This is a genomic window from Aquabacterium humicola (genome assembly GCF_030167915.1).
Taxonomy (GTDB): Bacteria; Pseudomonadota; Gammaproteobacteria; order Burkholderiales; family Burkholderiaceae_C; genus Pseudaquabacterium; species Pseudaquabacterium humicola.
In genome coordinates, this window is the sequence record NZ_JARGNB010000003.1 from 1 (window position 1) to 57671 (window position 57671).

Below are 57671 nucleotides of genomic sequence, written 5' to 3' on the forward strand. Positions count from 1 at the left end.
GTGGACTTCGCACCTCAACCCTATCCGGAATCACGATGGCCACCCCTCACGGGGCGGCCGCCACAGCTGCGCGGCTGGCGCCGCTACGCTGTGGTTGGACTTACACCACTTCCTGGGACATCAACGAGAGGATGCCCGATGGGGCCTGCCAGGCACGCCGGAGCAGTCCCTCGATGACCTGCCAATGGTCCGGCTCGTGCCTCCCGGTACGCTGCAGAATGCTTCGCAGTGGTTCATCGAGTTGCTGTCCGCGCCACCCGAATACCACCAGAACGATCAAGCCAAGAAGCTGCAGCGACTGCGTACCACCATCGGCGACTTTGCGATCTGCAGCTTCGACTATCTCGCGCTCGTCGAGTGGGAGCCCCTGCCGACACGTTTCGGGTTGCGCATCGCTCGCCCGGAGATGATGGCGCTTGCCAACCTGCTGCACCATCCAGTCGTCGCGGACGCATTGATCGCCGGCACCGACTACAAGCGATCGAACAAGGACCTGGGCCGCGTGCTGGCGTTGGCGTACCTCACGATCGCCAGGGACCGCCGCGACGGCACGGACGAACTGGCTCTATGGCCCACCCGGATGTGGAGCGCGGCGATGGCCAAGTTCGGAAGCGAGGCCGGCCCGCTTGCCAGGCGTGCCGGGAGCGGTGTCGAGGCGCTGCTTGCCCAGGAGGCCGATCTCGCCCAGGCGCTGGGGATCGCCAACCGCGGGCTCTTGGCGACGATGGACCTGGGCATGGAGGCGTTTCGGGCCACCGGGCGGAGGCTTCTGTCAGAAGTGCTCGAACCCCTCGCCGAGGTTGCGAGAAGCTGAGCACACTTGACGTCAGGCCGCTCGACTGCTCTCCAGCGGGAAGGGGTGGATCAGGCCTTGGCCTGGGGTCGGTGCGGCGTCTTTCCGGGCGAGGTCTTCCTGGCTGGACCGCGGCGCCGCTTGGCTGCAGGCGCCGTTTCCAGTCCCTTCTGCTGCAGGGATGCGTTCAGGGCTACTGCCATGGCTGCGTCTCCGCTCAGCAGGTCGCGCCAGAGCAACTCGACTTCCGGCTTCCTCTTTCCCTTCCCGATGAGCCGAAGCCTATCCGGATCGACGACCACGGTGAAGTCCGCGCCATCGACGGTGATCTGTCGCTTGAGTTCATTGTCGAGCACGGTGACCACCGCCAACTTCCTCCTCAAGATCGGGCGACGATGGTATGCCGTGGAAGGCAGGCGGCCTGGGATGTGTTGGGGGCTAGACGCGGGCGCCAGCCCATGCCTCGGCGCGGAGCGCACGGCCCCGCCCGCCCGCCGTGACTCGGCCCGTGGCGTCCGGCGATTCTATTGAGGACCGCGACAACAGCGAGGTGCCGGTCGTCGCGGCGACTTTGGTGTCTGCCCAGTTCGCGATGCAGGGGAGGCGACGTCGATCGACGTGACCGCTCCGCCGCCTCACGACTCGCAGCCGCGCAAGGCGCAGGCGACAATTGCCGTGGGAGGACGCGATGGAATACCTTGGGCTCTTGTGCCTCGGCGCCTTCGTGGGGGCAATCGCCACGGTTGGGTTGCGCAGGCTCGATCCGCTGGCCGACTGGCGGCGGGCGCTCGTTGTCTTGTTGCCTGCGTTGCTCGCCGGCATGGCGATGGTGTTCGTCGACCGCTTCCGATACTCGCCCGCGTTCGGCGCCTTTCCCTTGGGCCTGCTTGTCTCGCTGCTCTGGACGACGATCGACAGCGCGCTCGAGCGAACCAAGGCCAGCGAGGCAGCTGCCCGCGTGACGGGTTGGGTCCACGTTGCCACGGCGGTCTTCCTTGCCGTTGTCTCAACGGTCTTGGCTGGCCTGCCAGCAAGCCAGCAGGTCATTGCCGAGGCGGCGATGCCGCGCGACGCACGGCTAAAGGAATTGCAGGAAGCTCGCGGCCGCGCGAACTTGGGTTCCTTGCGCACGCTATGGGGCGCTGGCCCGCCGGCGGCTGGATCCTCGGCACCAGCGTTGCCTGCGAGCGCCGTTGCGTCCGCCCCGGCTGCGACGGCTGCTTCAGCAGCCTTGGCTGCCAGCGGGGCGACCCGGCCCTAGAGACTGGCTCACGCGTTGAGCCAGCGGCATGCCACAGTCGGGCTGCTACAGGACCGGTTTCCACCCGGAGCCGGCGGTCAATCGGAGCGAGGAGACTCGGTGAACAAGGTCGAGGCGGCAGTGATCCACAAGCTGGCCAAGGAGCGGCATGGCAAGGCGACCGTGGTGACCAGGGACTCGCCACTCGGGCTTACTGCATCGGTGGTCAAGCTAGTCACCGACGTGCACGACTTGTACGCCGACAAGCCGGGGAAGGGTTTCGGGCGGTTCGAGGCGGACGAAGTGAGCTTCCCCGCGGCCGCCATCTTGCGCAATTATCTCCAGCATGGCACGACGTCGTTCGTCGACGCGTCCAAGGTGCTGATGAGCGTGCTTGCGAACCGGGCGTCGCCCGTGGCTCTCGCAACTGGGGGATTCGTCCTCATGGCGCACATGTCCGGCGATAACGGGATGAGCTGGTTCGTCGTCGCGATCATCACCAATGTTCAAAGCACCGCGGTCAACGAAGCCAACATGGACGTGGTCGACACGGTGCACGTCGACATGCAGAACCTGCGCGTGGCGGGCCGCGTCAACATCGGCGACTGGCTCGGTGGCGATCCTGACGCGCGATACCTGGGCTTTCTCAAGCAGAAGGGTGGGGTGTCCGACTACTTCAGGTCATTCCTAGGATGCAGTGAGCTCGTGGACTCTGCTGCCGAGACGAAGAAGCTCCTCGACGAGTTGAAGAGCTTCGCAATCGGGTCAGCGATGACCGAGCCGGCAAGGGAGGAATTCCTGCAGCGGGCGCACGATTTCTGTGTGGCGCGCCAGAGGAGCGACGAGCCCTTGTCACTCGAGAGCCTCTGCAACGCAGTCCAGCCGGACGAGCCGAAGGCACTTCAGCAAGTCCTGGCCAAGGCGAAGGTGCAGATCAACGACGGCTTCGTGCCGGACGGCCGCGTCCTGAAGTCCTTCCTTCGCATCAAGGCGAGGACCGCGTTCTGGTCCGTCGACATCGAGCGGCACCTTGGTCGAAGGGAAGGTCAAGTACGACCCGGCCAAGAAGTCGCTTACCTTCTTCGACTTGCCTGATGGCCTGGTGGCCGAGTTGCAGCGCGAGCTGGGTTGACGACATGGCGACCTTCGAGCAACTCGCTCGCGTCGTGCTTCAGCTCACGCGCCGTCGCGCGAGCGGAAAAGGACTGGCCGGGGAATTGCTCATCGACTCCGAGACCACCCTTGCCGACCTTCTGGACTGCGCGGCAGCGGTGGATGACACGGACCTGTCGATCGAGACGATGGCAGCCGCGCAGCCCGCGATTGGACAAGCGGTCGAGGTGACGATCGGGACACCTCGCCCTTCGTTCGGTCTGGTGCTCACGGACCTGGATGCGTTGCTGAGGTTCCAGTCCGCTCACGTGCGCGAGCCGCCGCGCTACGTGTTGTGGGAGGCCGGCATCAGCCGCACTGACCCTGCATCAGAAGGCAGCGACGTCGACCGGTATCGCAAGGTCCTGGCCTTGGTCCAGGTGCTGAAGGGTACCGCCGCGTTCCTCGACGAGCACGAGGAGGTTCTGGTGTTCATCAAGGGTGGCAAGTTCGAGGTGCCCGTGTCGTACACCGCCCCGGACCTCCGTGCCCTGGACCTGGCGGCGCTCCACGATGTAGTCGGGGTCATCCCGGAAGGAACGCACAAGGCGCAGTGCCAGGCGATCCTGTCGGAAGCCGTCCACGAGGTGCTCGCCCAGCAAGCGCCGGCCGTGCGATTCGGCCGTCTTCTCGCTGGCCTGCCAGAGGTCCGCGAACGCTTCGACCGCGGCTACCGGCTCTTTGCCGCGGGCTTCTCGTACGAGAAGCTCCGGGACCAGGTCGAGGCGGCGCGGATCGAGTACACGGGCAAGATGCACAAGGTCTTCTCGGATATCCAGAACCAGTTGCTCGGCATCCCGGTGGCCACGGTGATCGTGGCCACGCAGATGAAGCCACACGACAAGGTCGGCAGCGAGTTCTGGATCAGCGTCGCGATCCTCCTCGGCTCGTTCGTGTTCGCGATGCTCGTCCACCTCCTCCTGCGCAACCAGCGCCATACGCTCGAGGTCGTCGGGATCGAGATCCGGCGGCAACACAAGGAACTGGAGAAGCAGCCGCATGGCGTGGTGGCCAACCTGCTTCCCACGTTCGAGTTGCTTGAGCAGCGCTATCGAACGCAGCAGCGGATCCTCCAGGCGGTCGACTGGGTCGTGCTGGCGGGCGTGGCGCTGTCGGTGTTCTTCTTCTACCAGTTGAGCGGCCCGGCACGCCTCTGGGTCGACGCAATGCTGCTCGCCGCCACGTCCCCGTAGGTGCCCCGCGGCGCCTGGCCGACAGCGTGGACCCGCGGTTCGAGCTCGACCAGATCCGGCGGTACATCGCGTACCTCTAGAGACCCCAGGGCAGCTGCGAAACACCGTGCGAGACGCACGCCTTTCCTGTTCTGCGGCGCATCTTTCTCGCCAGGGGCTGAAGGTGCTGGGGTGCTGTGAGGCCAAGTCATCCAGGCGCGGCGGTTCCGCTTCCTGCCCAGAGACCGCGCTGGTGATGGAGTCAGGCGCAGGGGGGCGTCGACGGTCATGTTGCCGAGCCGCCTGATGCGCGGTGCGCGCCGGCTATGGAAAGCCGCCAGATGCCGACCCTAGAGTAGTGCGACGCCACGCATGGCGCCGCCCTTTGCGCGTAAGGCGCCTTGGGCGTGTGATGTGCAGGGAAAGCCTGATGGCCCAGATCGCTTTCTGCGTCTACGCGAGCAGACGTGAGGCGCTGGAGCCCCGCCTGCCGGCCTAGACTGACACGATTCCTGTTCCCGAGCGCTCCCATGACCACGCCAGCCGTCGAGTTCGTTTCCCACGGCACGAAGCTCCTTCTCATCTACCGGCCCCGGGACGGCGTTTTCTGGATCCACAAGGCACTCGGGCAGAACGAGTCAATCGACATCAAGAAGACGTTCTTTGTGACCTCCGCTGACCTTGCGCGCCGGTGGCCGAAGGGAGATCCGGACGGCTGGAATGACGACGCGCTCATGGAGGTGGCCTTCGTGGTCGCGACCGCGAGGGGCAACTACTTCGTCTTCAAGCCGGAGGTCGTCCAGGTCGAAGTTCCTGTTCTGGTGGCACGCGATGCCAAGCCGACGTGGAAGTGGTTCACCGCCGAGGAGAAGGTGTCTGTCGTCAAGTTGCTCGCTGATCTCCGGCCCACCCGGATCGTGATCGGCGGCGACGCCGCGGATGCGATTCCCGTCGCCGAGTACGAAGCGATGGTCGCTCAGTTCCCGTCGCCATACGAGCTGAAGCGCTACGTGCAGTCCCGGCTCTCGGTCGTGTTCCGTGAGCTGAGCGATGCGACGGTCGATGCCGAGGCAATGCTGCGCAGGTATGTGGCGAAGAAGGTCACGGCCGAGCCGCAGAACCTGATCGAGTCGTTCCGCGATATGGAGGTGTCGAAGTTCGAGTTCCTGCACGAGAAACTGGCGGCGATGCTCAAGGAGGAGCGGGGATATCCAGAGCTGCACTGGCAGGCGCAGATCCTTGACATCGTGCGCCTCCTGAATCCGAAGTACGTCGCCGTACTTCCGTCCGTCACCATCCGGGACTCGATCACCGGCGGGCGTCGCCAACTCGACTTCCTGCTGGTGGATGTCGACGGCAACGTCGACGTCATCGAGATCAAGCAGCCGTTCGATGCGAAGATCGTGTCCACGACCCGCTATCGGGACAACCACGTGCCGCATCGTGAGCTCGCGGGCACGGTCACGCAGATCGAGAAGTATCTTTTCCACCTCAAGCGCTGGGGTACCGTGGGAGAGGACAAGCTAACGGAACGCTACCGGCAGAAACTTCCGTCCGGCTTACGGATCCGGATCGTCAGTCCGTCCGGCTTGATCATCATGGGCCGTGACCACGATCTGACACCTGACCAGAAGGCGGACTTCGAAGTGTTCAGGCGTCAGAACAAGAACATCGTCGATGTCATCACCTACGACGATTTGCTGCGGCGGCTGAAGCGGGTGATCGAACAGCTCAAGGCTCGAAGGTAACGATCGAGGGAACGCGGGCATCTGCCGGCGTTGTCAGCCAGGGCGTGCCCCTCTCCGCGGGGCCGGGCTGTTGCGCTTCGGGTTGAGCCACGGGCTGGCGCCCGCGTCTCGCCCCTGACGGGCTGCCATCCCTCACGCGGTCGCTCGCGTGATGTCAGCGATTCCGAGGTGGGGACCCCAAGTGCCTGCGCCTGCTGTATGCCGGCACGGTTTCGTCGCGCGAGGCACTGGACTCGCTGCCGACCCCTCGTCGCACCGTCCGGTCCCCCGGTAGGAAAAGCGCCGAACTCGAAGGGCGGCGCGCACGGGTTGACGAGCGACCACCGAGTGGGAGCCTGATCTCCAGGCGAAGTAAGCGGACTGGCGGACTGGCTACCGAGCCGGCAGATGAGTGCCGCTCTGGGGGCCGTCCACCGGCGGAGCTTCGCCTTCGAATGGAGACGATCATGGAGATCCGGTTCACTGACGCACATGGCTTCGACCGTGGGTCCGACGGTGCAGACATGGCAGCAGTCCTGTTTACGCGGACGGAGGTGGAAGCGGGCCTGGTGGGCAGCGCGGTGGAGCGGCTGATGCTCTTCAGCGACGATGCCAGGCAGGTGCGTCGATTCGCGGGACGAGTAATCCTTGTGTTCAGCGGGTACGACCAGGACCCGCGCCCGCTCGCGCGGATTCCCGAATGCGTTCGCTTCTTCCGCCGGCTCGACGAGCACTGGTCCTACTGGCTCCACTTCCTCGTGCCGGATCCGGAGGTGATCCGGCTCGCGCTGCTGCTCAGGCTGGACGTGGACGTCCGGATGCAGCGAGGGCTGCAGGTCGGCTACGGCTTGCGCCGGCCTTCGCAGCTGGCCGAGGTGCTGCATCGTTGGTTCGGCGCCATGAACGCGTTGCACGATATGCACGGCATCGGCGACGCTTTCAACGAATCGCGGTCGCGAGCGGTCATGGCGGCGCTCGAAGGATGGATGTGAGCGAACGGCTCACTCTCCCGGGGGCGTTCATGTCCTGCCCGGTACCGCACCGATACTCGGGCCTTCAGCACATCGTGTTCGGACGAACGCGCGTCGCCCAGACGCGCAATTGCAGGGAGAAAACCATGGCAAGAGACGACGCCGAGGACAACGGGGGTTCCGTCGCGCTGTACTGGGATTTCGAGAACCTCCACGCGGGACTCGCCGAGGAGAAGTTCGGGGAGGGCTTCTACGGCAAGCCGGACTCGCGCTTCAAGGTGCAGGAGCCGCTGGTCGACATCCAGGCCATCGTCGAACTGGGCGCATCGTTCGGACCCATCGCGATCAACCGTGCCTACTGCAACTGGCAGTACTACGGCCGCTATCGCGACGCGCTGCTGCAGAGCGCGGTGGAGCTGATCCAGCTCTTCCCGCCCGGTTCGTCGGCGAAGAACGGCGCCGACATCAAGCTCTGCCTCGATGCGACCGAGGACATCGGACGCTTCGCCCACATCGGCACGGTGCTGATCATCGGCGGCGACAGCGACTTCATGCCGGTGGCGCAGAAGATCAAGGCAGCCGGGCGCAAGCTGATCGGGGTCGGAACGCGGCGGGCGACGAACCGGCACTGGGCCAAGAGCTGCCACGAGTTTCGCTACTACGAGAACCTGGTCGAGGGGCAACCCCTGGAAGCCGTGCCTGTCGCCGAAGCCGGCGCTGACAGCACGGCTGCGCCTGCGGTGGTCGATCGTGCGGGCGACATGCTGCGTCGTGCGGTGCGGCTGCTGGCGGAGACCAAGGGCGACGCGTGGGTGCACAAGGGGGCGATCTGGCCGATGATCAAGCGCCTCGACCCGACCTTCGACACGAAGGACCACGGGCATGCGAGCTTCTCGGACATGGTCAAGGCGCTGGACGCTGTCGTCGAGGTCAGGAAGGGCGTGAAGGACCACGAGGTGCGGCTGCGCTAGCACCAACGATCAGCCCGTCTTCGCCGAGGTGCCATCGCCCGGTTCGAAGCCTGCAGGGTGCTGGCCGGTTCGCCGGGGCCCAGGGCCACCCAGGTACGCCGCTGCGGCCCTCAGCCTGGCATGCCCGGCCGTCCTGGAGACGACCAGCCGTGCGGCGCGATCCTGTGCCGGATCGGCGCTGCCGCCCCCGCACACCGGAGCCGGCTCGCCGGCGATTTCCTCGTAGATGGCCTGCAGCCTGCCGTGCCGCAGGCCATGCATCGTCACACCGCGTCCGCCACCCGTGAAACCGAACTTGCGCATGGCGTAGTCGAGCCGGCGCAGGTTGCTCTTCAGGCTGTGCGCTGGGTCTCCCATGTGGGCATCGCGGCTGCCGGCCAGGGCCCGGGCTTTGGCCACGGCGTCGCGCTGCTCCTGCGTCTGAACGGGCAGCCAGCGGACGCGACCGCCCTTGCCCTTGATCCGAACATACACGTCGGCACGCCCGGATCCCTCGCTCAACCCGGTGAAGGCGAACGGCACGACATCCTGGAAGGGGCGGAATGTGACGGACTCCTTGCGCCGAAGCGCGAGCGCGTCCATGAGGCGCATGGACGCGGCGATCCGCGCATCGAAGGATTCGACTTGCGCGAGTGCGGCGTCCACGTCGACGCCATGCGCCGCCCAGCTCTTGTCGCGTTGCGCGTTCTCGTGGCGCTGGAACTCCGACGGGACGAGGCCGTAGTGCTCCGGCTTGCGAATGAAGCCCGGCTTTCCCATCCATGAGGCGAGGCCGCGCAGGAAGCTCAGGTAGGTCTGGATGGTGGCCGGCGCCAGTTGCTCCCGCTGCCAGACTTGCACCATTGCCTGCACATGCTTCTGTCCGAGGTTGCGCGGATCCGGAAGGCTCGGGAAGCCGGCCTTGCGACCGAGGTCACGGAAGAACCGGCGCAGGAAATTCGCGCGCTCCTGCCGCGTCTTGTGCGAGACCGTCTTCTCGAGGGCGGTGTGGCGAGCGTTGAAGAGCTCGAGCAGGACCTCCAGCACCCGCATCGGATCGACCCGTCCGGGGCGAAGGCCCCCAAGGATGTCCTGCGGCGAACGGCCGGCCCAGGACTGGCGTCGCCGAGGTTGCTGGGCGTGGATGCGTCCGAGGCCTGCCGCCTCCTTTGGAGGCTTGCGACACGGCGGACGTTGGGAAGCCTTCGGCATGGCCGAGTCCTTTCAGGAGGAAGGGCGCACAGCCCGATCTGCGCGCCCGCGGACCTTGAATAGCGCGGCGCCCGACGACGCCTCCATCGCGGGGCGGTGGTCTTCATGCGGTGCGACCTGCGCCCGACCACCGTGGCGCAAGTGAGGCCGGTCGCTGGCCATGCATGGAGATGAAGCATGGCCTGTTGCGAGCGGCCGCCACTGACTCGTGCAACCCATCGATTCGCCGGTCTGTCGTAAAAATGGAACCTGGTGATCCGAGCCCACGCGTGCACTTCTGCAGCGGTGGACCTTCTTGACCCTGCTGCCTTGGAGGCAGCGAGAGGTCGGGCGTCGAGGTCATGCCTCGCGCCCTGCTGGTGGATCAGACCCGAAGTGCAGCGCCAGCTGCTCGCATGGGTCCGTCCCTGACCGGAAGTCCAGGACGGTGACGAGCGGATGAGCGAGGACGCACGGGGAGCCTCAGTGAGGCAAGCACGCCGTGGGCTGCGCTGATGCGCGTGCTCAAGGGCTGGCGGGAACGGCGCTCGGCATCGGGTGCCGCGCGTTCGGTTCGGTCGATCTCGGCGCGCTTCTGGAGCGCCCGGCGGATATCGCCGGCGATGGCCGAGGTGATCACTGCATCGAAGGACCTCGATGGCTGCCCTCTCTGGGAGGGCACCTGCGCCGGTTCGGGCCCGGCGCATGGAGGGCAGGTGACGTCTGCTGCGCCGCTGTAGCTCCTGGAGGAGCGGGACAGGGGGCCCTCGGGGAGCCTTCAGTGGACAGGAATGGATCAGGGATGACAAGGAGGCGCGTCGCAAGGTCGGCGCTTCGGGGTGCTGTTGAGCGCGGCACTTGACAGCGTGCGACGCTGTGGTGAGGGCCATCTATTGCATCAATGATGCGGAGAGCGAGCATTCGCGCGGGGTTGACGTGCTTGCAACCTGCCTCTGGTTGCGGAAGCGGTTCCACGCCGAGCATGCGCGGCCGTCGCTGGACCGCGCGCTGACCTCGCACCGCCATGGACACCGCCTGGTGTTCATCGTCACCCTGGTGTGAGTCCAGACCGCCGGGGCGGCCGTACGAAACGTCACTGATCTCATGGACGCAGCCGAGCACCTGGCGGCTGACAGTCCGGCGTGGCTGGTGTCGAAATGGCGCCTGAACCGCGCTGCGTTGCGAGTGGCCCCGATCACCAGTCTCGAAGATGCTGTCTCCGACCTGACCCTAGGAGCGTGCAGTGGAGATGATCGTCCGTGCGGTCGATGTCGGCTCCGGCAACACCAAGTTCGTGAACGGCGTAGCAGGCAGCGAGATTCGATGTGCGAGCTTTGCCTCGGTCGCCTACCCGTCAACCGGCGAGTCGTCGACCGCGACGACGGACCGGCGGCGGACGGTCTGCATTCCGGTCGGTCCCCTGTTCTACGAGGTCGGGCCGGACGTCGTTCTTGCTGCCGATACCTTCCGCGCGAAGCAACTGCACGACGACTACACCGACTCGCCGGAGTACATGGCCCTGCTGCGGGGCGCGCTATCGATGATGAAGGTCCCGCGCATCGACCTTCTGGTCGTCGGCCTTCCCGTGGCGCTGCTCAGCCTGAAGAAGACGTCCCTCGAAAGGTCCATGATGGGAAGTCATCAGCTCGGCGGTTCCAGGTCCCTGGTCGTGCACAAGGCGCTGGCCGTCGCACAGCCGCAGGGTGCCTTGGTCCACTATGCGGCGGAACACAAGCGGATGGAGACCATCGGCGCGGAGCAAAGCCTGGTCATCGATCCGGGATCGCGGACCTTCGACTGGCTGGTCTGCCGAGGAATGCGCTTGGTTCAGAAGCAGTCCCACTCGATCAACAGGGGCATGTCCGACGTGTTGCGGCTAATCGCGGTGGAGATCTCGAGGGACATTGGTGCGCCGTATCGCGACTATGACGCGATCGACGTGGCGCTGCGAACCGGCAGGGCACCAGTCATCTTTCAGAAGCCCTATGACATGAAGCGGCACCTGCCTCTGGCGGAGAGCGTGGCGCATCAGGCGGTGTCGACGATGCGGCAGTGGATCGAGACGCCGGAGAGCCTCCAGAACATCATCCTGGTGGGCGGAGGAGCGTTCCTGTTCAGGAAGGCGGTGAAGGCGGCGTTCCCGAAGCACCGGATCCATGAGGTGAAGGAGCCGCTGTTCGCGAATGTGCGTGGCTTTCAGCTGGCAGGCCAGAACTACGCGATGTCGATGGGCACGCAGGGTGCCGCGTCCGAAGGTGACCCGGCGTGAATGACTCCTCGTCCGGCGTGCCGAAGGCCATCCGGCTTGTCTTCGAACTGGCACGAGCAGACAACCCACGACTGTTCGACGAACTGAGCCAGTTTCCACAGGGGGCGAAGCGAGTCAATCGCCTTCGGGTGCTTGCGTACGATGGACTGCTCGTTCAGCACGGAGTCTTCGCGCTTGAGGGCACGCTCGCCGATAGGAAGGGCCCCCCTGCCAGGGAGATGATGCGGCGAGGCCGCCTTACCAATCAGCTCTTCGAGCCCGGCCTGAGTGAATAGCATCGCTGACGGTGGACTGAACGACCGAGGCGAGCGGCACCCATTCGAGGCGACATTGAGAAGATAAAGCCCGCGGGGGGAAGGCGCGCCGAAGTGACGGCTCCTATTCGATGCACGCATCGCCTGCGAGGGCATCGGGTGATTGCCCTGTCGTTCAGAGGGTTCCCGGCACATGCCGCTGGTAGAAGCCGGTTGTCAGCACAGGCATTCCCATGGCCGCCATCGCAGCCTCGTTCATCGCATGCATGGTCATGGTGGCCCTTGTCAGGGCGGCCAGATAGCCCGGACCATCGGCGACGCGGTAGCCCGGCACCAGATCGTCGAGGCGAGGCCTTCCGAAGTTGCAGCACAGGAAGTACACCGCCGTCGGCTCGAGTCCGTGAATCAGCAGACCAGCGTCGTCGAGTGACCAGGCACCTGACGCAAGCGTGGCGGTTCCGGTGGTTCCTCCGTCAACCGCCAGCATGCCGGGTCCGGCATGCATGACGATCACCAGTTCATCTACCGACTGAAGCAAGCCCACGGTCAAGGCGATGGCCATGCGGGTTCCCTGCGTCAGACGGTATCGAGGTCGCGTCGGATGCGTTCGCTCAAACTCCATCTGCAAAGCGACGTTCGGCGCCTGTGCCGTGTCGCTGAACGCGTTCAGCACGCCATTCGGGCCGATGTTGGCGATGCCGTGCGCCTTGCGGCGGTCGGTCGCCATGCTGTAGAGCACGAGTCGCATTTTGGAACCTCCCCGGCAGGCCTCGGCAGAGCTCTCCGACGGGCCAGCGATGCGAACCGATCGTAGTGCGCCGACCGCCTCCCGTAGCCGAAATCGAAGCGGGCTTATTCCGCCTTGGATTTGGCAACGAACTTGCCAAGGACCAGGCTCGCCTTCGGGTTGGCAAAGGCCGCCGCCGCGCCGAAAGCGCGATGTACTTCCCCTGACATACCAGCGGCAATGGGAACCTCATCGCGCTCAGCAACCGTGCCTGCCGCAGCCCCTTCGCCCGGGCGCCGGTCGGCCACAAGTGCATCCGCTCGGCCGACCGGCCCGAGCGGCAGCGAGCCCGGCACCGAACTCATCGAGAATCGCGACCAGCTGCTCCAGCGTTGCTCCTGGCCAGGTCGCACACTGCAGCGCGATCTGGCTGCCTCCGCCGCACCATGCGTCGGCTGCGGCATGCGGGTTTCTTGATGCAAGGCGAAATGACACGAACGCGATTCCCACGGGCAAAGGTCATCTTCCTGCCGGTTGGGGCCGAGCCCTTCCTGCCGCGCGCGCCGGCCCAGGGCACTGTTCTTGGCGTCGTGCAGCGCGGCATGCTCACCGGCGCCCTGGTGAAGCTCGACGACGGCACTTACGTCCAGGTCAACGGCGATTTCGTCGAGCCGCTCAACGCGTCGAGCGTCGAACACGCGATCCGCGTCGCCAATCGCCTGAACCGCGTGCACGCGCCCGCGTCGCACCCGACGATCGTCGTGAAGCGACGACGTGTGATCGATCCCTCGCTCAGACGATGAGGCGCGCAGCACGGCGGCTGATGGCCGATGTGCCTAAAGTCCAATGACATGCAGCGGCGCTGCGCGGTACAAACTCGACGCTGGTAGTTGGTGCGGGCGTCAGGACAGATTCCAACGACCCACCCCGCGTGCTTCACCGCCAGCCGGCTCCTAGCCGGCTGGCGGTCTTCTTTGCACCAGCGCCCGCTCCGCGCCGTTGCTACCGGTTGGCTGAAGTGCCCCGGATCTCACCCTCCTGCCGAAGCGAACGCTCAGCGAAGCTGGGCGCATAGTCCTTCAGTGTCGCTTCCACTTTCACCATTGCCTCGTTCAGCGGCGGAGGCGCGCCCGTGCATCATGAGGGTCAGTACACGGTGTGCCGTTCGGGATGGTGCAGAACGCGTGCTTCCAGTCCGTCGAGGACGCGTACCTGTGGATGATCAGCCCTTCGCTTCCGCGGAGGCGGCGATCCTGGGAGCTTGACGTCGCGTGTGCCGCCGCTCGCGGGTCTGGACGCACCTTTGAGACGTGAGCCGACGTGACTGTGCATCACGCGACCGAGTTCTTTCGCATCACTTGTCCGGGACAAAGTCTCGTCATGGCATCGCGCCCGTCTCCTTGATAGGCGCGGCAGACCAAGCGGTGCCAGGGCCGTCGCACCGTCGCTGTTACGACTTCCTCAAAGACAATGGACGTGCGCCTGATGGCTCAGCGCGCGCCATGCGGTCGCTTGACGTCGCGGTCTTGCTTCTAGGTTCCAACATACGCTGCCAGGTGCCTTCCCGTCAGCGTCGACTTCGCCTTCACCAGCGCCGCCGGCGTGCCCTCGAACACCACCCGGCCGCCATCGTGGCCGGCACCGGGGCCGAGGTCGATCAGCCAGTCGGCGTGCGCCATCACCGCCTGGTGGTGCTCGACCACGATCACCGACTTGCCGGCGTCGACCAGGCGGTCGAGCAGCGCGAGCAGCTGCGCCACGTCGGCCAGGTGCAGGCCGCTGGTCGGCTCGTCGAGCACGTAGAGATCGCCCTTCTCCGTCATCGCCGCGGCCAGCTTCAGCCGCTGGCGCTCGCCGCCGGACAGCGTGGTCAGCGGCTGGCCGAGGCCGAGGTAACCCAGCCCCACGTCGGCCAGGCGCGTGAGCACCGCATGCGCGGCCGCCGTCTTCGCGGGGCCGCTGCCGAAGAAGTCGCTGGCTTCGTTCACCGACATCGCCAGCACCTGGGCGATGTCGCGCCCACCGAGCTTGTACGCGAGCACCGCGGGCTGGAAGCGCTTGCCCTCGCAGGCCTCGCAGGGCGTCTCGACGCTGGCCATCGGCCCCAGGTCGGTGAAGATCACGCCGGCGCCGTTGCACACCGGGCATGCGCCTTCGGAATTGGCGCTGAAGAGCGCCGCCTTCACGCCGTTGGCCTTCGCGAAGGCATTGCGGATCGGATCGAGCAGCCCGGTGTAGGTTGCCGGGTTGCTGCGCCGCGAGCCGCGGATCGCGGTCTGGTCGATGACCACCGCGCCGGCCGAGGCCGGCATCGAGCCATGGATCAGCGAGCTCTTGCCCGAGCCGGCGACGCCGGTCACGACCACCAGCACGCCGAGCGGGATGTCGACGTTCACCTGCTTCAGGTTGTGCGTCGACGCGCCGCGGATCTTGAGCGTGCCGCGGGCCTGTCGCACCGTCTTCTTCAGCGCGGCGCGGTCGCCGAAGTGGCGGCCCGTCAGCGTGCCGCTCAGGCGCAGCCCGTGCACCGGGCCCTCGTAGCAGACGCTGCCGCCGCCCGCGCCCGCGCCAGGCCCGAGGTCGACGACGTGGTCGGCGATGGCGATGGCCTCCGGCTTGTGCTCGACCACCAGCACCGTGTTGCCCTTGTCGCGCAGCCGCAGCAGCAGTTCGTTCATGCGCTGGATGTCGTGCGGATGCAGCCCGATCGTCGGCTCGTCGAAGACGTAGGTCACATCGGTCAGCGAGGAGCCGAGGTGGCGGATCATCTTCGTGCGCTGCGACTCCCCGCCGGACAGCGTGCCGGTCGGCCGGTCCAGCGACAGGTAGCCCAGCCCGATCTCGACGAAGGAGTCCAGCGTGTGCTGGAGCGCCTTCAGCAGCGGCGCGACGGCAGGCGCCTTCAGCGTGCGCACCCAGTCGGCGAGGTCGGTGATCTGCATCGCGCAGGCGTCGGCGATGTTGAGCCGGCCGATCTTCGACGAGCGCGCGGCTTCCGACAGCCGCGTGCCCTGGCATTCGGGGCAGGTGCTGAACGCCACCGCGCGCTCGACGAAGGCGCGGATGTGCGGCTGCAATGACTCCACGTCCTTCGAGAGATAGGACTTCTGGATCGACGGGATCAGGCCGGCATAGGTCAGGTTGATGCCGTCGACCTTGATCTTGGTCGGCTCCTTGTGCAGCAGGTCGTGCAGCTCGCGCTTGGTGTACCTGGCGATCGGCTTGTCGGGGTCGAAGAAGCCGCAGCCGCGGAAGATGCGGCCGTACCAGCCGTCCATGCTGTAGCCGGGAATGGTGATCGCGCCCTCGTTGATCGACTTCGCGGCGTCGTAGAGCTGCGTCAGGTCGATGTCGCTGACCGCGCCCATGCCTTCGCAGCGCGGGCACATGCCGCCGGTGCGCGAGAAGGTCTGCTTCACCGCCTTCTGGCTGCTGCCCTTCTCGACGGTGATCACGCCGGTGGCCTGCACCGAGGGCACGTTGAACGCAAACGCGCTCGGCGGCCCGATGTGCGGCGTGCCCAGGCGGCTGAACAGGATGCGCAGCATCGCGTTGGCATCGGTCGCGGTGCCGACGGTGGAGCGCACGTTCGCGCCCATGCGTTCCTGGTCGACGATGATCGCCGTCGTCAGCCCGTCCAGCACGTCGACCTCGGGCCGCGCGAGGGCCGGCATGAAGCCCTGCACGAAGGCGCTGTAGGTCTCGTTGATCAGCCGCTGCGATTCGGCCGCGATGGTGCCGAAGACCAGCGAGCTCTTGCCCGAGCCCGACACGCCGGTGAACACCGTCAGCCGGCGCTTGGGCAGCTCGAGGCTGATGTCCTTCAGGTTGTTCACGCGCGCGCCCTGCACGCGGATGCGGTCGTGGCGGTCGGCCTCGGGCAGCGGCGCCGCCTCCGGTTTCGTGGCAGTCGTCGCCCTGGTCGCTTTCATGCCGTTTGCGGTCGAAGCCTTGCTCATCGTCTTCCCTGTGCTTGTCGGACCCGGGGCGAGTGTGCAACGGAGTGGCGGCCGCATCCGCCGGCGCGGTGGTTCAGTGCAGTGCCTGCACGACTATGTCGTGGAAGCCCCGCTGCAGCTCGAGCTCGACCGGCGAGAACACCAGCTGCGCAAACAGCGCGAAGACCACCTGCTCGCGCGGATCGATGCGGAAGTAGGTGTTGTAGCCGCCGCTCCAGCCGTAGGTGCCGGGCGTGCCGGGCCAGGCGGCGGGATCGTCCTTGCGGATCGCGACGCCCAACCCGAAGGCGTGGCCGGGCAGGAAGGGCAGCGGGATGCTGTGAACCTGCGGTGTGGTCATCAGCTCGACCGATTGGCGGCTCAGGATGCGCACGCTGTCGAGCTCGCCGCCGTTGAGCAGCATCTGGCAGAAGCGCAGGTAGTCGGTCGGCGTGCCGTAGAGGTTGCCGGCCGCCGAGAGGAAACGCGGCGGCATCGGATCGAGCGGCACGCGCACCAGGCCCCGGCCCGGCCTCAGCGCATACGGCGATACGACGCGGCCACGCTTGGCTTCCGGCACCGTGAAGAAGGTGTCGGTCATGCCCAGTGGCCGGAAGATCTGTTCGTGCAGCGCGACGTCCAGCGTCTGGCCGGTGATCACCTCGATGATGCGGCCGAGCACGATGGTCGCCGGGCCGTAGCGGAAGTCCGTGCCCGGCTGCGCATCGAGCGGCAGCGCGGCGAGGTGGGTCACGTACTGGTCGAGCGTGTCAGCCTGGTGCGGCGGCAGCGCCTTGGCGGCCTCGCGCTGCAGGCGGGCCGCCGCCGTGTCGCGCGGCGGCAGGCCGACGAAGCCGGCACGGTGCGTCAACAGGTCGCCGATCGTGATCGGCCGCAGCGCCGCCACGAGCTCGTACTGGCCGGGCGAGCCCGGGCGGTCCACCGCGACCCTCAGGTCCGAGAACGCGGGCAGGAACCTGGCCACCGGGTCGGACAGGCGCAGCAGCCCGCGCTCCATCAGCTGCAGCGCGGCAACGGTCGCGATCGGCTTGCTCATCGATTGCAGGTGGAACAGGTCGTCGACGCGTATCGCGCGCCGGCTCTCCAGGTCTGCGAAGCCGTGCGCCGACAGCAGCACGATGCGGCCGCGGCGCGCGACCAGCGCCACCGTGCCCGCGACCTTGCCCTCCTGCTGCATGCGCTCGAGGAACGTGGCGATACGGGTCCGCTGCGCGGTCGACAGGCCCCCCATCGCGGGCCGCTCCATCGGCAAGGGCTGCACGGGTGGCGCGGTCGTGCAGGCCGCGCACAGGGCGAACAGACCGACGGCGCAGGGCACCAGCCTCATGGCATCGCAGCGGCTTCGCTCAGTGGCCGACGATCGCGCTTCGCATCTGACGCAGAACCTTCAAGGCTTCAGCGCGTTCGGCCGCGGGCACCTTGAACTTGTCGAGCGACCGGGCGATGTCATCGATCAGCGCATCGAACTCGTCGTCGCGGATCCGCATGCCGTCGTGCGCCTCGGCCATGTTGCGGCCGCGATAGACGCACGGCCCGCCCGAGCGTTCGCAGAGCAGTTCCTCCAGCCGTTCCTTCAGGCCGGGGGCGTCGGCATGGCGGAAGCGCTGGCTGATGCGCGGGTCGGTGGCGATGTTGCGGACCGCGTCGTCGACGATGGCCGCGATGGTGGCGCGGCCGCCGACGCGCTGGTACAGGCTGGTGTCGGACGGGGGCCGCACCGGCGCCGGCGAGCATGCGCCCAGAACGCAGGTCAACAAGGCGATCCCGAACATCGGGCCCGGGAGACGGAGTCGGCTCATGTCGGCGCGATGATACGGGCGGCCCTCGGCGGGCGCATTCCCACGCGAAAGCTGCCTACACTGGCCGGCGACGACGCATGAAAGTTTTCGTCTCGCACTCGCACGACCAAGCCGACGATGCCGACGAACTGGCGCTGGCGTTGCGCGCGGCCGGGCATCACGCGGTGCTCGACCGCGACGTGGTGGCGCCCGGCGGCGAGTTTCACGCCCGCCTGCGCCTCGAGCTGCAGTCGAGCGACCTGGCGCTCTTCATGGTGACGCCGGACGCGATGCGCAAGCCCTTCGTGCGCAGCGAGATCGAGTTCGCGCGCGACCGCTGGCCCAGCCCGGTCGATCGGGTGCTGCCGGTGATGTGGCATGACACGCCTCTGGCGGACATTCCGAATTACCTGAAGACGGTGAGCGTGCGCAAGCCGGTGGGCCACAAGGTGGCGGAGGTGGTCGCGTGGGTGGATGCGATCGCGGCGCGGCAGGCCGCGGCCGTCCCGTCGGCACCGCCTGCGCCGCCACCCGCGCCGCCGCCGTCGCGCGGGTGGCGCGCCGCGGCGGTGGCGGGCAGCGTCGCCGCAGTCGGCCTGGTCGCCTGGGCCGCGTGGACCCGCGTTGCCGAACCGGCACCCTGCCTGATGCGTCTGAGCGTGCTCACCGCGCCGGAGGCACCGAGCTCGGTCGACTTTCCGACGCTGGCCAGCCGCCGTTCCTTCCTGTTCTCCGGCGGCGTGGCGCTGCCCGACTTCGTGGGATTGACCCGTGCGCCCGACCCCTGGACGCTGCAACTCGTGCTGCCCGACGGCCGTCTCGGCGCGACGTTTCAGTTCGCCGGCTGTCCGACCACGCCAATGGACAAGGACGATGGCCACGGAACCCGCATCCGACTCGAACCGCGCCGGTGAGCCCGGCCGCCGGTGCGGGAGCCGCTCTGGTGTCGGCTCCGTTGTCCGCCCTGGTGTCCGCCTGCTCGCGCTGGCGGCCATCGCCGCCCTGCTGTGCGGCACGTGGCCGCTGCCGGTCGCGGCGCAGACCACGCTGCGCGGGCAGGTCACCGACCGCACCACCGGCCAGGGCGTGATCGGCGCGCAGATCGAGCTTCGGCGTGGTGCCACGGTGCTGCAGACCGCCGCCAGCGGCGATCAGGGCCGCTGGCAGATGTCGGTGGATGTCGGCGGCGGCGCACAGGCGCAGAACTTCAAGCTGGTGGTCACGAACCGGCTGTACGCCGAAGCCACGCCCGATGTCGTCGTGGCCTCGGGTGCCGCGCTGCAGCCGGTGATCGACGTGGCGCTGGTGCGGCTATCGGTGGCCGACTGCCTGCCGCGCCTGGCCCGGCCGCGCCGCGTCGTCGTCACCCACTTCCTGCCACCGGCCCAGGCCGACGGCGCAGGCTCGTTTGCCGAACGGGTGGCCGGCACCTTGCGCCAGCAGCTGGTCTTCCTGGAGCGGTCGGGCCTGGCCGATGCGCTGCAGCACACGGTGGTGGCCTGCGCGCAGATCGACGACAGCGAGAACCTCGCGGCGCTGGCGCGCGAGCTCAAGGCCGATGCGCTGATGGGCGGCCAGATCGCGCAGACACCACCACCGCCGGCCGCGCGCTACACCGTGACGATGCGGCTGCGCGACGCCCACGGCTGTTCGACTCGAAGGAGCCGATCCGCAGCCCCGGCGTCGACCTGGACGACCCGACGATCGCGCGGCTGGCGCCCGATGCGCTGGCGGGCGTCGTGCAGGGCCTCGTCGCCGGCCACGTGAAGGAGCGGCGTTATGCCGAGTGCGTTCAGCTGGCCAATGTGGCGTTGAACGCGCTGCCCCGCAGCGCCACATCGGCATTGCAGGCGCAGCGCGACGACTGCCTGCGTCAGCAGCCGGCGCAGCAACTGACGCGGGGTGGGCGGTGAACGCGCGGCGCCGGCGCGTTTCGTGGCCGTCGGCCGCGCTGGGTGTGTTGTGGGTGCTGCTCGCCATGGCGTGCTGGCCGCGCGCCGCGCAGGCCGGCATGGAGCTCGACAGCGTCGAGCAGCTGCGGCTGCTCGGCAAGGGCGTGAGCCCGCCGAAGGTGATCGACGGCGCGCGATTCCGTGTCGCCGTGTTCGCTTTCGAGGACCGCGACGGGCTCGGGCTGAGCGAGCCGCTCGCCACGCTCGTCGCCCAGCAGGTGCTGCTCGGGTCGAAGGTGTCGTCCCTGGGCGTGCTGCGCTTCTCCGACCCGATGTCGCCGGCGGCCGAAGCCGTCGACCCGAACGCTGGCTACTTCGAGCGCATCGACAAGCTGGCCGCGGCGCAGTCGGTGACGCTGTCGCTGTGGGGCACGGTGCGCCGCGAGGGTGACGATGCCCTGGTGGTGGACACCTACCTTCAGCTGCCGGCCGAGACCGTGGCGCTGGGCCTGCAGTTGCGACAGAGACTGCCGCAGGCGACCTGGCCCGACGGCCCGCCGCTGCTGGCCCGAGTGGGCGGTGACCGCGTGCTGCTGCAGCGGCTGCGCGTCGCGCCCGCAGACGCCAACGCCATCCGTGCTGCGGCCACCCGGGCCACCGAGTTGCGCGAGCGGGCCGAACCGCAGGCGCCGGTGGTGGCGACCTTGCCGCGCCAGCGCATCTATGCCGTGCTGCAGCAGATCGCTGGTTGGTCACGGGTGTTCGTGGCGGGCCAGTCGTTGTGGCTGCGGCCGCCGGACGAGGCGTGCCGCGAGCGCTGCGCGCCGCTGCTGGACAGCGGCCGCTTCGTCTCAGCATTGATGCGCTTCATCGAACGGCGCGAACCCATCGCAGCGGCCGCCACCATGTCGCGGGAGGCGCAGATCTTCGCGCTGCAGACGCGCGCGCTCGCGCTGCTGGATCGCCGCCGGCCGGGTGGCGACCCGATCGGGCCGCCGAAGGAGGCGCAGGCGGTGCTCGAGCCCCTGCTGGAGTCGAACGACGGCGTGCCGCCGCCGTTCATCGCCGGCAGCGCGAACCTGCTGCTGCTGGCCCGCGTCTCGTTGGCCCTGCGCGAATCCGCCCTTCGCACCGGCGGCGAGGCCTACGACCAATGGCGCGTGCAGCGCGAGGCGTGGTTGCCGATCGCTTTCGAAGCCGCCGAGGCGCTGCAGCACGAGCCGCAGAACCTGGAACTGCTGCACAACCTGGCCGTGCTGTTCCGCCTGGGCGGGCTGGAGGAGCGGGCGCAGCTGGCGCGCCAGCTGCTCGACCAGGCGCGCAGCGCCAGCCGGCTCGGCACGCTGCGCTGACGCTGTCTTGCCGGCCTGCGCACGCGGCCCGCAGGACGGGTCCGGACCCCGCGCCCGTGCTACAGTTTTTTCCGAAGGAGATGGCATTCCTCCTTGAACCGCCGGCGTCGATCGCCGGCTGATGATGCCTACGGTCGGTCCCCAGGGAGGACGCGTGGGTGTGGCGTCCTCCGGAAGTCATCGCAGAAAGGACGCCCATGCTTCCTGTTATCGCCATCAGCATCGGAGCCGCCCTCGGGGCGCTGCTGCGCTGGGTGCTCGCCAACCAGCTCAACGGCGTCTTTCCCCTGCTGCCCCCGGGCACGCTGGCGGCCAATCTGGTGGGCGGCTACCTGATCGGCATCGCGATGGCGTTCTTCGGCAGCCTTCCCGGCCTGCCGCCCGAGTGGCGCTTGTTCGCCATCACCGGCTTCCTCGGCGGGCTCACCACCTTCTCGACCTTCTCGGCCGAGGTGGTCACGCAGCTGATGGCCGGTCGTGTGGGCTGGGCGCTGGGCACAGTGGCGGTGCACGTCGCCGGCAGCGTCGCGATGACGCTGCTGGGCATCGGCACCGTCGCGCTGTTCCGCAATCTTCGCGTCGCAGGCGGCTGACCCTGCGAGGGGTCCTCGCCTCACGTCATCGGATCGAACATGAACTCCCGCAACTCCTGATCGCAGCGGCAGGCCTTCGCGATCTTCGCCGCCCATGCCACCGCGGCTTCCCGCGAAGGCAGTTCCAGGATCGTGTAGCCGCCCTCGAGCCGTCGCGTCTCGGGATAGGTACCCTCAACCACCGCGCCATTCGCCGACACCTTGACCGGCGCGACGTCCTCCCTGATGCCGCCGCCGAAGACATAGACGCCGGCCGCCTTGGCCGCTTCGATCACGGCGTGCGCGTCGTCGGACACGGCCTGGAAGTCCTGCTCGGCGACGACCATCGCGGAGCTGGGAAACGAGATCAGGTATTTCGCCATCGGTGGTCCTCCATGCGTGCGGCAGGGGCGCGGGACCCCGGCGTGCAGCGGGGTTGTATCACCAGCCTGCGGCCGCTCGGTGAAGCCGGTCGGGCCCGGGCGCACGCGCCACCCGGGCCATCGACGACTGCCGCATCACCAGCCGGCCGTCTCGCCATTCCCACCGATGCGTCGGCCGCAAGGCATCGAGGAACTCCTCGTCGTGCGACGCGACGATGAGCGCGCCTTCGAAACCCTGCAGCGCGCGCTGCAGGACCAGGGTCGTGTCGAGGTCGAGGTGATTGGTCGGCTCGTCGAGCAGCAGCAGACGGGCCGGTTCCTTGCGCCACAGCGCGCAGGCCAGCGCGGCCTTTAGGCGTTCGCCGGCGCTGAGCTGGCCCATCGGCAGCAGCACGCGCGCCGCGTCGAGGCGCAACTGCGCCAGGCGCGTGCGCAGCTCGCTGGCCGGCAGCGGGCAGTCCAGGGCGCGCAGGCCGTCGAGCAGCGACCGGTCGGGCGGCAGCAGGTCGCCGCCGTCCTGGTCGAGCGCGGCGGTGCGCACCTGCGTGGTTGCGCTGCCCTGCAGCGGCGCGAGCGCGCCGGCGATCACGCGCAGCAGCGTGCTCTTGCCGCAGCCGTTGGGGCCGGTCACCGCGACACGGATCGGCCCGGCGAGCGTGATGTCGGCGATCGGGCCGCCGACATGCGGCAGGCGCAGCCCCTGCAGGTCCAGCACCGGCTTGTCGGCCGGCACGCGGCTGGCGGGCAGCGCCAGGAAGATCGCCGGCGGCTGCGCGGCGCGCTCGGCGGCGGCGCGCACGGCATCGTGCACCGATTGGCGCTTGTCGGCATCGCGCTGCGCGTCGCGCGCGGCCGTGGCTTCGGCGGTTTCGCGCAGGCCGTTGATCACCATCGCGGGCAGGTTCGCGGTGCGCGCCAGCCGACGGCCGCGCGCCTGCCGCCGCTGCCGTGCTTCCTGGTCGCGCCGCAACCGGGCGAGCGTGGTCTCGCGCTGGGCGCGCGCATGCTGCAGGGCGGCCTGGGCGGCCGACTCGTCGCCGTCGCGCTGGGCCCGGTACAGCGCGTAGTTGCCGCCGTACAGCGTCAGCCCGCGCGGGCTCAGCTCGGCGATGCGGTCCACCACGCGCAGCAGCGACCGGTCGTGGCTGACGATCACCACGCCGCGCTCGGTGTGCTGCAGCCAGTGCATCAGCCAGCCCCGGGCCTCGGCGTCGAGGTGGTTGCTGGGCTCGTCGAGCACGATGACCTGCGCGTCGGTGGTCATCGCGCCGGCCAGCACCACGCGCATGCGCTCGCCGCCGCTCAGGCCCGCCATCGCATCGCCGGGCTGCAGGTCGGGCAGGCCCGCTTCGGTGAGGGCCTGCGCCACGCGGGCGGCGACATCCCATTGGCCATCGGCCAGCACCAGGTCGTCCGGCGTGGCGGTGCCGGCGGCGAGCCGCGCGACCGCGTCGAACACTGGCCCCAGCCCCATCGCGTCGCCGACGCTGCGCCGGTCCTGCGGCAGCAGCGGCGGCGCGACCAGGTGCACGCGCCCGCTGCGCAGCACGCTGCCGGTCACCGTGCCGACCGCCGGCGCGCGGCCCGCGACGATTTGCGCGAGCACGCTCTTGCCAACGCCGTTGCGGCCGACCAGCCCCAGGCGTTCGCGGCCGATCGACAGCTGCAGCGGCGCCTGCCACAACGGCCGGCCGTCGGGCAGGTGCCACTGCAGGTCGTGCAGATGGATGGAAGGGGAGGGAGGGGAAGCGGCGGCAGGCGCCGCGGGCGCGATGCGCCCGGTCGAGAACGATGACATGCAAGCTTTCCGTGCGAACGAAGACATGCCACGCCAAGTGAGCGTGGAACGGCATTCGGGGGAAGGCTTACATCCGCATGGGAATCGTGCTCGAGGTCGGTGAAGGGGCGCGATATTAGCGAGCGGTCCGCGGGGCGTCAACGCCTCTCGCGGTCGCTGCCTAGAGGCCCCCGCAGCGGTCGGCCGCGGACTGCTTGGCGATCTTCGCCGCCAGCTTGTTCAGGCAATCCTCGGTCTGGCTGCCGATCGCGATCCCGCGGGCCTGCGAGCGCGTCCGGATGGCCGCCAGCGCGGCGACCAGCCGATCCTTCTCCGGACGATCGGACCACGAGGGTTCCAGGTTGAGCATGTACAGGACGTTCAGGCGCCCGGTGGCACTCAACCGGTCCAGCGCCTGCCCTTCGAGCTGGGACAGCAGGGCCGAGATGGCCTCGCCGTCGTTCGCTCCGCGGATCTGGATCGCCAGGCTCTGGCCTGCCCCCACGCGGTCCTGCCGGCTGTCGGAGATCAGTTGCGCGACCAGCGCGTCGACCGCGCGCGGATTGCGCGCGGTCGACAGGCAGCTCTTGAATCGGCGCAGTGCATCGGCGCTCGGTGGCGGGGGGGCATTGCGCTCGAGTGCCGGCAACCAGAGCTCGACCGTGTGCTTGTCGAGATTGGCGAATCCGGTCAGACGGCGGATCGCCGGCGCGCGCTTCCACGGGGAGCCGACCCGCGCGGCCAGCGATGCGGCCTCGGCGGCCTGCGCGTCGTAGTAGTAGACGACCTGGCCGTTCTCGGCGAACTTGCTGGCTTCGACACGCTGGATTCCGGGTACGTCGTAACCCGCGTCGCACACCGACTGCGCCAGGCTGGCGGCCCAGAGTCGGTCGGACTCGGCGGCGATGTGCAGGTAGACGCTGCGCAGGCGGTAGGCCGGGTCGGCGCGCGTGGCGTCGAATGCCGGCACCACGGGCGCCGCGAGGGCGGCCATCGCCCGGCACGCCTCCGGCAGCACGCCATTGGCGCCGACTTGCGGATTGGCGGCGACGAAGCGCTCGTCCAGCAGCGCACGCACGGCATCCCGATCGCCGCGCTCGCATTGGAAGGAGGCCAGCGCCACCGTGTTCTCGTAACGCTGCTTCGCATCGATGCCCGGCTCGCGCAGGTTCTCGTCGGCCAATGCGATGGCGCGATCGATGTCCTCCGCCTTGCGGTCGGGCCGCCCGAACAGCACGCGGGCGAGCGCCCCATTGACCGCCATGCGCACGTCGCGCAAGGGCTGGATCGAGGCCCGGGCCGATTGCTCCTCGAATTCCGCCGAGGCGTCCGCGAGACTTTTCTTGACGGTTTCCAGCGATGCGATGGCCGCCGTGTAGCGATCCGGCTCGCGCGTGGCCGCGGCCGCCGCCGCGGCCAGCACGGCCCGGGTGGCATCGTCGGCCACGGCCACGCGCTGGCTCGTCGATTTCAAGGCCTGCGTCTTCGTGGCCAGGTCCTTTTCCACCACGGAGAGCTGCTCGGTGGCCTCGCGAATCCGCCACCCGAAGAACACGGTCGCCAGCACGGCGATCACGGCCACCACCAGCTGGATGCCGACCGCGAGGCGCGCATCGCGGGCCAGCTTGTGGATCCGCGAGCGGGCGTGCTGCCGCGCGGCCGCCGAAGGGTCGTTGCTCGGTTCGGTCGGGTTCATCGCCGCACCTCCACATAGGCCAGCACGGCACCCATCAGGCCGCCGCCGCACAGCAGGCTGCCGACCACCAGGGCCGCCCCGGCCAGCGGTCCCGAAACCATCTGGCCGATGGTGGCCACGGCGAGCCCGGTGACGATGAGCACCGGCGTGAGCTTCGCGACCACGCCGGTGTGGAAGCCGGGCCGCTGCGGCGCGGTGTCGTCGGGCCGTTTGCGGGGCACGGCGCCGCCACCTTCGTCGCGCACTTCGTCGTGCACTTCGCCGCGCACGTCGCCGCGCACGTCGCCGCGCACGTCGCTGCGCACGTCGCTGCGTTGTGCGCCGCCGTTCTCGTCCCCGCCAACGGTCCCACCCGCGTCGGCCGCTTCGCCGCCACTCTCGCCGCCACCTTCACCGCCGTCTCGACGCCGTCGCAAGGTCGTGATCAGCCGCGGCCAATCGGTGCACATGTGGATCGGCTCGGTGGGCAGCTCGACGCGCTGGATGCGATCGAGCCGGTACGGCAGGTCGACGGACTCGAGACGGGCGGGCAGGGCCTTGCCCTCCTTGCGCGCAAAGTACGCTTCGTCCTTGACCTCGTTCGAGGCGCGCGCCGCCGCGCTCCAGACGACGAGGATCGTCGGGGCCAGCACCATCGCGGCCTCGAGCTTGTCGTCCCAGTTCTCGCCCAGCGGCAGCTCGGCGTCCCACCAGACCTTGATCTGCTCGTCCTTGAGCCGGTCGATCATGTGCGTCACGCGGGCACGATCAGCGTGTGCGTAGGACACGAACACGTCGGACACCTTGAGCCTCCGGAAAGAGTTGCGCGAAGACTAGTGCCGACCTGCCGCTCTGTGAAGAGGCGCGGGCACCGCGGACGTGCATCAGGCCGCTTCGAGTGCGGACCGGATCCCGACTATTGAGGACGAACCCCGCGGCAACGGCTGAACTAGGTGTGGTCGCGGACCGGACCGGCACCTAGTCTTTCCCGCGAGGCCTGTCGCGCAGTGCGCAGGCGGCGCGTGCATGCCGCCGGGCATGCAAGGGGAGAGCCATGGCATACGGTATCGAGTTCCTTCGGCAGCGCCTGTCGCTGTGCCTGACCGAGCCCATCCAGCAGGCGCTGGCGTCGCAGTGCCTGCCCGATGGGCAGGGCCTCTTCGTCGATCGCATCGACGTGGGCCACCAGGTGGCGTTCTCCACCCCGCCCGGTGCGCCCGGCGCCGTCGAGGCCGCGCTGTCGATCCACATCCACGTCGTGTCGCTGGCCGAGCTGATAGCGCACCCGAACCAGTCGCCGCCCGAGCTGGGCACATCCGCCTCGTCCATCGTGCTGCGCGTGCGCCTGCAGGCCGACGGCACGATGCTGTCGGCGACCGCGATGCCGCCGGACCTGTCGGGCACGGGCATTCCCTCGCCGATCCGCGAGGACATCGCGCAGATCATCGCCAACGCGGCCAATGGCGCGCTGGGCCAGGCGGGCTTCGACCTGGCGCCGATGGCCGCGAGCTTCGGCCTGCCGGCCCCCACCGCGGCGCGCGTGGCGCTGACGGCCGATTCGATGGTGGTGGAGTTCGACCCCGCGGGGCCCCCGGGCCACCGGCTCGGCGACGGCCAGCAGTGGGGGCTGTTCATGGACGTGCAGCCGGTGCTGGACTTCGCGCTCGGCAAGCTGCCCCCGGTGCTGCGCGAGGGGCTGATCTCGACGTCCGCCGCCTGGGCCCCGGCCGGCACCACGCCGCGCGTGACCGCGGAAGTGCGGCTCGACATCGGCCTGTTCGTCTTCAAGCTGCCGCTGGATGTCCGGCTGTCCGTCGTGCCTGGCGCGGCGGGCGCGGCGGCGAAGCTGCGGGCCGACCTGACGTGGGACATCGAGGTCGACGCCATCACCGTGATGGGCATCCCGCTGTCGTGGCTGCTCAAGCTGGCGGGCTTTCCGGGCGTGGCCGCCGCGCTGGCCAGCGAAGGCTTCGCCGAAGCGCTCGAGCTCGGCCTCGACGGCGCCGCCGAGCTCGCCGACGGCCGCATCGTCGATGCGTTCGCGCAGATCGGCGCGCAGCGCACGGGGCCGCGCAGCTTCATGCGCGAGCAGGACCTGCCGCCGCTGAAGCTGTTCGGCATCGAGCTGCGGCCCGTCAGCCTGCTGGCCTCCGGCGCCGGCATGACGCTGGGCGGCACGGTCGCGGTGAAGGCCGTCTCGCGCGATCCGATGACACTGTCGACGCAACGTTTCGGCAGCCCGTTCTTCCCCTCCAACTGCCGCAGCAGCGGTGGCGTCAAGCCTCGCGTCCGCGCGGAGCAGGTGCGCTACTTCGCCAGCACGCACTTCTACGACATGGGCCGGTTCTGCGGCGCGCGCTTCCTCCCGCCTGACGACATGGCGGAGCGGCTGATCGAGCCGCGACTTCAAAGCGCCACCGCGGCGACCGAGGCCTTCGGCTTCGACCTGGACATCCAGGAAGCGAACCTGCTCCAGGCGAACGTGCGCCTGCTGGTGCGTACCTCGCGCGGCACCCGGCTGGTCGACTTCGGAAAGCCGATTCCCGCGGTGGTCGATGCCGACGGCAACGTCACGAACGTGATCGGGCACATCTGGAACTGCCTGACCTACAGCACCGAGGACAAGCACTCGCTGATCTTCGGCAACGACCCGCTCTACCTGACGAAGGACGATGTGCTGCCGCCGAAGGAGGACCCCGGCTGGACCTGGCTGCTGGAGGACGCCTGGGGCATCGACGTGCAGATGATCTCGGTCACCGGGCTCGAACCGGGCGAGACGGTGGTCTACCAGTCGGCCACCCACCGCGTGCAGGTGGCGGCCGACCGCGACGGCCGCGTGCTGCTGCCAGGCTTCGCGCCGGCGGGACGCAACATCGCGCCGGCCACGCTCACGCGGCTGAACCAGGGGCCCCTGACCGAGCGCGAGGTGCAGCTCGTCAACAGCACTGGGCTCGTCGGCGGCGGCCTGCTCCGGCCCCTGGCCGAGGGCGAGGCGTTCATCGAGGAAGGCGGGCTGCAGCGCCGGCCGCAATGGACCGAGGCCTTGCGCTCGATGCACATCGGTGCCGCGTCGCTGGCGGCACTGAACGTTTCGGATGCCGGCGACCTGGTGGCGCTCAACCCGCAGCCGCTGCCGCCCGAGCCCCCGCCCGAGCTCGGCGCATTGAACCCGCAGCCACTGCCGCCGGAGCCGCCGCCGGAAGAGCATCCGCTGGTGCAGGCCATCGGCCTGAAGGCGGTGCAGGCGGTCTTCGCGGTGCCCGGCGCGAAGCCCGACCAGCTGGCCATCGCGCTGATGCAAGACGGGCGCAAGGTCGTGCTCGACGGCACCGCGGACCGACCGCGGGTGGCCGGCACGCTGGACGGGCCGCTGGGCCGCACCATCGTCCGCAACGGCTTCGCCGTCTCCCAGGCCGGCGCCCAGCTGCGGCTGTTCGAGATCGGGCGCTGAAGCGGAAGCAAGCGGCGGTGCCACGAAGCGCCGCGCACGCGGGATCACCATCGGGAACGGGGTGTGCATTGACGTCGAAGTAAAGACTATTTACAGTGCGGCCCCTTTCACTCCGCTGGTCCGCCCCTGCGCGCGAACGCCGCCATGGCCCGCTCGACGATCCAGCGCCGGCAGGAGGCCGAGCGCGAACGCATCCAACGCTACGACGACACGCTGCGCCGCGTGGTGCGCGCTGCGCGCCCGACGCCGGACTTCCAGCGCGCGCTCGAAGACGCCGCCCAGGGCTTCGCGGGCCTGGCCGTGCGCGATGCGCAGTCCTGGCACCCGCAGATGAAGACGCGCGACGCCGCACGCCTGCGCCTGGCCGCCGCGCGGCATCTCTTCGCGCGCTACCCGGTGCCGGCGATGCTGGAGCAGGTCTGGATCGACGACAACGGGCTCGGCGCCGACGAGGTGCGGCTGCGCCGGCAGTGGTACGTCGTGGCCGCCGGCGGCGGATCGCTGGTGCCGCTGGGCGCCGCCGTGGGCCTGACGCGCAAGGAGGTGCATGGCTTCCTGCACGCACCCGCGGGCCTGGGTTTCGACGAGGCGATCTGGCACGCGATCGCCGCCTCGACCACCGGCGATGCGGCGTCGGCCCTGCGCATCGCGCGTTCGAAGATCGCGCGCACGCCGCGCAGCGCGATGGCCTTCTGGCGCGTCGTGGCCCGCTTCTTCTGCGCCCATCCGGTGTCCGTCGAGACCCTCGACGACCTGTGCGACTACCTCGCGGAGTGCCGGCGTCGTGATCCGCGCTACCGCCTCGAGGGCCGCACGCTGGGCAGCCTGACCCGGCGCATGCACGAGTGGCACCGCGACCTCGCGGCGATCGCGCGCATCGAGGCCATGCGCCGGCGTGCCCGCGGCGCGGTGCCGGTGGATGCGGCCTGGTCCGGTTCGTCGCTGGCCGACTGGGAATGGGCGCCGTCATCGAAGGACGCCAAGGCCCGCGGCGAGCGCTACGTCATGCGCCAGCTGAAGCAGGCCGAGGACCTGGTGATGGAAAGCCGCGCGATGCGCCATTGCGTGTCGAGCTACGCGGCCAAGTGCCTCGCCGGCCAGGCGTCGATCTGGTCGCTGCGGCGCTGCACGAAGGACCGCATCGACCGCCTGCTGACGATCGAGCTCGACCCGCAGCGTCGCGCGGTGCAGGTGCGCGGGCTCGCGAACCGGCTGGCGCATGCCGACGAGCATCGTGTGCTCGAGCGCTGGGCGCAGGCGCGCGGCATCGTGCTGGGGTAGGCTTGCCCGGACCCGGATCCGCACCCGGCCGCGGCCCCGCGGCTGCCCGGGCACCGTTGCCGACCGTCGAGGAGGAAGCCCCGTGCACCCCGCCATCCGCCGCCAGACCATCGCCGACCTGCTGCACCGCAGCGCCCGCCGCGAACCGCGCAAGCCCGCCATCGTCTGCGGCGCGTCGCAGTGGAGCTTCGCCGAGTTCGAGGCGGTGGTCGACCACGTCGCCGCGGGCCTCGCGCAGCGCGGCGTCGGCCAGGGGGTCCGCGTCGCGGTGCTGGCGCGCAATTCGCACGGCTTCGCGGCGCTGCGCTTCGCGGTGGCGCGGCTCGGCGCGGTGCTGGTGCCGATCAACTTCATGCTGAAGGCCGAGGAGGTCGCGTACATCCTGCGTCATGCGCAGGCGCGCTGGCTGGCCACCGATTCCGGCCTGGCCGAGCTGGCGCAGGCCGCCGCGGCGCTGGACACGGCGGTGGCGCAGTTCGTGTGGCTGCCGTCGGAAGACCCGTCGACGCCGGTGGCCGGCATGCTGTCGTTCGACGAGCTCGCGCGCACCGACGCCGCGCCGCCGGAGGCCCCGCGGCTCGCCAGCACCGACCTGGCGCAGATCGTCTACACCAGCGGCACCGAGTCGAGCCCGAAGGGCGCGATGCTGACGCACGACGCGATCATCTGGCAGTACGCGGCCTGCGCGATCGACGCCAGCATCGCCGCGACGGACGTGATGCTGCATGCGCTGCCGCTGTACCACTGCGCGCAGCTTGACGTCTTCCTCGGCCCCTGCGTGTACGTGGGCGCCACCAGCGTGATCACGTCCAAGCCGACGCCGGACAACCTGCTGCCGCTGCTGGAGCGGCACCGCATCACCTCGTTCTTCGCGCCGCCCACGGTGTGGATCGCGCTGCTGCGCTCGCCGCTGTTCGACGAGACCGACCTCGGCACGCTGCGCAAGGGCTACTACGGCGCGTCCATCATGCCGGTGGAGGTGCTGCGCGAGCTGTCGCAGCGGCTGCCGCACACCGGCTTCTGGAACCTCTACGGCCAGACCGAGATCGCGCCGCTGGCCACGCTGTGCGGTCCCGAGGACCAGCTGCGCAAGCCGGGCTCCTGCGGGCGGCCCTGCGTGAACGTCGAGACGCGCATCGTCGACGAGTTCATGAACGACGTGAAACCCGGCAGCGGCGAGGTCGGCGAGATCGTGCACCGCTCGCCGCACCTGATGCTCGGCTACTTCCACGACGACGAGCGCACCAGGGCCGCCTTCGAAGGCGGCTGGTTCCACAGCGGCGACCTGGCCACCATCGACGACGAGGGCTACATCACCGTCGTCGACCGCAAGAAGGACATGATCAAGACCGGCGGCGAGAACGTGGCCAGCCGCGAGGTCGAGGAGATGATCTACCGCCTGCCCGCCGTCAGCGAGGTGGCGGTGATCGGCGTGCCGCATCCGAAGTGGGTGGAGGCGGTGATCGCGGTGGTGGTGCCGAAGGCCGGCGTGCCGCTGACGCCGCAGGCGGTGATGGACCACTGCGCCGCGCACATGGCGGGCTTCAAGGCGCCCAAGCAGGTCGTGCTGGTCGATGTGCTGCCGAAGAACCCGAGCGGCAAGCTGCTGAAGCGGCAGCTGCGCGAGCAGTTCCGGGGGGTGTTCGGGTAGGGCTGCCGGGTTCGTGCGCCACGGGCGGCGCAGCGTCGGTCCCGGGCGGCGCAGCGCCGGTCCGTCCACTGCCACGCTGGCCGGTCACTGCCTGTGCGGGGCCGTCGGCCCGGGCCGTGTCGCGTGATGCAGGATCCACGCCGCCACGTACTTCTGGACCGAGGGGTAGTCGTAGATCGCATGCCGCAGCGACCCCTTGAACCTCAAGGCCTCGAGGTCGGCGGCCGAGGGAAACACCATGCGCAGCGTCGCCGTTGCGGCGAGCCCGTCACTCGAACGCGGCAGCGGTTCGGCAAAGACTTTCATGACGCCCGGTGCCTGCAAGGCCTCCGGACCGCAGGCCAGGGCGATCAGCAGCGTGGCCATGGACTTGCCCAAGAGCGCCAGCATCAGCAGGCCCATCGGACCGACGACGGGCAGGGACCAGGCCAGGGCGGCGGCGAGCTTCCATGCCGCGCGGTCCGGAAACACGAACAAGCCCCCTGCGGTCACGATCAGCGCGACGCCCAGCACGGCATAGGCCGCGCGCGGTATACGGCCCAGGGTCTTGAACCCGACCTCGCTCAACTGGTCGCTGATCCACACCGCCGCGCTGGCCGCTGCGATGGCGTGGCTGGCTTCATCGCCAGGCGCGCGAATGGCGAGCAGTTCTGTCTTCAATGGCGCAGGGTGTTCATCCTCCCGCAGGCCATCGCTGGATCCGAGGAAGTGCACCGATCGCAGGACCATCAGTTTCGGCGCAAGCACCACCGCGAGCGCCAAGGACACGACCGCACTGATGATCAGGTTGCCCAGCGATCCCGACGGCCCCCACAGGTCGAATGCCGCCACATGGACCGCGAGGGCCGCCCAGGGGATGGCGGCGTTCAGTACTTCCGCCACGAGCCTCAGCCGAGGGATGCGAGCGAAACCCCACGGCATCAGCGCCACCACCGCAGATGCCGCGGCCAGGCCCGGCCACCCCTCGAAGAGAAAGCACAGGGCCAGCGTGAAGGCAAAGAAGAAGGCGACCGCGTGCGCGTAGATGCCGGTGAGGCTGTCGAAAGACACCGACTCCGGGGCCTCGACTTTGCGGAAGCGCTCCACGAACGGTGTGCCGAGCGTCAGCAGGCCCGAGAACTCCGCGGCCAGCGGGCCGAGATGACGCAAGGCCTCGGCCGCGACCGTGCCGCCGTGGCTGTGCGCGACGACCACGTGCCGATCGAAGGTGGTCCGGGGACAGAACAGGACGCCCTCGAAGTAGTCGGCCAGGTCCTTCACTGCGACGGAGCGGGCTGCAAACGAGTTCCTGCCCGACCAGGGCGGCACGTCGGCAAATCGCACACGCTGCCAGTCATCGGCATGGCCGTGTGCGCGCAAGGCCGATTCGAGCGAGCCACCCGGCTCGAACCAGGTGGGCCGTGATCCGGCCTTCTCCGGATTGGCCCAGGTCCCGTGGATGAGGTGCACCCACAAGACCGGCGATGCCTCGTCGGGGGGCTCGCTGCGCGCCTGCTCCCGGGCGAACGCCAGCCGCTGCCGCGACAGTTCGTCGATGCGGTCTGCGAGTGCGCGCAGTCCGTCCTGATCGTCCGCCATGGAAGGGCAGTTTAGGCGGAGGACACGCTTGTGCTCTTCGATCGCCGAACGGCTTCGCCCCCGGCCGGAGCCTCTGACAAGATTGCCCGAGCGCCTGCCATGGCCGGCGAGGGCGCTCCTGCGAAGAATGCCGTCGCATGTCTTCCAAGGAGCACCTCGTGCAAACCACCTCCCGCGTCACCTCCACCGTCACCTCGGATTCCTACGCCAAGGTGATCGCCAATTCCAAGCGCGTGCGCTGGGACATCGAGGACGATGTCATCCGCGGCCGCCGCTTCGACCTCCACAAGCCCTTCCTGCCGGCCGGCCTGTCGCTCGCCGGCGAGTTGGGCTTCCTGAGCGCCGCCGACCGGCGCCTGTTCAGCCAGGTCCAGGGCCGCAGCTACGCCTGCATCTTCGGCATGGTCGAGCGCTTCATCAGCGCGAAGATGCTGGAGATCGGCCGCGGGCACGGGCTGGGCGACCAGATCGCGCTGGAAGCGCTGGTGCGCATGACCGACGAGGAGATCAAGCACCAGGCGCTGTTCCGCCGCCTCGAGCACCTGATGGCCGAGGACATGCCCGGCGGCTACCGCCCCGCGGCGGAACCGAACGCGGTGGCGGTCGCGGTGCTCGGCAAGAGCAGCTGGGCCGTGCTGGCGCTGACCCTGCACATCGAGCTCTTCACGCAGGCGCACTACCGCGCCAGCATCGCGCCGGAATCGAGCATCTGCCCGCTGTGGCGCGACGTCTTCATGTTCCACTGGAAGGAAGAGTCGCAGCACGCGGTGCTCGACGAGCTGGAGTTCCTGAACGAGGACGCGCGCCTGACGCCGGCGCAGCGCGACGTCGCGGTCGACGAGCTGATCGAGCTGGTGGGCGCGGTCGACCAGATCCTGCAGGCGCAGGCCGCGTTCGATGCCGAGTACTTCCTCGAGGCCGCCAGCGCCCGCTTCGCCGCGCCGCAGGAAGCGGCGATCGCCGCCACGCTGCTGAAGGCCTACCGCTGGCAGTACATCGTCTCGGGCGTGATGCAGCCGCGGTTCCAGAAGGTGCTGTTCGCGACGATGACGCCGGCGCAGGCGGCGCGCGTGAACGGCGCGCTGGCGCCGCTGCTGTCGGCGGTGCCGGCCGAGCCGTCGCCCATCGTCGCGCAGGGCTGATCGTGAACGCCGCTTCACTCGCGCGCCGCGGCGTGCAGGCGGCCGCCGTGCTCGCGACGATGGCGGCGCTGGCGGCTGCCGCGGTGCTGCCGCTGGCCGATGACGCGGCGCCGGCGGCGCGCCGTGCGCCGGCGGCCGCGGCGGGGCTCGCGGCCGCCGATGTGGTCGTGCAGCGCAACGCCGCCGGCACCGCGTACGAAGGGGTCGTCGAGGCACTGCGGCAGACCACGCTGGCGGCGCAGGTGCCCGGTGCGGTGGTCGAGCTGCCGGTGCGCGCGGGCGACCGGGTGCGCGCCGGCCAGGTGCTGGTGCGACTGGACGCGCGCACGGCCGAGCAGGCCGCCGCGGCCGGCGCCGCGCAGGTGCGGGCGGCGCGGGCGTCGCTGGACATGGCCACGCGCGAGTTCGAGCGGCAGCAGCAGATGTTCGTGCACGGCGCCACCAGCCAGGCCGCGCTCGACCGGGCCGATGCGGCCTTCAAGACCGCGCAGGCCGAGTCGGCCGCGCAGCTGGCCCATGCCGCGGCCGCGAAGACGCAATCGGAGCTGCACGTGATCCGGGCGCCGTATGCCGGCGTGGTGGCCGGCGTGGCCGTCGTGCTGGGCGACATGGCGATGCCGGGGCGGCCGCTGCTGACGCTGTACGACCCGACGGCGTTGAGGGTCAGCGCCGCGATTCCGCTGACGGCGGGCACGGCGGCTGCGGCGCGCGGCGGATCGTTCGCGGCGCAGGCCGAGGTGCCCGGCGCGGTGACCGGCCTGGTCAGGCCACTGCGGGTGCAACTGCTGCCTACGGCCGACGCGGCCAGCCACACCATGACCTTGCGCCTGGACCTGCCGCCGCACGGGGCGATCGCGCCCGGCATGTTCGCGCGGGCGTGGCTGCCTGGCGCCGACACCGACGGCGGCACGTCGGCCAACGACCGCCTCTTCGTGCCCGCCCAGGCGCTGCTGCGGCGCTCGGAGCTGGACGCGGTCTACGTGATCGGCCGCAACGGCCAGGCGCTGCTGCGCCAGGTGCGGCCCGGCCGCAGCGACGGCAACCAGGTCGAGATCCTCGCCGGCGTCGCGGCCGGCGAACGGGTGGCTCTCGACCCGCAGGCCGCCGCGCGCATGCGCTGAGGGAATCGTCATGACGTCCAAAGCACTCGGCCCCTGGGGCCGCCTCGCCGCCAGCTTCCAGGCGGCACCGATCACCCCGCTGCTGGCGCTGGTCCTGCTGCTGCTGGGCGTGGCCCCGGTGCTGGTGACGCCGCGCGAGGAAGAGCCGCAGATCCGCGTGACGATGGCCAACGTGTTCATCCCGTTCCCCGGCGCCTCGGTGCGCGACGTGGAGCAGATGGTGGCCACGCCGGCCGAGCAGGTGCTCAGCCAGGTCACCGGCGTCGAGCATGTGATGTCGGTCTCGAAGCCGGGCATCGCGGTGCTGGCGGTGCAGTTCAAGGTCGGCCTGTCGCGCACCGAGGCGCTGGTGCGCCTGTACGACGCGGTCAACGCCCATGCGGACTGGCTGCCGCCGGGCCTGGGCGCCGGCCCGCCGCTCATCAAGCCGATGGGCATCGACGACGTGCCGATCGCCGCGCTGACCCTGTTCGCGCGCGATCCGGCCATCGGTGCACAGGCGCTGGAGCGCGTGGCGCACAGCCTGGAGATCGAGCTCCAGCGCGTGCCCGGCACGCGCGAAGTGCGCACGATCGGCGGCCCGGGCCGCGCGGTGCTGGTGGAGATCGATCCCCCGCGGCTGGCCGGCGCCGGCCTGACGGTGGCGGACCTGCGCCAGGCGCTGCAGGCCGCCAACGGCGGCGCACCGGTGGGCGAGCTGCTCGGCGGCAACCGCAGCGTGGCGGTCGAGGCCGGCCTGCACCTGCGCGATGCGCAGGAGGTCGGCGAGCTGGTGGTCGGCGTGCACGAGGGCCGGCCGGTGTTCCTGCAGGACGTGGCGACGGTGCGCGACGGCGCGCCTCCGGCGCAGCGCAGCGTCTGGCACGGCGAGGGCGGGGCAGCCGTGGCCGCTCATCCTGCGGAATATCCGGCGGTGACGCTGCAGATCAGCAAGAAGCCCGGCGAGAACGCCATCGACGTGGCCGACGGCCTGCTGCGGCGCATCGACGAGCTGCGCAATACGCTGATTCCGGCCGGGGTGGACGTGGTCGCCAGCCGCAACTACGGCGTCACCGCCGATCACAAGGCGCGGGCGCTGATCCAGAAGCTGCTGTTCGCCACTGCCTGCGTGGTGGCCCTGGTCTTCGTCACGCTCGGGCGGCGCGAGGCGGCGGTGGTCGGCGCCGCGGTGGTGCTGACGCTGGCGGGCACGTTGTTCGCGTCCTGGGCCTGGGGCTTCACGCTGAACCGCGTCTCGTTGTTCGCGCTGATCTTCTCGATCGGCATCCTGGTCGACGACGCCATCGTCGTCGTCGAGAACATCCACCGCCAGCAGCAGCTGCATCCGGGCGAGACGCTGGCGGCGCTGATCCCGCGCGCGGTGGACGAGGTCGGCGGCCCCACCGTGCTGGCGACGCTGACGGTGATCGCGGCGCTGCTGCCGATGGCCTTCCTCACCGGCCTGACCGGGCCGTACATGAGCCCGATCCCCATCAACGCCAGCATGGGCATGCTGCTCTCGCTGGGCGTCGCGTTCACGATCACGCCGTGGCTGGCGCGGCTGTGGATGAGGCCCGCGGCGGCGCACCCCGACGGTCGCGGCGGCCAGCTGGCCGCGCTGCTGCAGCGCCTGTTCGAGCGGATCTTCACGCCGCTGCTCGACGAGCAGCGCGGCCCGCGCCACCGCCGCTGGCTGGGCGCGGGCATCGCGGCGCTGATCGCGTTGTCGCTGTCATTGCCCGCGGCCGGCCTGGTGATTCTGAAGATGCTGCCCTTCGACAACAAGTCGGAGTTCCAGGTGGTGGTCGACATGCCCGCGGGCACGCCGCTGGAGCAGACCGCCGGCGTGCTGCGCGAGCTCGGTGCCTTCCTGGCGCGCGAGCCGGCGGTCGAGCACTACCAGGCCTATGCCGGCACCGCGTCGCCGATCAACTTCAACGGCCTGATGCGGCAGTACGCGCTGCGCAGCGGCGGCGAGGTCGGCGACCTGCAGGTGACGCTGCGCGACAAGGCGCACCGCGCGGAGAAGAGCCATGCCATCGTCAAGCGGCTGCGGCCGGGGCTGCAGGCCATCGGCCACCGGCTCGGCGCCAACGTCAAGCTCGTGGAGGTACCGCCCGGGCCGCCGGTGCTGGCACCGCTGGTCGCGGAGGTCTACGGCCCCGATGCCGCCGGGCGGCAGCAGGTGGCGAAGGCGGTGCGGGCGGTGCTGGAGGCGACGCCGGGCGTGGTCGACGTCGACGACAGCAGCATCGCCGCGGCGCCGCGCAAGCTGCTGCTGATCGACCGCCGAAAGGCTGCTCTGCTGGGCGTGTCGCAGTCGGCCATCGTGAGCACGCTGCGCACCGGCCTGGCGGGCGAGGACGCCGCCTGGCTGCACGACCACAGCAAGGTTCCGGCGCCCACGCTGCTGCAGCTGCCGGCCGAGCGCCATGGCGAGCTCGACGCGCTGCTGCAGTTGCAGGTGCGCGGCGCGGCGGGGCAACTGGTGCCGATCCGCGAGCTCGTCACGGTGACCGATACCCAGCGCGAGCAGCCGATCCACCACAAGGACCTGCTGCCGGTGGTCTTCGTGACCGGCGACGTCGCCGGCCGGGTCGACAGCCCGCTGTACGGCCTGTTCGCGGCCCGGGCCGGCCTCGCCGCACTGAAGGCGCCCGGTGGCGGCGCGCCGGTGGAGCACTTCATCCGGCCGCCGAGCGATCCCTACCGCGACTACGCGGTGAAGTGGGACGGCGAATGGCAGATCACCTACGAGACCTTCCGCGACATGGGGCTGACCTATGCGGTGGGGCTGGTGCTGATCTACCTGCTGGTGGTGGCGCACTTCCGCTCGTACCGGACGCCGCTGATCATCATGGCGCCGATCCCGTTGACGGTGGTCGGCGTGATGCCGGGCCATGCGCTGCTGGGCGCGGAGTACACCGCCACCAGCATGATCGGCATGATCGCGCTGGCCGGCATCATCGTGCGCAACTCGATCCTGCTGGTCGACTTCATCGAGCTGCAAATGGGCCAGGGCGTGCCGCTGCCGCAGGCCGTGATCGCCTCGGCCGCCACCCGCGCGCAGCCGATCGGCCTGACCGCACTGGCGGCCATGCTCGGCGCGCTGTTCATCCTCGACGACCCGATCTTCAACGGCCTGGCCACCTCGCTGCTCTTCGGCATCTCGATCAGCACGCTGCTGACGCTGGTGGTGATCCCGGTGCTCTACTTCATGGCGGCCCGGCGCTCGCTGAGTGGTCGGCATGCTGGCGCCGCCACGTCGCCGGCGGCACGCCGAATTCCCGGCGGAACGCACGGCTGAAGTTGGCGTCGCTCTCGTAGCCCACCTCCTCGGCGATGCGCGCCACGCTGAGCGAGCTGCGGCGCAGGTAGTTGGTGGCCAGCGCCATGCGCCAGCGGCCGAGGTACTGCATCGGCGACTGGCCGACGTAATGCGTGAAGCGCTCGGCCAGCACCGAGCGCGAGCTGCCGACCTCGCGCGCCAGTGCCTCCACCGTCCAGCGCGCCGCGGGCTTCTCGTGCATCAGCGCCAGGCACTTGCCGACGGTCTTGTCGCGCAGGCCCGAGAGCCAGCCGCTGTCTTCGGGCGACAGCTGCGCGACATAGCGGCGCAGCGTCTCCACCACCATCAGCTCGGACAGCTTGGCCAGCACGCCCTCGGCGCCGGGGTTCGGCGAGCTGGCCTCCTCGACCGCCAGCTGCAGCGAGGCCTCGAACCAGCGCGCCTGCGCGACGTTGCGCAGGCTCACCGTCACGATGCGCGGCAGCGCCGCGAGCACCGGCCCGAACAGGCGCGGATCGCACACCATGTAGCCGCAGACCAGGCGTGTGGCCTCGCCGCCGCCGCCGAAATGCAGCACCTTCGGCCGTTCGCGAAGGATGGCCTCGGCGTCCATCGGCAGCGGCTGCCCGCCGATGGCCGAGGCCATCGTGTGCGCATCGCCCTGCGGGAAGACGATGATGTCGCCGGCCTCCAGCTGCCGCGGCGCCATGCCGTCCAGCGTGATGTGGCAGCTGCCTTCGACGAGGTAGTGGTACAGCAGGATGCGGTCCGAGCCGAGGCCCAGCGAGCGCGCCAGCGACGATTCGGCCGGCGACTCGACGCACCACGGCGCGGTGAAGCGGGCGTTGAAGAAGATCGCGCCGTTGAGCTGCACCACCTTCAGGATCTGGGACAGGGCATCCATGCGTCCGCATTGGAGCCGAAGGCGGGACCCGGGGCAAACGCCGGCTGTGCGGCGGGGCCCCGCTCGTTCACATTGCGGATGACGCGAACGGCCGCTATCCGACCACTCATTGCACCGTGAACGACGCCGGTGCCGAGCTCGACGCCCCCCGGCTCGGCGTGCCGTAGAAGTCCGCCTGGACGGTGTAGGTCTCGCCGGAGCGCAGCCGCAGCTCGCCGCGCGCGAGAAGGTCGCCCAAGGCCCAGCGCGCCGTGCCGTCGGCTTCGGTGCGCAGCGCGACGATGGCGACCGACTTGCCTGCGGCGTCGATGACGTCCAGGGCGATCGGCGCACCGGCCACGGCCGGATCGACCCGCGCCTTCACCACCAGGCGTTGCAATGCTTCGCGCGAGAGCGGTTCGCGGCTGGTCTTCAGGTCGATCTCGGTGTTCGTCGCCCGCACGAAGTGCACGGCCGTCGTGATGCCGCCCAGCGGGATGCCGGTGTCGAGGTTCAGCACGCGGCCGATCAGGCTGACGTCGGTGCGCGAGCCGAGCTCCTTGCCGCCGCCGAGCCCGGGGTCGATGCGGTAGCGGATGCTGCGGCTCTGTCCCGGCGCCAGCGACACGGTGCGCTCGCTGACCCAGGCCTTCCAGTCGCGCGGCAGGTGCGTGACGTCGAGCCGCACATCCTGGTGCCGCTTCGTCGGGTTGGACACCAGCACGTTGCCGTCGAACGGCTTCCACGGGCTGGCCGACGTGGTGTCGAAGTCGCCGACGTTCTCCTGCGCGCAGTTGTTGTTGGCGTTGAGCTCGCCGGCCTGCACGTCGATGCACGCCTGCAGGCAGGTGTGGGTGGATGCGTTGGGCTGCCAGCTCACCGGGCCGACGATGGCGGTGGCGCCGGGTGCGATCGACGGCACGGTCAGGCGGTCGATCAAGGCCCAGTTGCCGGTGTCGCCGATGCCCGGCGGCGACGACGCGGTGAACGACACGCGCACGTTGGTGGCGGTGATGTTGCCCTCGTTGGTGACCCGCGCATACAGCCGGTTGACCCGCCCGGTGCGCGGGCGATCGCCGTTGCGCACCGGATTGCCGGCCACGCCCGGGTTGACGGCCGGGTCGGCGTACTCGTAGCTGTCCCAGCCGTTGACCGGGCTGTCCACCCAGATGTCCGCGCTTTCCCAGGGCGGTGGTGCCCAGGGGGTGATGCGCAGGTCGAAGTAGGGATCGGCGCCCCAGCCGAGCTTGACCTGCAGGTTGGGCGCGGTGCCCGATACCTCGATCTTCAGGTTGCCGTAGGTCTGGTCGGTGAAGGTATTGCCGCTGCTGACGGGCCCGCCGAACAGCAGGATCGGCGGACGGCTCGAGTTGACGCCGCCGGCGTTGTCGTCGGCGTCGGTGATCACGACCGCGTTGGCGGGCAATTGCCGGCTGCCGGTCTGCCCCATCAGGGTCTGGCGGTTCTCGATGTACAGGTGGGTGCTGCCGCCCACGTCGAGCCGGATCGACTGCACCGAGCCGGCCGGCGGGTTCTCGGTCTCGTAGGGCGCGAGCGCGATGGTCTCGTCGATGCGCGCCGTGCCGCTCGGCCGCTGCAGCACGCGGACCTGGCCGGCCTGGTACCACTGCGCGATCTTGTCCTTGTGCCAGCCGGTCGTCTGGTTGGTGCAGTCCGTGCAGTCCATCAGGTCCCAGCTGCCGACGCGGCGGTTGACCGCGCCGTACAGGTCGGCGAAGCCGCCGAAGGCATGGCCCAGCTCATGCGCGGTGCGGCTCCAACCGGTCTGCGTGGAGACCACGACCACCGGCACGCTGACCTGGAAGGGCACCGGCGGGCTGGCGGTGCTGTTCAGCGTGAAGTTGCTCGTGCCCCAGGACGTGCCGCGATGGAACGGACCGATCACGACCACCACCACCTGCGTGAAGCTCTGGATGTTGAAGCCGTCGTTCACCGCGGCCTGCATCGCGTCGGTGAAGAAGCCGCTGAAGTCCTGCACCAGGTCCTGTCCGTCCTGCGCGGCCTTCAGCTTGGCGGCATCTGTCCCTGCCGCCGTGATGTCGGCGGCCGTCCACATGTAGTCGTCGTAGGTGCGCGGCAACTGGTACCAGCCGCTGGACGGCGCATGGGTGTAGGCGAAGGACAGGCGGCCGAACGAACTTTCGCGGAAGAAGTTCGACACGTCGCCGAACTCCGCCTGTTCGCTGGTGCGCAGGGCGGCGAGTCCGCCGGTCTGGTCGTCGCTGGCACGCACGTAGATCACCAGCGTGGCCTGGTTCTGCCCGACGGGGCTGCCGGCCTGTACCGGCACACCGCCTTCGAAGGTGTAGTCGCCGCCGCCGGCACTGCCGGTGCGCCGCGGCCAGCAGGCGGCGAGCAGCGCGGTGCCGAGCAGCACAAGGAGAAGGGTGGTGAACCTGCGCATCTCGTCTCTCCCGGACAGGCCCGGCGGGGCCATCGCAGATTCAGATTAGGCGAGCGGTGGGGTCGATGAAAGTGCGTGAATGGACCAGCGTCATTAGGCAATAGGACGCAGGGCCTTCGACACACGCACTGGCGCTGTGCGCCAGCCATTCCCATCCTCCAGCGGGTGGATGCCTGGGGGAGCCGAAGCCGTAGCATGTCCGGTGGCGGGAAGGAGGTCGCGATGGCCGGTGTCTTCATTTCCTATCGGCGACGCGACAGCGAGCCCTATGCCGATGCGCTCTACAGCGAGATTGCGCGCCGGCTCGACACGAGGGATGTCTTTCTCGATACGCGCGGCATCGCGCATGGCGCCGACTTCACGAAGGAGATCCGCGAGCGCCTGACCGCTTCGAAGATCGTCCTCGTGCTGATCGGCCCCGACTGGCTCGATGCGCGCGACGCGAATGGGGTCCAACGCCTGTCGGACAACGAGGATTGGGTTCGCACCGAGATTCGCGAGGCGTTCACCCTCGGCCGCCGCGTCATTCCGGTGCTGGTCCGTGGCGCGACCATGCCGCCGCGCCAATCCCTGCCGAGCGATATCGCGCAATTGGCCGATCTGAACGCATTCGTATTCGTCGACTTCGTTCGTGATGTGCCAAGACTCGTCGATCTGATCGATCGGCGCCTCCCGGTGGCGGAGCCGGCGGTTGTCATGGCCCTGGCTGCGGTCGGCGGGGCCATGGTGAGGACCAGCCTGCAAACGAGCGCGCGTGGGAGCGCCGGCTTGGATCCGGCGGACTTCTTTCCCATCGGCTTCTACGCGGTTCTCGGTACCGGCCTGTACTACGGGACGCTGGTGCTTGGCGCCAGCATCGCGCTGCGGCGGCGTCTGGGCTGGCGCACGGAGGAGATGCTGCGAGTCGCCGGATGTGTCGTGGGCGGTGCAGGTCTGGGCCACATGGCGCATTGGGTGATGTTCGGCGTATCCGCCGGCGATACCGCCGTCTACGCATTGCGGACCGGTCTGTGGTTCCTCGGGATCGGGGCGGGCCTGGCCATCGGCCTGCGCCGATTCGCGCCCAACTTTCACTGGCAGCCTTCAGCGCTGGCCCTGTTGGTGCTCGTCCTCGCCGTGCTGGCGGCGGCCGGCGCCGCCATCGAGTTCCGATCGGAGGCGCTGAACGGCGCGATCGAGCAGGTCCTGGAGCTCAAGGGCGCCATCCGGCGCAGTTGGCTCTGGTTGCCGATCACGCTGGGGCTCGGTGCCCTCTGGGCCGCGCGATCGCGCGCGCGCGGCCGTCGCCTCGTCGCGTTCGCGAGCCTGACGCTGCCGCTGGTGGCGGCGATGATCCTGGCGGATCTCGTCGCGTCGGCGGCAGGACAGGGGGTGCCACGAGAACTGCTGGCGGCCAAGAATGCCTGGGACAACGCGTTGTTCTATGGCGCGGCCATGGCCACGCTGGTCTGGCGCATCAACGTGTCCGATCGATCGGCCCTGCCGGATTGAGGTCGCCCTGCGCTCGCGGGCGCTTCGACAGACTGCTGTCCGGCGGGGTTTTCCCTGGTTTGCAATCGATTGCAAACTGACGAAGATGCGTCCCGCGATGCCGGCCCGCCGGGCTGGTGCAGGCTGCGCCGCCGACCGGGCGCGGCGTCGCCATCCGTCCGCCTGTCGCAAGGTCCCGCTCACCTGTCCGCACGCCCTCCGCACCGCCCCATGCATGCCGTCGCCAAGCCCCGCCTGACCCTGCGCCAGGTGATCAACATGAACGTCGGCTTCTTCGGCATCCAGTTCAGCTTCGGGCTGCAGCAGGGCAACATGAGCCCGATCTACCAGTACCTCGGCGCGGACGAAGCCAGCCTGCCGCTGCTGTGGCTGGCGGGTCCGGTCACCGGGCTGCTCGTGCAGCCGGTGATCGGCGCGATGAGTGACCGCACCGTCTCGCGCTGGGGCCGGCGCACCCCGTACTTCATGGTCGGCGCACTGCTGTGCAGCCTGGGCCTGCTGGCGATGCCTTTCAGTCCGGCGCTGTGGTTCGCGGCCGGGCTGCTGTGGATCCTGGACGCGGCGAACAACGTGACGATGGAGCCGTACCGCGCCTACGTCAGCGACCGGCTCGACGCGTCGCAGCACGCACTGGGCTTCCTGACGCAGAGCGCCTTCACCGGGCTGGCGCAGACGCTCGCGTACCTGACGCCGTCGCTGCTGGTGTGGCTGGGCGTCGGCCGCGACCTGGTCAACAGCCGCCACATCCCGTACGTGACGATCATCGCGTTCCTGATCGGCTCGCTGCTGTCGCTGGCCACCGTGTGGTGGAGCGTGCGCACGACGCCCGAGCTGCCGCTCAGTTCGGACGATATCGACGCGCTGCGCGCCAAGCCGCGTGGGCTGCGCGCGACGCTGGGCGAAATCGCCGCCGCGCTGCGCGAGATGCCGCCGACGATGCGGCGGCTGTGGTGGATGAAGCTCTTCCAGTGGTACGGGATGATGTGCTACTGGATCTACATCGTGCCCGCGCTGGCGCTGGTGGTCTTCGACACACGCGACGCCGCGAGCACGGGCTACCGCGAGGCCGGGCTGCTGAACGGCCAGCTCGGCGCGTTCTACAACGCGGTCGCCTTCGTCGCCGCGTTCGCGATGCTGCCGTTCACCCGGCGCTTCGGCGCCAAGGCGGTGCATGCGGTGTGCCTGGCGGTGGCCGGTGCCGGCCTGCTGTGGCTGCCGGGCATCGGCGAGCGCGCGCTGCTGTTCGTGCCGATGCTCGGCCTCGGCCTCGCGTGGGCCAGCATGATGGGCAACCCCTACGTGCTGCTCGCCGGCAGCATCCCGCCGGAACGCGCGGGCGTCTACATGGGCATCTTCAACATGTTCATCGTGCTGCCGATGATCCTGCAGATGCTGACCCTGCCGCTGATCTACCAGCCGCTGCTCGGCGGCCATCCCGGCAACGTGATCCGGCTCGCCGGCGCGTTGCTGGTCTGCGCCGCGATCGCGGTGTGCTTCGTCAAGGCGCCCGTGCGCGCCGTGCTTCCCGAACCGCTGAAGAACCCCGGATGAAGAACCAGGTCCAGTTGATCACCTACGTCGACCGCTTCGGCGGCGGCGGCCTTGCCGAGCTGCGCGCCTTGCTGTGCGCACCGGAGTCCCCATTCGCCGGCCTCTTCGGCGGCGTGCACCTGCTGCCCTTCTACGACCCGATCGACGGCGCCGACGCCGGCTTCGATCCGATCGACCACACCCGCGTCGACCCCCGCCTGGGCGACTGGGACGCCATCCGCGCGCTGGGCGACCAGCTGCCGCTGATGGCCGACGTGATCGTCAACCACGTCTCGTCGCTGTCGCCGCAGTTCCAGGACTTCGAGCGCCACGCGGGCCTGTTCCTGACGATGGGCCAGGTGTTCCCGACCGGCGCCACCGAAGCCGAACTGCTGGCGATCTACCGCCCGCGGCCCGGCCTGCCGTTCACGCCGGCCGTGCTGCCCGGCGGCGAGCGCCGGTTGATGTGGACCACCTTCACGGCGCAGCAGATCGACATCGACGTCGAGCACCCGCTCGGCGAGGCCTACCTGCTGGGCATCCTGCGCACGCTGGCCGGCGCCGGTGTGCGCATGGTGCGGCTGGATGCGGTGGGCTACGCGATCAAGCGCCCCGGCACGTCCTGCTTCATGATCGCCGAGACCTTCGCCTTCATCGACGCCTTCACCGCGCAGGCGCGCGCGCTGGGCATCGAGGTGCTGGTGGAGGTGCATGCGCACCACCGGCGCCAGATCGAGATCGCCTCGCGCGTCGACTGGGTCTACGACTTCGCGCTGCCGCCGCTGGCGCTGCATGCGCTGTACACCGGCGATGCGCGGCCGCTGAAGCGCTGGATCGGCATGCGGCCGGTCAACGCGCTGACCGTGCTGGACACCCACGACGGCATCGGCATCATCGACATCGGGGCCGACGCCACCGACCGCCTCGCGCAGCCCGGCCTGATAACGCCCGAAGCGCTCGACCAGCTGGTGGAGACCATCCACGCGCGCAGCGAAGGCCGCAGCCGGCAGGCCACCGGCGCCGCGGCGTCGAACCTGGATCTCTACCAGGTCAACTGCACCTTCTACGACGCGCTCGGCCGCGACGACCGCGCCTACCTCGCGGCGCGCGCGATCCAGTTCTTCCTGCCCGGCGTGCCGCAGGTCTATTACGTCGGCCTGCTGGCCGGGCACAACGACATGGACCTGCTGGCCGCCACCGGCGTCGGCCGCGACATCAACCGCAGCCGCTACAGCCGCGGGCAGATCGATGCGGCGCTGCAGCGGCCGGTGGTGCGGGACCTGCTGCGGCTGATCCGGCTGCGCAATGCGCACCCGGCCTTCGGCGGGCGCTTCGACTGCGTGGACGGCGACGACCACACGCTGGACCTGCGCTGGCGCGCCGGTGATCACGAAGCGCGCCTGCTCGTGCGGCTCGACAGCGGCGAGGCGACGCTGGCCGTCACCCGCGACGGCCGCCTCGAACCCTGGCCGCTGCAGTTGGCCGATAGCGACGGCCCCTTTTTTTGACCCTGAATGCAATCGATTGCAGCACTGACAACCCCGCGTTCCCACCCGAAGAGGAGACACTGATGAGCACCTTGATGCCGCACCCGTTCCGTCGTACCGCCGTCGCCACCGCGCTTGCGCTGCTGTGCGGCGGCGCGCTGGCGCAGGCCTCCGCGCCGGCCACGCCGGCGGCCGAGAAGGCCGATGCCAAGGCCGAGGTCCCGGCCGGCGCGTCCGCCGAACCCCGCGCCGCCGAGGCCCGGCCGGGCGAGAAGACCGCCGGGCTGAACCTCGACCAGATCATCGTCACCGGCACGTCGCGGCGCAGCTCCAAGCTCGACGCCAGCGTGTCGATCTCGACGCTCGGCGTCGAGCAGCTGCAGCAGGGCAACGCGGCCAGCGCCGCCGAGGCGCTGCGCGCGATTCCCGGCGTGCGCAGCGAATCGTCGGGCGGCGAGAGCAATGCCAACGTCACGATCCGCGGCCTGCCGATCTCGGCCGGCGGCGCGCGCTACGTGCAGTTCCAGGAGGACGGGTTGCCCGTGCTGCAGTTCGGCGACCTGAACTTCGCGACGCCCGACACCTTCATGCGCGTGGACAACGCCACCGAACGGCTCGAGGTCGTGCGCGGCGGCTCGGCGTCCACGCTGGCCACCAACGCACCGGGCGGCATCATCAACTTCATCGGCAAGACCGGTGAGGTGAGCGGCGGCGTCGCGTCGGTCAGCAAAGGCTTCGCCGGCCTCGACCAGACACGCTACGAGTTCGGCTACGGCGGCGCGCTGGGTCCGAAGACGCGCTTCTACCTCGGCGGCTTCTACCGCGAAGGCGAGGGCGCGCGTGACGGCGGCGTGCGTCTCGAGCAGGGCCTGCAGGTGCGCGGCAACATCACGCAGACGCTCGACCGCGGCTACGTGCGCTTCTCGTTCAAGCACCTCGATGACCGCACGCCGACGCTGCTGCCGCTGCCGGTGCGCTACGCGAACGGCGGCATCGAGCGGGTGGCCGGCTTCGATCCGCGGCGCAGCAGCCTGTACTCGCCGTACTGGACGCCCGACGTCACGCTGACCTCGAGCAACGGCCGCGTCGCGACCAACGTCAACGACGGCCTGACCGCCAAGGCCGACGCCATCGGCGTCGAGGCCGAGATCGACCTCGGCCAGGGCTTCAAGCTGACGGAGAAGTTCCGCCACGCGCGCCAGAGCGGCCGCTTCGTCGGCGTGTTCCCCGGCGACGACGTGCAGGCCGCGCCCGCCGGCACCACGGTGGCCACCGGCCCCGATGCCGGCAAGCCCTACGCGGGCCAGAGGGTCACCGGCGTCGTCTTCAACACCTCGCTCGACGACCTGGGGCTGACCGCGAACGACCTGCGGGTCGCGAAGACCTTCGCGCTCGGAGAGGGCAGTTCGCTGCAGGCCACGGCGGGCCTGTACACCTCGACGCAGAAGGTCGGCATGACCTGGAGCTTCAACCAGTACGCGCTGCAGGCCACCGGCGACCGGCCCGCGCTGCTGAAGGTGCCCGGCTTCGTCAACGGCTCGGCGGCCTTCGGCGGCTGTTGCCAGAACTTCACCGACAGCAGCTATGCGACGAATGCGGCCTATGGCGCGCTGCAGCTCGACCGCGGGCCACTGAGCGTCGAAGCCTCGGTGCGCGCCGACCGGCTGCGCGCGAGCGGCCTGTACCGCCAGACCCTGTTCGACGGCGGCACGCCGGGCGTCGCCTACAACCTCGACAGCGCGCGCACCATCGACTACCGCGTGCGCCACACCTCGTATTCGGTGGGCGCGAACTATCGCCTGAACAAGGACACCGCGCTCTTCGCGCGCTACAGCGAGGGCGTGGCCTTCAACGGCGACCGCATCACCTTCTTCAACGACCCGAACCTCGTCAACGGCCGCTCGTCGGTGATCCCGGTCAACGAGGTCAGGCAGGCCGAGGGCGGCCTGAAGTGGCGCAGCGGCGCGCTGCAGACCTTCGCGACGCTGTTCCTCGCGAAGACCGACGAGTCGAACGTCGACGTGACCACGTCGCCGATCAAGGTCACGGCGACCGGCTACGACGCCAAGGGCCTCGAGCTCGAAGGCTCCTACCGCGCGGGCTGGTTCCGCGTCGCCGGTGGCCTGACCTACACCGACGCGAGCGTCGTGCGCTCGAGCAATGCCGCGATCGTCGGCAAGACGCCGCGCCGCACCGCGAAGCTGGTCTACCAGCTGAGCCCGAGTGTCGCGATCGGCGACCTCGAGTTCGGTGCCAGCATCATCGGCACCACCAAGTCCCAGGACGACACGCCCGCCGGCCCGCTGACGGTCACGCTGCCCGGCTACACCGTGGTCAATGCCTTCGCGAGTTATGCGCTGACCGAACGGGCGACGCTGCAGCTGGGGGTCAACAACCTCGGCAACGTGATCGGCTACACCGAGTCCAACGACGGCCGCGGCGCCGCGCGCTCGATCAACGGGCGTACCGCGAAGCTCACGCTGAGCTACGAGCTGTAGGCCTGGCGATGCCGGCGGTCGCCGCCGGCTTCAACGTCCGCTGCTCTGCCGCACCACCAGCTCGGTCGGCAGCAGCGCGGACGCCGGCGCCGCGCCGCCCAGCTGCGCCAGCAGCGATTCCACCAGCGCGACACCGGCCGCTTCGATCGGCTGGCGCACGGTGGTCAGCGGCGGCAGGAAGTGCGCCGCCAGCGCGATGTCGTCATAACCGACGATGCGCACGTCCTCCGGTACGCGCAGGCCGCAACGGCGCAGCGTGCTGACGATGGTCATCGCCATCAGGTCGCTGGCGGCGAAGATCGCGTCGAAGGCCGCGCGCTCGGCGACGAGGCGCTCCACCGCCTGCTCGATGCGCGCCGTCACGAAGGGCACCGCCTGCACGTCGGCCGCCGCGGGGCGGCGGCCGGCGGCCGTCAGCGCCGCGCGCCAGCCGTCGTGGCGCTGGCCGATCTCCGGCAGCCCGGGATCGCCGAAGAACAGCACGCGGCGCGCGCCCTGCGCCAGCAGGTGCGCGGTGGCGAGCCGCCCGCCTTCGGTGTTGTCGCTGCCGACGGTCGCATAGCGCTGCCCGCGCAGGCGCGCGCCCCAGACGACGAAGGGCATGCGCGCATCGGCCAGCGCGTTGAGCTGGTCGTGGTGGTGCCACTGCCCCACCAGCACGATGCCCGATGCCCGTCCGGTGTGCCAGACCTGCGCGGCCAGGTCGAGCCGGTCGGCGTCGATGCGCGTCAGCAGCATGTCGTGCCCGCGCTCGGTCAGCGCGTCGGCCAGGCTGCCGATCAGGCTGAGGAAGAACGGATCGGACAGGTGTTGCCGCGTCTCCGGGTCGTAGGGCACGATGACCGCGACCGTGCGGTTCTGCTTCAGCCGCAGGTTCTGCGCCCCGACGTTGATGCTGTAGTGGTGCTCGCGGGCCAGCGCATGGATGCGCTCGCGCGTCTCCGGGTTGATCAGCGGGCTGTCGCTGAGCGCGCGGGACACGGTGGACACCGACACGCCGGCGATGCGCGCCAGGTCGGCCATCTGCAGGCGTTGTACGCGTGCAGGCGTGTCGGGTTCGGCGGGGGGTGGGGCGGTTGGGCGGCGCGGCATCGGCGCGGGAGGCGGAGGCGGTCGTGCAGGTGGGCGCCGATGATGCCAGAGAGGCCTCCGCGCCCGGCCCGTGTCCGCTCGGCCTCACTGCTCGACCCCGGCCGGTGCTCAGTGCCGGTGCCGGTCGCCATGCCCATGCGGCGCGCCGGGCACCTGCGCGGGGATCGCATGGCCGGTGGAGCCGCGCGGGCTCAGCACGCGCACCCCGCTGCTCAGCGCGGCGCGCTGCGGCGGCACCGTGCCGGCGAAGGCCTCGCGCCCGGCGACGACCTGCCCGCCCACCATCGTCAGCAGCACGCGGTTGCGGCCGAGCGCCTCGTCGGGCACGGTGAGGAAATCGCGCTCGAGCACGATCAGGTCGGCGAACTTGCCGGCCTCGAGGCTGCCGATCTGGCGCTCCAGGCGCAGCTGGCGTGCGGCGTGGATGGTGGCCGCGGCGAGCACCGCGTCGCGCGAGAGCGCGGGGTCGGCGTTGATCGGCCCTTCGAACACCGGCGCGAAGCTCGCGGCGCTGTGCGGGTTCGCCGGGTCGCCCGCGCGCGTGACGCCGACCTTCAGCGCGAGGAAGGTGTCGAAGGGGTCGATCGGCCAGTCGCTGCCGTGCACCACGCGCGCGCCGGCGCGCTGCAGGCTGCCGAAGGGTTCCATGCGGCCGAAGCGCTCGGCCCCGAGGTGGCTCTCGGTCTCGCCGATCGAGTACGGCGCGCGCTGCGCCCACTGGAAGGACATCGTCGCCATCACGTCCAGTGCGGCGAAGCGGGCGTAGTCGGCCACCGCGACAGTCTCGGCATGCGCGATCGCCGGCCGGAAGTCGGCGCCCGGGCGCGCCTGCCGCGTCGCGGCCACCGCATCCAGCACGGTGCGCACGCCACGTTCGCCGGTGGCATGCAGGTGCATGTCGAGCCCGGCATCGGCCGCCGCCAGCATCAGCGCCTGCAGCGAGGCCGGCGTGTAGTACAGCTGGCCGAGGTTGTCCCCCGGCGCCCACTGTGGCGCGGCCTCGGTGCCGATGTTCTGCAGATAAGGCGTCAGCAGCGCGCCGGTGTCGGCCGGCGCGTTGACGACGCCGTCCATGAACACCTTGACGACGCGCGCGGCCACCCCCGGCGCGGGCGCGGCATCACCTGCATCGGCGCGCGCGGCGAGCGCCTTCGCCTGCGCGATGGCCTGGGCCGGCGCGCTGTTCGCGGTCGCCGGGTCGAGGTTGATCGCCAGGTTCACGCGCGCGGTCAGCTCGCCGGCTGTGCGCAGCGCCTTGAACACGCGCAGGTGCGCTTCATCGGCCGCGGCATCCATGAAGGTGGTGATGCCTTGTTCGCGCAGCGCGGCGAGCGCCGCTCGGCCCTGCTTCAGCTGGTCGGCCTCGCTGTCCGGCGGGATCGCGGCCTTCAGCTGGAAGCCGGCCGCGTCCTCGCAGATGCCAGTGGGCTTGCCGCTGCCGTCGCGCAGGAACTTGCCGCCGGCCGGGTCGGGCGTCGCCGCGTCGATGCCGGCCAGCGCGAAGGCGCGTGAATTGGCGAGCACCGAGTGGAAGTCGGCCGACGTGACGGCGATCGGCCGTTTCGTGACGAGGCCGTCGAGCAGCGCGCGGGTGGGGTCGCCGTCGAGCGATGCGGTGGACTGGCGGTCCCAGTTGACCGCCTCGAGCCAGGTGTCGGGCGTGGCCTCCGGCGTCGCATCGAGGCAGGCCTGCAGGCGCTGCGCGAGCTGCGTGCGCGTCAGCGGCGCATAGGCCAGGTCGCACACCAGCAGCGCGCGGCCGCCGGCCAGCGCATGCAGGTGCGCATCGATGAAGCCCGGCATCAGCATGCGGCCGCCGAGCTCGATCACCTTCGTGCCGCTGCCGATGCGCCTGGCCGCCTCGGCATCGGAGCCGACGAAGGCGATGCGCCCGCCGCGCACCGCCACCGCCTGCGCGATGCGGCGCTCGCCGTCCATCGTGACCACCTTGCCGCCGCGCAGCACGACGTCCGCCGGCTCCACGCCGTCGTTGCCGCCGCAGCCGACGACGATCCCCGCGCCCAATAAGGTGGCCGCCAGCAGCGCGCCGCCTGTCTTCCTCAATCCCATCGTCTCCCCCGGATGCCGCCCGACATGGGCGTGGCCGAAGGTAGCGGGGACGGCCCGCGCCAACCCTCTGCAGATGCAGAGGGGTCGGGCGCTTCAGCGCGTGCGGCGGCGCGGCCGGTGGCCGGCCAGCGCCCGGCCGAGCGCCACCTTGTCGGAGACGCCGAGCCGCAGGTAGGCCTCGCGCAGGTAGGTGCGCACGGTGGCCGGGGCGAGGCCGGTCTCGCGCGCGATGTCCTTGTGCGAGCGGCCGTCGGCATACAGCAGCGCCACGCTCATCTCGCGCGGCGGCAGCAGTGTCGCGCGCCGCTGCGGCGCCAGGTTCATCAGCACGAGGTCGCCCAGCGGCTGGACCGAGAGCCGCCGCGCACCCAGCTTCAGCAGCCCCGGCGACTCGCGCGCCGCGGTGGCCAGCTCGGCAGGCAGCCGCGTGCCATCCCACTGCGGATAGTGTTCGCGCAGCAGCAGCGCGAGCCGGGCGCCGACGTAGACGACATCGCCTGCGGCATCGACCAGCGCCTGCGCATCACCGGGTGTGCTGCCGGTGCCGACGAGCGTGGCGATGCGCGTGCTCCAGCGCTGCATCAGGTGCGCGCTGAACTGGTCGAACAGCACGCGGTGCGCCGCTTCGAAAGGTGGCGACGCGCGACGGCGGTAGAGCGAGACGAACTGCAGCAGGCCACTGCCCGGCAGGGCCCGCGTGATCGCCATCACGTGGTAGAGATCGTGGCGCCGCGCGAAGGCCTCGACGGCGGGTTCCGGGTCGGCATAGCCGACGTCGCACACCACGCTGTCCAGCCGGTGCATCGATTCGCGGGCGAAGCGGTCGGTGGCACCGATGCGGTTCCATTCGCGCGCGAAGTCGGCACTGAGGTTGATGCGGCCGCTCAGCCAGTTGCGCGGCGCGAGGCCATCCATGCCGCCCGAGGTCTCGCCCCACCACGCGGCGTCGAAGGGCACCAGCGCCCTCAGGCCGGCGAGGCCTTCGCGCATCAGGCTCGACGGCGAGACGTCGGCCGGCAGGCGGTCGAGCGCGAGCAGCCGGGCGCTGAAGTGCTCGAGCGTCTGCCGGCCGATCTGCATGCGCGGCAGTGTAGGGGGCGCCCCGCCGAGGGCAGGGCGCCATCGGGCCCGGCTGCGCGCCGGGCCGTCAGCCGGCGGACTTGCGCGCCTGCTGCCGCTCGGCGCGCCGGCGGGCGGCCATCTCGCGGCCCATGTCGCGGCGGGCGCGTTCCTGCAGGCGCGCGCGGGCCTGCGGGTAGATCACCGATTCCTCGAGGGCGATGTGGTCGTGCAGCAGCGCGCTGAACACCTCGGCGCCTTCGTGCAGCAGTTCCACGTTGCACCAGGCCTGGCCGGCGGCGATCGCCGCGAGCTGCGGCTGCAGCTCCATCCAGTCCTCCTCCAGCCAGTTGTGGTCCTGCGACAGCCGCAGCACGGCCTGCACCGTCTCCGGGTCGCCGGCGTCGATCAGCGGCGGGAAGACGTGGCGCTCCTCGTCCTCGTGGTGGCGCCGCACGGTGGTGTCGAAGAAGTGCAGGATCTCCTGCGCCAGTTCCTGCGCCTGCGCATCGGTGCCAGCGTCGGCCAGGTGGGTGACGAGCGCCCTCAGCTTGCCCAGCGTGAACAGGATCTGCCGGTGGCAGACATCGAGCGCATCGAAGCCGTCGTCCGACGGCGACTGGGGCGGCAGGGGGGTGGTTGCGGGCTTGGTGGGCACGATCGATCTCCTCGGCCCGGCCGCCGGCGGGTCTCGCCTCGGCCGCAGTGGGCACGCTGCCAGTGTGCGGAGGAAGCGCCCGGTCGGCCTTGCGCGGCGTCAACCCGGTTCGGCAAACGCGCGGGGACCTCCGGTTCAGCCCTTCAGACGAAGCCGCGCAGGTGCGCCAGCTTCACGGCCTCGTCGGCATAAGCCTTGCCGACGCGCTGGATCTTCGCAATGTGCTCCACCGAATCCATCTTCTGCACCTCGTCGGCGCGGATGTCGTCGAGGCCCAGCGCGTTCAGGCCTTCCTGCGTCACGTCGGGGTCGTAGCGCATGTAGACGAAATGTTTGCCGCCGGTCCAGTTGCCCACCGGCGGGTCGGGCATCACCATGTCGCCGTACTCGCGGTCGATGCGTGGCCCGTGGCGGCATTCGCCGAGCAGGCGGCAGGCCATGTCCCAGCCCGCCGACGCGGCGTTCATCAGCGCCGTCGGGATGTTCTTCGCGTGGTCCAGCAGCCACTCCGAATCGCGCTTGAGCTCGGGACGGGCGCGGGCGGCCGAACCGGTGCCCACCGAGACGACGAGCATCTGGTCCGTGCCGGTCGGCCAGTTGATGCCATAGGGCGAAGCCGTGGCCATCTGGAACGCCAGGAAGGCCGGGTTGTTGTAGGTGGTGACACCACCGTCGACGAAGAGGAACTCGTACTCCTCGGGCCGGCCCTTGGCGAAGGTGATGACCTCGGGCGGGAAGAAGGTCGGCGCCGCGGTGCTGGCGCGCACCAGCTGCCACAGCGGCAGGTTCAGGTTGCAGTCGACCCGCACGCGCTGGTTGTACTTCGCGAACGGGTTGTTCGTGATCGGCCACGGCGAATCGGTGTTGTGGTTGCGCATGACGATCATCAGCACCGTGCGCAGCGCGTCGTCGCCCAGCAGCGCGGGGTCGTCCACTTCGCGCTTGCCGAGGGCCTTGTTCAGCTCGCTGCGCAGCTTCAGCGCCAGCGGCTCGGCGTCGTAGCTGTACTGCAGGCGCTTGAACAGCGAGGCCTTGCTGAACATCTGCTCGCCGCTGCCGACGTAGAACTCGCGCAGCGTGTGCATCGACATGCCGGCGCTGATGCAGGTGGCGATCACCGCGCCGGTGCTGGTGCCGCAGACGAAGTCGAAGTAGTCGGCCAGCACGAGCTGCGGGTTGCCGGTCTTCGCGCGCAGCTCGGCTTCCAGCTTCGCCAGGATCTCGACGCTCATCAGCCCGAGGATGCCGCCGCCGTCGCAGGCGAGGATCTTCTTCGGGCCCTTGGACTTGATGCGCTGCTCGGCCAGGCGTGTCATGCGAGTCTCCCTTGCATCGTCGCGCGCGCGACAGGAGCCTGGGATTGTGCGACCGGTGCGCAGGGGCAACGTCCCCCTTTCGGAGGACGCCGGCTGTCGCCGACGCAGCCACCTGTCATACGGGCGGTAGTCGCGGACACAATCTCCGCATGAGCCCCGCCGAACTGCACCTGCGCCGCGTCCTTCACGCGATGGCCGGCCCCGCTGCGCAGCCGCGCGAGGACCAGACCGCGGCGGTGGCGGCGCTGGTCGAAGAGCGGGCGCGCGTGCTGGTCGTGCAGGCCACCGGCTGGGGCAAGTCCGCGGTCTACTGGGCGGCGACCTCCGCGCTGCGCGCCGAGGGCAAGGGCCCGACGCTGATCGTCTCGCCGCTGTTGGCGCTGATGCGTGACCAGGTCAGCGCCGCGGCGGCGGCGGGGCTGCGCGCGGCCACCGTCAACTCGACCAACCTCGACGAGTGGGATGCCGTCTTCGACGACATCGCGGCCGACCGGCTCGACGTGCTGCTGGTCTCGCCGGAGCGGCTGGGCAATGCCGGGTTCGCGCAGCGCCTGCCCGGCCTGATCGGCGCGACCGGGCTGGTGGTCATCGACGAGGCGCACTGCATCTCCGACTGGGGCTTCGACTTCCGGCCCGACTACCAGCGCCTGGCGAAGACGCTGCTGGGCATCGGCGCCGGCACGCCCGTGCTCGCCACCACCGCCACCGCCAACCAGCGCGTCACGCTGGACGTCGCCGGCCAGCTGGGGCCCGGGACGCGCACCTTCCGCGGCTCGCTCGCGCGCGCGTCGCTGCGGCTGGCGGTGGTGCCGGGACTCACGTCCTTGGAGCGTTATGCGTGGGTCGCCGATGCGCTGGACGCGCTGCCCGGCTCCGGCATCGTCTACGCGCTGACGGTGGCCGAGACCGAGCGGCTGGCGGGCTTCCTGCGCAGCGGCGGCTTCGCGGTGGCCGCCTATCACGGCGGCCTGGAGCCTGCGGCGCGGCAGGCGATCGAGGATCAGCTGCGCGGCAATACGCTGAAGGCCGTGGTGGCCACCTCGGCGCTGGGCATGGGCTACGACAAGCCGGACCTCGCGTTCTGCATCCATGTCGGCTCGCCCGCGTCGCCGGTGGCCTACTACCAGCAGGTCGGCCGTGCCGGCCGCGCGCTGGACGATGCGGTGGCCGTGCTGCTGCCGGCCGAGACCGACGAGACCATCTGGGCGTACTTCGCCACCGCCGGCGTGCCCGATCCCGAGCGCGTGGGCAAGATCCTCGGCGCGCTGGAGAAGGCGCCGCGCAGCCTGCTGGAGCTGGAGAACGCGACGGCCATCCGGCGCGGCCGCCTCGAGGGCCTGCTGAAGATCCTGGCGGTGGACGAGGTGGTGCAGCGCAGCGGCTCGTCCTGGGCGCTCACCGGCAAGCCCTGGCACCACGACGCCGAGCGCTGGCAGGCGCTGGCGCAGGTGCGCGCGCGCGAAGCCGATCTGATGCGTTCGTTCGCCCACGGCACGGGCTGCCTGATGCGCTTCCTGCAGCGTGCGCTCGACGATCCGGACCCCAGCGACTGCGGGCGCTGCAGCGTGTGCACCGGCCGGCTGCCTGCCCCGGGCGCGCGGCCCGGGGCCGCACGTGTCGAAGCCGCGCGCATCTTCGCGCGTGGCCAGGACGTGCGCATCGAACCGCGCAAGCTCTGGCCTGCGGGCGGCGGCCGCGGCCGGCCCAAGGGCCGCATCGCCGGCTGCAGCGAAGGCCGCGCGCTGGCCTTTGCCGACGATCCCGGCTGGGCCGAGCTGCTGCAGCCGCTGTTCGCCGCTGCGGACGGGCCGGCGCCCGAAGAGGTGCTGGCCGGCG

45 protein-coding genes and 1 riboswitch (1 of these 46 running past the window's edge) are annotated in these 57671 nt (G+C 70.1%); of the genes, 26 read left to right on the plus strand and 19 right to left on the minus strand.

Going from position 1 to position 57671, the window contains the following annotated elements:
- Positions 1-184 precede the first annotated feature (184 nt).
- Positions 185-814 carry a hypothetical protein gene (locus P1K89_RS16215; protein ID WP_284617525.1) on the plus strand — a complete coding sequence of 210 codons (630 nt, stop codon included), beginning with the start codon at positions 185-187 and terminating at the stop codon, positions 812-814.
- Positions 815-864: 50 nt separating this feature from the next.
- Here the strand turns inward: P1K89_RS16215 and P1K89_RS16220 are convergent, their stop codons facing one another.
- Positions 865-1158 carry a hypothetical protein gene (locus tag P1K89_RS16220; protein WP_284617526.1) on the minus strand — a complete coding sequence of 98 codons (294 nt, stop codon included), beginning with the start codon at positions 1156-1158 and terminating at the stop codon, positions 865-867.
- Between the two features lie 323 nt (positions 1159-1481).
- Between P1K89_RS16220 and P1K89_RS16225 the strand changes: the two genes are divergently transcribed.
- The 6 genes from P1K89_RS16225 (at position 1482) to P1K89_RS16250 (ending at position 8026) form a co-directional block, all read left to right on the plus strand.
- Positions 1482-2054, plus strand: a complete 573-nt coding sequence (locus P1K89_RS16225; protein WP_284617527.1) for a hypothetical protein — start codon at positions 1482-1484, stop codon at positions 2052-2054.
- A gap of 99 nt (positions 2055-2153) precedes the next feature.
- Positions 2154-3128 carry a nucleoid-associated protein gene (locus P1K89_RS16230; protein WP_284617528.1) on the plus strand — a complete coding sequence of 325 codons (975 nt, stop codon included), beginning with the start codon at positions 2154-2156 and terminating at the stop codon, positions 3126-3128.
- Between the two features lie 41 nt (positions 3129-3169).
- Positions 3170-4378 (plus strand): hypothetical protein, encoded by a 1209-nt coding sequence (locus tag P1K89_RS16235; protein WP_284617529.1) that lies wholly within the window; start codon positions 3170-3172, stop codon positions 4376-4378.
- A 509-nt stretch (positions 4379-4887) separates the two neighbouring features.
- Entirely contained in the window at positions 4888-6105 is a 1218-nt protein-coding gene (locus P1K89_RS16240) for a Shedu immune nuclease family protein (RefSeq protein ID WP_284617530.1), read from the plus strand.
- A gap of 446 nt (positions 6106-6551) precedes the next feature.
- Positions 6552-7076: a hypothetical protein gene (locus P1K89_RS16245; RefSeq protein WP_284617531.1), complete on the plus strand. Its 525-nt coding sequence runs from the start codon at positions 6552-6554 to the stop codon at positions 7074-7076.
- A gap of 125 nt (positions 7077-7201) precedes the next feature.
- A complete protein-coding gene (locus tag P1K89_RS16250; RefSeq protein ID WP_439898006.1) occupies positions 7202-8026 on the plus strand; it encodes an NYN domain-containing protein in 825 nt (274 codons plus the stop codon).
- 9 nt (positions 8027-8035) lie between these two features.
- Here P1K89_RS16250 and P1K89_RS16255 read toward each other — a convergent pair whose 3' ends face one another.
- Complete coding sequence (locus P1K89_RS16255; protein ID WP_284617533.1) at positions 8036-9058, minus strand: phage integrase N-terminal domain-containing protein; 1023 nt, start codon at positions 9056-9058, stop codon at positions 8036-8038.
- Between the two features lie 1017 nt (positions 9059-10075).
- On the opposite strand from P1K89_RS16255, the gene P1K89_RS16260 reads away from it, so the two are divergent.
- The gene (locus P1K89_RS16260; RefSeq protein ID WP_284617534.1) at positions 10076-10258 is read left to right on the plus strand and encodes a hypothetical protein; all 183 of its coding nucleotides are present in this window, start codon (positions 10076-10078) and stop codon (positions 10256-10258) included.
- 181 nt (positions 10259-10439) lie between these two features.
- Positions 10440-11465 carry a PRTRC system protein D gene (locus tag P1K89_RS16265; RefSeq protein WP_284617535.1) on the plus strand — a complete coding sequence of 342 codons (1026 nt, stop codon included), beginning with the start codon at positions 10440-10442 and terminating at the stop codon, positions 11463-11465.
- A gap of 429 nt (positions 11466-11894) precedes the next feature.
- Here P1K89_RS16265 and P1K89_RS16270 read toward each other — a convergent pair whose 3' ends face one another.
- Together P1K89_RS16270 and P1K89_RS16275 are read right to left on the minus strand one after the other, a co-directional pair.
- Positions 11895-12467, minus strand: coding sequence for a hypothetical protein (locus tag P1K89_RS16270; RefSeq protein ID WP_284617536.1), 573 nt, complete (start codon positions 12465-12467; stop codon positions 11895-11897).
- Positions 12468-12571: 104 nt separating this feature from the next.
- Positions 12572-12811 (minus strand): hypothetical protein, encoded by a 240-nt coding sequence (locus P1K89_RS16275; protein WP_284617537.1) that lies wholly within the window; start codon positions 12809-12811, stop codon positions 12572-12574.
- 81 nt (positions 12812-12892) lie between these two features.
- On the opposite strand from P1K89_RS16275, the gene P1K89_RS16280 reads away from it, so the two are divergent.
- Positions 12893-13249, plus strand: a complete 357-nt coding sequence (locus P1K89_RS16280) for a hypothetical protein (protein ID WP_284617538.1) — start codon at positions 12893-12895, stop codon at positions 13247-13249.
- A gap of 729 nt (positions 13250-13978) precedes the next feature.
- Here the strand turns inward: P1K89_RS16280 and P1K89_RS16285 are convergent.
- From P1K89_RS16285 to P1K89_RS16295, 3 genes are all read right to left on the minus strand, one after another.
- The gene (locus P1K89_RS16285) at positions 13979-16378 is read right to left on the minus strand and encodes an ATP-binding cassette domain-containing protein (RefSeq protein WP_284617539.1); all 2400 of its coding nucleotides are present in this window, start codon (positions 16376-16378) and stop codon (positions 13979-13981) included.
- A 100-nt stretch (positions 16379-16478) separates the two neighbouring features.
- Positions 16479-17732 carry a serine hydrolase domain-containing protein gene (locus tag P1K89_RS16290; RefSeq protein WP_284617540.1) on the minus strand — a complete coding sequence of 418 codons (1254 nt, stop codon included), beginning with the start codon at positions 17730-17732 and terminating at the stop codon, positions 16479-16481.
- Between the two features lie 19 nt (positions 17733-17751).
- On the minus strand, positions 17752-18123 hold the full coding sequence (locus tag P1K89_RS16295; protein WP_284617541.1) for a group I truncated hemoglobin: 372 nt from the start codon (positions 18121-18123) through the stop codon (positions 17752-17754).
- A gap of 158 nt (positions 18124-18281) precedes the next feature.
- Between P1K89_RS16295 and P1K89_RS16300 the strand changes: the two genes are divergently transcribed.
- The 5 genes from P1K89_RS16300 (at position 18282) to crcB (ending at position 22020) form a co-directional block, all read left to right on the plus strand.
- Positions 18282-19097: a toll/interleukin-1 receptor domain-containing protein gene (locus P1K89_RS16300; protein ID WP_284617542.1), complete on the plus strand. Its 816-nt coding sequence runs from the start codon at positions 18282-18284 to the stop codon at positions 19095-19097.
- Entirely contained in the window at positions 19057-19950 is an 894-nt protein-coding gene (locus tag P1K89_RS16305) for a carboxypeptidase-like regulatory domain-containing protein (RefSeq protein ID WP_284617543.1), read from the plus strand. The genes P1K89_RS16300 and P1K89_RS16305 overlap by 41 nt, the downstream gene beginning before the upstream one ends.
- A complete protein-coding gene (locus tag P1K89_RS16310) occupies positions 19923-20096 on the plus strand; it encodes a hypothetical protein (RefSeq protein ID WP_284617544.1) in 174 nt (57 codons plus the stop codon). The genes P1K89_RS16305 and P1K89_RS16310 overlap by 28 nt, the downstream gene beginning before the upstream one ends.
- Positions 20097-20161: 65 nt before the next feature.
- Positions 20162-21427 (plus strand): hypothetical protein, encoded by a 1266-nt coding sequence (locus P1K89_RS16315; protein WP_284617545.1) that lies wholly within the window; start codon positions 20162-20164, stop codon positions 21425-21427.
- 67 nt (positions 21428-21494) lie between these two features.
- Positions 21495-21565: riboswitch (Fluoride riboswitch) on the plus strand.
- 59 nt (positions 21566-21624) lie between these two features.
- On the plus strand, positions 21625-22020 hold the full coding sequence (gene crcB, locus P1K89_RS16320) for a fluoride efflux transporter CrcB (RefSeq protein WP_284617546.1): 396 nt from the start codon (positions 21625-21627) through the stop codon (positions 22018-22020).
- A 20-nt stretch (positions 22021-22040) separates the two neighbouring features.
- On the opposite strand, the gene P1K89_RS16325 is transcribed toward crcB, so the two are convergent.
- From P1K89_RS16325 to P1K89_RS16340, 4 genes are all read right to left on the minus strand, one after another.
- A complete protein-coding gene (locus P1K89_RS16325; RefSeq protein WP_284617547.1) occupies positions 22041-22382 on the minus strand; it encodes a YciI family protein in 342 nt (113 codons plus the stop codon).
- Between the two features lie 58 nt (positions 22383-22440).
- Positions 22441-24180, minus strand: coding sequence for an ATP-binding cassette domain-containing protein (locus tag P1K89_RS16330; protein WP_284617548.1), 1740 nt, complete (start codon positions 24178-24180; stop codon positions 22441-22443).
- Positions 24181-24340: 160 nt separating this feature from the next.
- On the minus strand, positions 24341-25855 hold the full coding sequence (locus P1K89_RS16335; protein WP_284617549.1) for a hypothetical protein: 1515 nt from the start codon (positions 25853-25855) through the stop codon (positions 24341-24343).
- Positions 25852-26637: a toll/interleukin-1 receptor domain-containing protein gene (locus P1K89_RS16340; RefSeq protein ID WP_284617550.1), complete on the minus strand. Its 786-nt coding sequence runs from the start codon at positions 26635-26637 to the stop codon at positions 25852-25854. The genes P1K89_RS16335 and P1K89_RS16340 overlap by 4 nt, the downstream gene beginning before the upstream one ends.
- 251 nt (positions 26638-26888) lie before the next feature.
- Between P1K89_RS16340 and P1K89_RS16345 the strand changes: the two genes are divergently transcribed.
- The 3 genes from P1K89_RS16345 (at position 26889) to P1K89_RS16355 (ending at position 32217) form a co-directional block, all read left to right on the plus strand.
- On the plus strand, positions 26889-29285 hold the full coding sequence (locus P1K89_RS16345) for a hypothetical protein (RefSeq protein WP_284617551.1): 2397 nt from the start codon (positions 26889-26891) through the stop codon (positions 29283-29285).
- Positions 29286-29429: 144 nt separating this feature from the next.
- Positions 29430-30566, plus strand: coding sequence for a PcfJ domain-containing protein (locus P1K89_RS16350; protein WP_284617552.1), 1137 nt, complete (start codon positions 29430-29432; stop codon positions 30564-30566).
- 82 nt (positions 30567-30648) lie between these two features.
- Positions 30649-32217 carry an acyl-CoA synthetase gene (locus P1K89_RS16355; RefSeq protein ID WP_284617553.1) on the plus strand — a complete coding sequence of 523 codons (1569 nt, stop codon included), beginning with the start codon at positions 30649-30651 and terminating at the stop codon, positions 32215-32217.
- A gap of 84 nt (positions 32218-32301) precedes the next feature.
- On the opposite strand, the gene P1K89_RS16360 is transcribed toward P1K89_RS16355, so the two are convergent.
- The gene (locus P1K89_RS16360) at positions 32302-33795 is read right to left on the minus strand and encodes an esterase/lipase family protein (RefSeq protein WP_284617554.1); all 1494 of its coding nucleotides are present in this window, start codon (positions 33793-33795) and stop codon (positions 32302-32304) included.
- Between the two features lie 158 nt (positions 33796-33953).
- Between P1K89_RS16360 and P1K89_RS16365 the strand changes: the two genes are divergently transcribed.
- The 3 genes from P1K89_RS16365 to P1K89_RS16375 are packed head-to-tail and all read left to right on the plus strand — an operon-like array spanning position 33954 to position 39344.
- On the plus strand, positions 33954-34937 hold the full coding sequence (locus tag P1K89_RS16365) for a diiron oxygenase (RefSeq protein WP_284617555.1): 984 nt from the start codon (positions 33954-33956) through the stop codon (positions 34935-34937).
- Positions 34938-34939: 2 nt separating this feature from the next.
- On the plus strand, positions 34940-36058 hold the full coding sequence (locus P1K89_RS16370; RefSeq protein WP_284617556.1) for an efflux RND transporter periplasmic adaptor subunit: 1119 nt from the start codon (positions 34940-34942) through the stop codon (positions 36056-36058).
- A gap of 10 nt (positions 36059-36068) precedes the next feature.
- Entirely contained in the window at positions 36069-39344 is a 3276-nt protein-coding gene (locus P1K89_RS16375; RefSeq protein ID WP_284617557.1) for an efflux RND transporter permease subunit, read from the plus strand.
- On the opposite strand, the gene P1K89_RS16380 is transcribed toward P1K89_RS16375, so the two are convergent.
- Positions 39253-40230 carry an AraC family transcriptional regulator gene (locus tag P1K89_RS16380; protein ID WP_284617558.1) on the minus strand — a complete coding sequence of 326 codons (978 nt, stop codon included), beginning with the start codon at positions 40228-40230 and terminating at the stop codon, positions 39253-39255. The two genes, P1K89_RS16375 and P1K89_RS16380, sit on opposite strands and share 92 nt — an antisense overlap.
- Before the next feature lie 106 nt (positions 40231-40336).
- Positions 40337-42634 carry a CARDB domain-containing protein gene (locus P1K89_RS16385; protein WP_284617559.1) on the minus strand — a complete coding sequence of 766 codons (2298 nt, stop codon included), beginning with the start codon at positions 42632-42634 and terminating at the stop codon, positions 40337-40339.
- A 222-nt stretch (positions 42635-42856) separates the two neighbouring features.
- On the opposite strand from P1K89_RS16385, the gene P1K89_RS16390 reads away from it, so the two are divergent.
- The 4 genes from P1K89_RS16390 to P1K89_RS16405 all read left to right on the plus strand — a co-directional run bounded on the left by P1K89_RS16390 (position 42857) and on the right by P1K89_RS16405 (position 49640).
- Entirely contained in the window at positions 42857-44125 is a 1269-nt protein-coding gene (locus P1K89_RS16390; RefSeq protein WP_284617560.1) for a toll/interleukin-1 receptor domain-containing protein, read from the plus strand.
- Positions 44126-44335: 210 nt separating this feature from the next.
- Entirely contained in the window at positions 44336-45676 is a 1341-nt protein-coding gene (locus P1K89_RS16395) for an MFS transporter (protein ID WP_284617561.1), read from the plus strand.
- A complete protein-coding gene (gene gtfA / locus P1K89_RS16400) occupies positions 45673-47163 on the plus strand; it encodes a sucrose phosphorylase (protein ID WP_284617562.1) in 1491 nt (496 codons plus the stop codon). Before P1K89_RS16395 ends, gtfA begins: the two co-directional genes overlap by 4 nt.
- A 62-nt stretch (positions 47164-47225) precedes the next feature.
- Positions 47226-49640 carry a TonB-dependent receptor domain-containing protein gene (locus tag P1K89_RS16405; RefSeq protein WP_284617563.1) on the plus strand — a complete coding sequence of 805 codons (2415 nt, stop codon included), beginning with the start codon at positions 47226-47228 and terminating at the stop codon, positions 49638-49640.
- Between the two features lie 30 nt (positions 49641-49670).
- On the opposite strand, the gene P1K89_RS16410 is transcribed toward P1K89_RS16405, so the two are convergent.
- The 5 genes from P1K89_RS16410 to P1K89_RS16430 form a co-directional block, all read right to left on the minus strand.
- Positions 49671-50663 (minus strand): LacI family DNA-binding transcriptional regulator, encoded by a 993-nt coding sequence (locus P1K89_RS16410; RefSeq protein WP_284617564.1) that lies wholly within the window; start codon positions 50661-50663, stop codon positions 49671-49673.
- A gap of 177 nt (positions 50664-50840) precedes the next feature.
- On the minus strand, positions 50841-52802 hold the full coding sequence (locus P1K89_RS16415) for an amidohydrolase (RefSeq protein ID WP_284617565.1): 1962 nt from the start codon (positions 52800-52802) through the stop codon (positions 50841-50843).
- A gap of 93 nt (positions 52803-52895) precedes the next feature.
- Positions 52896-53882, minus strand: a complete 987-nt coding sequence (locus P1K89_RS16420; protein WP_284617566.1) for a helix-turn-helix transcriptional regulator — start codon at positions 53880-53882, stop codon at positions 52896-52898.
- Between the two features lie 67 nt (positions 53883-53949).
- The gene (locus P1K89_RS16425; protein ID WP_284617567.1) at positions 53950-54519 is read right to left on the minus strand and encodes a hemerythrin domain-containing protein; all 570 of its coding nucleotides are present in this window, start codon (positions 54517-54519) and stop codon (positions 53950-53952) included.
- Positions 54520-54662: 143 nt separating this feature from the next.
- A complete protein-coding gene (locus P1K89_RS16430) occupies positions 54663-55835 on the minus strand; it encodes a patatin-like phospholipase family protein (RefSeq protein ID WP_284617568.1) in 1173 nt (390 codons plus the stop codon).
- A 149-nt stretch (positions 55836-55984) separates the two neighbouring features.
- Between P1K89_RS16430 and P1K89_RS16435 the strand changes: the two genes are divergently transcribed.
- On the plus strand, positions 55985-57671 hold the 5' portion of the coding sequence (locus P1K89_RS16435) for a RecQ family ATP-dependent DNA helicase (protein WP_284617569.1). It continues 374 nt past the right edge of the window; only the first 1687 of its 2061 coding nucleotides appear in the window; the start codon lies at positions 55985-55987; its stop codon lies off the right edge, out of view.

Bases quoted from the DNA above. Each gene is read 5' to 3' on its own strand.
- P1K89_RS16330 (WP_284617548.1), bottom strand. From the start codon at position 24,180: ATGTCATCGTTCTCGACCGGGCGCATCGCGCCCGCGGCGCCTGCCGCC.
- gtfA (WP_284617562.1), top strand. From the start codon at position 45,673: ATGAAGAACCAGGTCCAGTTGATCACCTACGTCGACCGCTTCGGCGGC.
- P1K89_RS16325 (WP_284617547.1), bottom strand. From the start codon at position 22,382: ATGGCGAAATACCTGATCTCGTTTCCCAGCTCCGCGATGGTCGTCGCC.
- P1K89_RS16245 (WP_284617531.1), top strand. From the start codon at position 6,552: ATGGAGATCCGGTTCACTGACGCACATGGCTTCGACCGTGGGTCCGAC.
- P1K89_RS16240 (WP_284617530.1), top strand. From the start codon at position 4,888: ATGACCACGCCAGCCGTCGAGTTCGTTTCCCACGGCACGAAGCTCCTT.
- P1K89_RS16300 (WP_284617542.1), top strand. From the start codon at position 18,282: ATGAAAGTTTTCGTCTCGCACTCGCACGACCAAGCCGACGATGCCGAC.
- P1K89_RS16390 (WP_284617560.1), top strand. From the start codon at position 42,857: ATGGCCGGTGTCTTCATTTCCTATCGGCGACGCGACAGCGAGCCCTAT.
- P1K89_RS16405 (WP_284617563.1), top strand. From the start codon at position 47,226: ATGAGCACCTTGATGCCGCACCCGTTCCGTCGTACCGCCGTCGCCACC.
- P1K89_RS16360 (WP_284617554.1), bottom strand. From the start codon at position 33,795: ATGGCGGACGATCAGGACGGACTGCGCGCACTCGCAGACCGCATCGAC.
- crcB (WP_284617546.1), top strand. From the start codon at position 21,625: ATGCTTCCTGTTATCGCCATCAGCATCGGAGCCGCCCTCGGGGCGCTG.
- P1K89_RS16395 (WP_284617561.1), top strand. From the start codon at position 44,336: ATGCATGCCGTCGCCAAGCCCCGCCTGACCCTGCGCCAGGTGATCAAC.
- P1K89_RS16375 (WP_284617557.1), top strand. From the start codon at position 36,069: ATGACGTCCAAAGCACTCGGCCCCTGGGGCCGCCTCGCCGCCAGCTTC.
- P1K89_RS16215 (WP_284617525.1), top strand. From the start codon at position 185: ATGGTCCGGCTCGTGCCTCCCGGTACGCTGCAGAATGCTTCGCAGTGG.
- P1K89_RS16415 (WP_284617565.1), bottom strand. From the start codon at position 52,802: ATGGGATTGAGGAAGACAGGCGGCGCGCTGCTGGCGGCCACCTTATTG.
- P1K89_RS16280 (WP_284617538.1), top strand. From the start codon at position 12,893: ATGCGTCGGCTGCGGCATGCGGGTTTCTTGATGCAAGGCGAAATGACA.
- P1K89_RS16235 (WP_284617529.1), top strand. From the start codon at position 3,170: ATGGCGACCTTCGAGCAACTCGCTCGCGTCGTGCTTCAGCTCACGCGC.
- P1K89_RS16255 (WP_284617533.1), bottom strand. From the start codon at position 9,058: ATGCGGGTGCTGGAGGTCCTGCTCGAGCTCTTCAACGCTCGCCACACC.
- P1K89_RS16225 (WP_284617527.1), top strand. From the start codon at position 1,482: ATGGAATACCTTGGGCTCTTGTGCCTCGGCGCCTTCGTGGGGGCAATC.
- P1K89_RS16305 (WP_284617543.1), top strand. From the start codon at position 19,057: ATGGCCACGGAACCCGCATCCGACTCGAACCGCGCCGGTGAGCCCGGC.
- P1K89_RS16290 (WP_284617540.1), bottom strand. From the start codon at position 17,732: ATGAGGCTGGTGCCCTGCGCCGTCGGTCTGTTCGCCCTGTGCGCGGCC.
- P1K89_RS16270 (WP_284617536.1), bottom strand. From the start codon at position 12,467: ATGCGACTCGTGCTCTACAGCATGGCGACCGACCGCCGCAAGGCGCAC.
- P1K89_RS16430 (WP_284617568.1), bottom strand. From the start codon at position 55,835: ATGACACGCCTGGCCGAGCAGCGCATCAAGTCCAAGGGCCCGAAGAAG.
- P1K89_RS16275 (WP_284617537.1), bottom strand. From the start codon at position 12,811: ATGAGTTCGGTGCCGGGCTCGCTGCCGCTCGGGCCGGTCGGCCGAGCG.
- P1K89_RS16385 (WP_284617559.1), bottom strand. From the start codon at position 42,634: ATGCGCAGGTTCACCACCCTTCTCCTTGTGCTGCTCGGCACCGCGCTG.
- P1K89_RS16285 (WP_284617539.1), bottom strand. From the start codon at position 16,378: ATGAAAGCGACCAGGGCGACGACTGCCACGAAACCGGAGGCGGCGCCG.
- P1K89_RS16335 (WP_284617549.1), bottom strand. From the start codon at position 25,855: ATGAACCCGACCGAACCGAGCAACGACCCTTCGGCGGCCGCGCGGCAG.
- P1K89_RS16315 (WP_284617545.1), top strand. From the start codon at position 20,162: ATGGCGTGCTGGCCGCGCGCCGCGCAGGCCGGCATGGAGCTCGACAGC.
- P1K89_RS16410 (WP_284617564.1), bottom strand. From the start codon at position 50,663: ATGGCCGACCTGGCGCGCATCGCCGGCGTGTCGGTGTCCACCGTGTCC.
- P1K89_RS16420 (WP_284617566.1), bottom strand. From the start codon at position 53,882: ATGCAGATCGGCCGGCAGACGCTCGAGCACTTCAGCGCCCGGCTGCTC.
- P1K89_RS16380 (WP_284617558.1), bottom strand. From the start codon at position 40,230: ATGGATGCCCTGTCCCAGATCCTGAAGGTGGTGCAGCTCAACGGCGCG.
- P1K89_RS16345 (WP_284617551.1), top strand. From the start codon at position 26,889: ATGGCATACGGTATCGAGTTCCTTCGGCAGCGCCTGTCGCTGTGCCTG.
- P1K89_RS16250 (WP_439898006.1), top strand. From the start codon at position 7,202: ATGGCAAGAGACGACGCCGAGGACAACGGGGGTTCCGTCGCGCTGTAC.
- P1K89_RS16350 (WP_284617552.1), top strand. From the start codon at position 29,430: ATGGCCCGCTCGACGATCCAGCGCCGGCAGGAGGCCGAGCGCGAACGC.